Below are 55,328 nucleotides of genomic sequence, written 5' to 3'. Positions count from 1 at the left end.
CGCTCCGCTCGGACGGTCTCGTCGGCGGCGCGCACATCGAGACCGATCTGCAGACCGATCCGCGCACGGCCGCCGCGGCGATCGTGCGGCACCTGGCCCGATCAGGCGTCGAGTTCCGCTTCCGGACCGCTGTGACCGCCGTCGGCACGGGCCGCGTGGACACCACGCGCGGTCCCCTCACGGCGGGCTCGATCGTCGTCGCGGTCAACCACGACCTCGACCAGCTCCTCCCCGAGATCGCCGAGCGGACGGGGGTCGTCCGCTGCACCCTCGACATGCTGCGGGCGGCGGTGACCTTCAGGCATCCGCTGTCCGCGCCACTGCTGACCGGCTGGTCGCTCGTGCGCTACGGCCGGTTCGCGGACACATCGTCGGCTGTCGCGCTGCGCGAGCGTCTTCACGCGGAGCGGCCCGACCTCGCCGCGCTCGATCTCAACCAGATGTACACGCAGCTGCCCGACGGCACGCTGATCATCGGCGACTCGCACGCCACCGGGGTCTCGCCTGCGCCCTTCCAGCCCGAGGCCGCGTTCGCCGCGTTCCTCAGCGAGGCCGATGCGCTGTTCGACATGCCGACCCCGCGCGTGCTCGAGCGGTGGCAGGGCGTCTACGCCAAGGGACCGCAGGAGTTCCTCGTCGAGCAGGTCGACGAGGGGGTGCTGGCGCTCGCCGCGACCACCGGCATCGGAATGACGACGGGGCTGGGGCTCGCCGAAGAGAATCTCACCGCCGCCTTCGGGTGGACACCCGCGATGGAAGGAACAGCATGACCGCTTCACTCGAGATCACCAGGACCGAACTGGTGGTGCTGGACATGGCCGGCACCACGGTGGTCGATGACGGCGTCGTGGAGCAGGCCTTCCAGCGTGCGGCGGAACGCACCGGCGTCGCCGACCGGATGCCGTGGGCCGATGCACTCGACCACGTGCGGGTCACCATGGGGCAGTCGAAGATCGATGTCTTCACGCACCTCGCCGGTGGCGACCGCGACGCGGCCGAGCGCGCGACGGCGGCATTCGAGGGCGCCTACGCCGAGATCGTCGAGGAGCAGGGCGTCAGCGAGATCCCCGGTGCTGCAGAGGCCATCCGCGAGCTGAAGGACGCGGGCCTCGCGGTGGCGCTCACGACCGGCTTCGCGCCGGTGACCCGCGACGCGCTCATCGACGGGCTCGGCTGGCACGGACTCGTCGACCTCGCGCTGTCTCCGGTGGACGCCGGGCGCGGTCGACCCGCTCCCGACCTCGTCCTCACGGCGCTCCTGCGCACGGGGGCCTCGTCCGTGTCCGCGGTCGCGGTCGCGGGAGACACCGTCAGCGACGTCGAGTCAGGACGCCGTGCCGGCGCAGGCTTCGTGGCCGGCGTGCTCACCGGTGCACACGACCGGGATGCGCTCGCCGCGGCCGGTGCGGATGCCGTGCTGTCCGACGTCACGGCGCTGCGCGGAGCACTCGCCGAGCGCGGTCTGCTGCCCCTCGCCGCCACCGTCTGAGGCGGGGTGCGACGTGGGCACCCTGTTGGTGCGTCCTCCCGGCCATCGCCGCGACATCGCGCTGCGCCCTGCGGCGACGGCGATGGTGTGGATCGGTGAAGGGCATCCGCACGAGACGATCGCCGTCCCGGGCGTCGCGCTGGGCGATCGCGACGTGCTGGTCGCCGTCGAGATGTCGACGATCTGCGGCTCCGATGTGCACACCGTGCAGGGCCGACGCTCCGCTCCCGTGCCGCTGGTGCTCGGGCACGAGTGCGTCGGGCGGGTGATCGCCACGGGCGACTGCGGGGCCGAGGCCGTCGACGGAACGCCTCTGCGCATCGGCGACCGCGTGGTGTGGTCGGTGACCGTCTCGTGCGGTGCGTGCGACCGATGCTCGCGTGGCCTGACCCAGAAGTGCCGCACCCTCGGCAAGTACGGTCACGATCGCATCGGGGTGCACGGCGACCTCACCGGCGCCTTCGGCAGCCACGTGCAGGTGCGTGCCGGGACCTCGATCGTGCGGGTGCCGGAGTCTCTGCCGGCCTCCGTGCTCGCCCCCGCGTCCTGCGCGACGGCGACGGCGTGGGCGGCGGTCGCGCGTGCCGCGCGCGACCAGGACCTCGAGGGTGCGGCGGTGCGCATCCACGGGGCGGGGCTCGTCGGTCTCACCGCCGCCGCGATCGCCGCCGAGCACGGCGCGACCGTCGAGGTGCTCGACCCGAACCCCGCGCGCGTGGCTCTCGCGGCGCGCTTCGGCGCGTCGCCGCTCGACCGCGACCCGGACGTCGTCATCGAGGCGTCAGGGCACGCCGTGCAGGATGCGATCGCCGGTGCCACGACCGGTGGCACCGTGGTGCTCGTGGGCAGTGTGTTCCCGGCCGAGCCGGTGCCGTTCGACGCCGAGTCGCTCGTGCGCCGACTCGTCACCGTCACCGGCGTGCACAACTACACCGGGCAGGAGCTCGCCGAGGCGGTGGCGTTCCTCGCCGGACGAGGCCGCGCCTACCCGTTCGCCGACGCAGTCGGCGAGGTGCGGCAGCTCGCGGCGATCGACGAGGCGCTCGCCGCGGCATCCGTTCCCGATGCACCCCTGCGGATCGGGCTCGTCCCCGGGAGGTGAGGCCCCGGCGCCGTGCCTCAGTCGGGAGAGGACGCGGTGCCGGTGCGTCGCGGCCCGGCCGGGTGCAAACCCTCGGCATGGAACGCGAGCAGTCTGGTCGCGGTGGCGACCGTCTCGTCGAGGATGTCCTGCGGGTCGCCCTCCAGAGCGAGCATCCGGTGCCCGACGCCGTCGTTCGACGCCCAGCCGACGTAGACCGTGCCCGCCGGGTGTCCGCCCTCGGGGCCGGGGCCGCCGACCCCCGTGGTCGAGACGCAGAGGTCGGCGTCGAACAGCTCACGCGCCCCTTCGGCGAGCTGCTCGGCGCACGCTGCCGACACAGGATCCGTGCCGGGCGTCAGCCCGAGGATCCGTTCCTTGATGTCCGTGAAGTAGGCCACGATGCCGCCGGCGAACCATTCGCCCGCTCCCTCGCCCGCGCCGATCGTGTTCGCGAGGCGCCCCGAGGTGAGTGACTCGACCACGCACACACGCAGTCCGCGTTCGCGAGCGACCTCGCTCAGGCGCTCCACCTCTCGATCGGTCATCGTCGTGTCTCCCTCGTCTCGAGCGGCGCGGTCGTCCGCGCCGTCACCGACCCTAGACGCGGCCTCCGGGACCGATCACGGGGATTGACATCGGGAGAGGCCGTCGTCAAGCCCCTCGACCCGCTCCTGCCGCCGCACCACGATGAGGCGGCAGGCGTCATCGATCGGAGGGGGACCCATGTCCGTGCAGCGGAGTGAAGAGGAGAATGCCGGCGACACCGTCGGCATGCGGGCGATGTTCTGGATCTGGGCGGGGCTGATCGCATCGGGCCTCGTCGTGATGATCCTCACGCCGTGGGCAGGGCGGTGACCATGCGCAGAGCCATCCGCGACAACGGCCTCAGCCTGTTCTTCCTGGCGCTCTTCGTCCTCGCTCTCGCAGGGCAGTCGATCGCCGGTTTCCTGCGCAACAACTCCGAGCTGACCGATCACGGCCAGCCTCCGATCGGCTACGGCGAGTTCGTCACCTCGTCGGACTTCCTCGTCGACGTCGCCGAGAACTGGCAGTCGGAGTTCCTGCAGTTCTTCCTGTTCATCGCCGCGACCATCTGGTTCATCCAGCGCGGGTCGCCCGAATCGAAGAAGCCGGGCGACGAGGGACCCGGATCGGACGAGGATCAGTTCATCGGCAGGCACGCCCGCAGCGATTCGCCGCGGTGGGCGAAAGCGGGTGGGGTGCGCACGCTGATCTTCGGCAATTCGCTGCTGATCGTGATGGGTGCGATCTTCGCGCTGTCCTGGCTCGCGCAGTCGCTCACCGGGACCATCGTGATGAACGAGGAGAACGCGATGCACGGCGCCCCGCCGATGACATGGCTGGACTACGTCATGTCATCGGACTTCTGGGACCGCACGCTGCAGAACTGGCAGTCCGAGTTCCTCGCGGTCGGCACCATGGTGGCGTTCTCGATCTACCTGCGCCAGCGTGGTTCAGCGGAGTCGAAGCCCGTGGGCGTACCGCATCACGTCTCGTCGACGGAGTCCGAGTGAGTCGGGGCGTCGGTGTGCACGGAGGCCTCGTCCGAGTAGTCGGGGTGCGGCTCCTGCAGAGGCTGGTCTGAGTACTCGCCACCGAGGCGACCGCCGAACGGCCGGCCGTGGTCGGCGTACTCGTCGCGTGCGAACACCAGCTCCCAGGGGCCGATCGTGAAGCTCGCGCCCGTGCGCAGCGTCTGGCTGTGATCCCCCGGGTGGGTGGCGGTCGCATCCGGGTTGGAGTTCATGCCGCCCGCGCCGTGCAGCTCGAGGACGTACTCGTCGCGGTCGTCGTGGGTGATCGTCGCGTGCACCGGGTCTGAGTCTGCGAGGCGCAGCTCGTTGTCGGCGGCCGACCCGATCCGCACGACATCGGCCTCGAGCGCGAACTCCGCGCGCTCCCCGTCGCGACGGACGCGCAGGCGGGGGTTGCCGGCGCCGAATTCGGCGTGGGTCGTGGTGGGGACGTAGCCCTCGTCGGGCCGGTCGTCGATGTGCCGTGCGTTCATGGTCAGGCCTCCTCGAAATCGATACCCACGGTAGGACGCGACGGTGATCGTCGCGAGGGGGTTGACTTCACAGGGCCGCTTCCTCGAAGCGCTGCTGCCCTGAATCCTCCGAGTTCCCGTGGATTCCGTCGACCGGCACCATGTCCTCCAGGACCAGCATGATGCCGCCGGTGCTGTTCGCGGAGTTCGCCATCGCGGTGATCCAGTCGGCCCTGAGCTGCACTGGCTCCACGTCGTCGAAGACGAACCGGAGCGGGATCGACGGATGCAGCCAGATGGTCGTGCGTCCGCGCGGCTGTCCCTCGGGATGCTTCCAGCTCAGGGTGAAGCTCTCGTTGCGCCGCAGCTTCGTCGCGATCACGACTTTGAGGTGCGCGAGAGCGCGATCTTCGATCGGGATCGGATTGTCCGCGCCGTCGTAATAGATCATTCCCATAGGATCGACGCTACGCCCATAGGGGAGGCGCCGACAGTCGTTGTCGGGGTGGCGTGCGCGACCGAACGAACATCAGAGGAGAGGCCTGCATGGGCAAGTTCATCTACGAGGGCAGTGTGAAGTCCGAGATCGAGGATCGCGCTCTCACGCACCTGCAGCTCGTGATCACCGCGAAGCTGCGCCGCGCCGAGCCCTTCCCGTTCAGCTGGCGCGAGGACGCCAGCGTCGGCGGCGGGCGCACGACGGTGTGGATCCACCCGGGCAGCTCGCTGGTCTTCAAGTACTTCGGCAGCCGCCAGCCCTCGGTGAACCGCGCCTGGATCGAGGCGCTCGCCTTCACCGCCAACGCCCCGAGCGGCCTGTATCTCGTGCCCGAGCCGCAGGAGACGCCCGGATCGGCTGCGGGAGTCACGGAGACGGCCACACCGCAGCTCTGAGGGCTGTCTCCCTCCCGAGAGGGGTCTCGTGCGATCGTCGCCCCTGGCATTCCTTGTCAACCCCCTCCCGAGGGTCCGACGAGGCGGCGAGTCTCGATGGATCACCGACCCCGGATCCAGGACGAGGAGACATCATGGCCGAGAACGCCCCTGACCCCCGCACCCAGCACAAGGACGACGAGTTCCCCGCTCAGGAGCAGGACCAGCCCGGCCTGACCGACGAGACGGCACCCGAACCGGACCACGGCGAGCAGAGCTACGTCGGACACGGCCGCCTCGAAGGCCGCAAGGCGCTGATCACCGGCGGCGACTCCGGCATCGGACGAGCGGTCGCGATCGCCTTCGCCCGCGAGGGTGCGGACGTCGCCATCGTGCACATGCCCGAGGAGCAGGCGGATGCCGATGACACGCTCGCGCTCGTACGGGCGGAAGGCCGACAGGGCTTGAGCCTCGCCGGCGACGTCAGGGACGAGGCGTTCGCCACCGACGTCGTGGCGCAGACGCGCGACGCCTTCGGCGGGCTCGACGTCCTGGTGCTGAACGCCGCGTACCAGCACGACATCGCCGGCTTCGAGAACCTCTCGACCGAGAAGATGCGACGGGTGTTCGAGACGAACCTGTTCGGGCTCCTGTACACCGCCCGCGCCGCATACCCCGACCTCGAGCCGGGGTCGAGCATCATCGTCACGTCGTCGGTGCAGTCGGCCTCGCCCTCGCCGGGCCTGATCGACTACGCGATGACGAAGGCCGCTCAGGTCGCCTTCGTGTCGGCCTTGGCCGAAGAGGCGGGGGAGCGCGGCATCCGCGTCAACGCCGTGGCGCCCGGGCCCATCTGGACGCCCCTGATCCCCGCGACCGGCTGGGACTCGGAGCGCGTGCAGACGTTCGGACAGGACACCCCGCTCGGACGAGCCGGTCAGCCCGCCGAACTCGCCGGAGCCTACGTCTACCTCGCATCGGCGGAGTCGTCGTACACGTCGGGCACGGTGCTCGCGGTCACGGGCGGCAAGCACCTCTGAGAACGTCGGCGCCGCCCGGGGGATCACTCCCGGGCGGCGCCTCCGTCCGGGTCGTCGTCGCGGCGGCCTAGGCTGGACGGGTGCAGCAGTCCGCGTCCTCCCGTCCGCTCGTGGGCGTCGCACTGGTCGTCGGCTCCTGCCTGTCGCTGCCCTTCGGCGCGGCCGTCGCCGCCCAGCTGTTCCCGGTCCTCGGGCCCTGGGGCGTGACCTCCCTGCGGGTCGCGATCGCCGCGCTGCTGCTGGTCGGGATCGTGCGGCCCCGTCCCCGAGGATGGACGCGCAGCCAGTGGCTCGCGGCGGTGCTCTTCGGCGTCTCGCTCGCGGCGATGAACGGGTTCTTCTACGCGGCGATCGACCGCATCCCGCTCGGGCCTGCCGTCGCGATCGAGTTCCTCGGGCTCCTCGTCCTCGCCGCCGTGCTCACCCGCCGGGTGTCCGATGCCGCGTGGGTGGCGGTGGCTCTCGCCGGCATGGTGCTCCTCGGCGTGGACGGACTCATCGGCGCCGAGCCGCTGGACCCCCTCGGCGTCGTGTTCATCCTCATCGCGGCGGGGTTCTGGGCGATGTACATCCGCATGAGCGCTCGGGTCGGCGCGCTCATCCCCGGCAGCGGCGGACTCGCGATGGGCCTCCTCGTCGCCGCCGTCCTCCTCATTCCCGTGGGTGTGCCCGCCGCCGTCACGGTCGCGGGAGACCCCCAGCTGCTCGTCTTCGCGGCGATCACCGCCGTTCTCTCATCGGTCATCCCGTACAGCTTCGAGCTCGCCGCGCTGCGCCGTCTGCCGCAGCGGGTGTTCGGCGTGCTGCTCAGCCTCGAGCCGGCGTTCGCGACCCTCGCGGGCTGGCTGGTCCTCGGGCAGAGCGCCACCCCGCTGCGCATGGTCGCGATCGCCCTCGTCGTCGCCGCCAGCGTCGGGACCACCCTGGGAGTGCGCCGGCGGCGGAAGGCGGCAGCCTCGTCGACGGCACCAGAGGGGGAGCGGGAGCGCACCGACGCGGATGCTGACGACGGACGCGACGTCGAGGAGGAGACCGGTCCGTTCACCGGCCCCCTCCCGCTGCCCGACTGACCCCGACCCCGGTCCCGGCCCCGTGCGGTCGGACCCGCGGGGTCAGCCCCGTGCGGTCAGCCCCGTGCGGTCAGACCCGCCGGGTCAGCCTCACCGGGCGGCGATCGCCGGCTCCGGCAGCGGATACCGGCGCCGCAGGAGCACCCGCTGCACGAGGGTCCAGACGACGGTCACCGTGAGGTACAGGGCGGCGGCGAGCGGGACGAACGCGGCGAACACCGCCGTCAGGTAGTGCAGCGCGCCGACGACCCGCAGCATGGTCGGCGAGCTCAGCGGCGAGTCGTCCACCGCCGTGGGGCGGAACACGCGCCGGGTGATCTCGGCCACCGCGATCATGACGGCGATCAGCGCCCCGAAGACGACCAGGGTCTCGGGCGTCGCCGTGCCGCCGAACACCGCGGAGACGAGGCTCGTGCCGAGCGGCGCGCCGAACAGGTCGTTCGTGAGCAGCTCGTTCGGGTGCCCGGCGATCTCGGGGCGGATGAACAGCGTGTACAGGATGCCGACGACGGGCGCCTGCGCGAGCACCGGCAGCATCCCCGCGAAGGGCGACGTGTTCTCGCTGCGATAGAGCTCGAGCATCTCCTTCTGCAGGCGCTCGGGGTTCTTCTTGTGTCGCCGCTGCAGCTCGCGCAGGCGCGGCGCGAGGCGGGCCCTGGTCTGCTCGGCCTTGGCCTGCGACACCCCCACCGGGATCAGGAGTGCGCGGACGAGCAGGGTGACGAGCACGACCGCGAGCGCGGCGGCGGATGCCCCGGCGAAGGGCTCGACGAGGGAGGCCAACCCGATGAGGGCGCCGTAGGCGGCGTCGAGCAGGGCGGCGAGAGGAGGGAAGGCGAAGATGTCCATGGGGTCCGTTCGTGGTGTCGGGAAGGGTCGGCGAAGCCGCGCAATCCCGTACCGAAGACGGTGGACTACGCGGAGACGGCGACTCCCGGCGCACGAGGGCGCGGATGGCCGGCGGCGTCAGGATCGCTCTGCGCGAGCAGGGTCGAGACGTCGATCGCCCGCAGCGGATGCGGGGCGGAGCGTGCGCTCGGCGGAACGAGGCTCAACGCGAGGGCGATCGTCAGGGTGGTCAGCGCCACCAGGGCGATCGCGACGCCGAGAGCGGCGGCGTCCGGAAGGGCCACCACGCCGAGCGCGGCCGCGACGACGCCGAGCATCTGCCCGAACCACTCGCTCATGCGCGCCTCCCTCGGGCCGAGCGTAGCACCGGGCACTGAGCACCGGATCCGGGATTCCGGCCGACCCCCGAGCCTTCCCGCGGGCGTAGCCTCGAAACATGACTGACCTGCGTGCGCTGTTCGGCATCGAGCATCCGATCGTCCTCGGTCCCTTCGGCGGGCTCTCGTCCGTGGCGCTCACCGCGGCGGTGAGCGATGCGGGCGGCCTCGGAGGGTACGGCCTCTACGGCTACGACGGCGACCGCATCCGCGCGACGATCGGATCCCTCCGCGCGGCGACTCCGCGACCGTTCGTCGTGAACATCTGGCTGCCTCGGGGCGACGAGGTCCTGCCGAACCCGCAGCACACGGTGTTCGCTCAGGCCCTGCAGCCGTTCTACGAGGCGGTCGGCGTGCCCGTGCCGGCGCGCCCCGAACGCTACCTGCCGCCGCTCGACGAGCAGCTCGACGCGATCTGGGACGCGGCGCCTCCCGTCCTCAGCGTCGTCTTCGGCGTGCCGTCGCCCGAGGTCGTCGACGAGGCGCGTCGCCGTGGCATCCGTGTCGTGGGAACCGCCACGACCGTCGCCGAGGCCATTGCCCTGGCCGAGGCGGGAGTCGACGCGATCGTCGCGACGGGTCTCGAGGCGGGCGGGCATCGGGTGTCGTTCCTGCGGCCGGCGGAGGACTCGCTGGTCGGCACGTTCGCTCTCGTGCCGCAGGTGGTGGATGCCGTCGACGTGCCCGTCATCGCCGCGGGCGGCATCGCCGACCGGCGCGGCGTGGCGGCCGCCTTCGCGCTCGGCGCGGCCGGGGTGCAGGTGGGCACGGCGTTCCTCGCGACCGCGGAATCGGCGACCACCGACATGCACCGCGATGCCATCCGCTCGACGGCCGCCGACGGCACCGCGCTGACCCGTGCCCTGAGCGGTCGTCTGGCCCGGGGCGCGCGCAACCGCGCCGTGCGGGCGATCGAGGCCAGCGGGACGATCGCGCCCTTCCCGATGCAGAACTGGCTCACCGGACAGTTCCGCACCGCGGCGATCGAGCAGAACCTCGGTGAGCTGCAGTCGCTGTGGATGGGGCAGGGCGCACCGCTCGCCCGTCACCGCAGCGCGACCGAGGCCTTCGAGGAGCTGCTCGCGGGCGTGCCGCAGCCCCGCTGATCGCGTCGTCTAGAGGATGACGGTCGAGCGGCCGTGCACGATCACGCGGTCCTCGGCGTGCCACTGCACCGCGCGCGCGAGCACGAGGCGCTCCACGTCGGCGCCGCGGCTCTGCAGCTCGGCCGCCGACTCCGAGTGCGTGACGCGCGTGACGTCCTGCTCGATGATCGGCCCCTCGTCGAGGTCGGCGGTCGCGTAGTGCGCGGTCGCCCCGATGAGCTTCACGCCGCGGTCCTTGGCCCTCGCGTACGGGTTCGCGCCGATGAAGGCCGGGAGGAACGAGTGATGGATGTTGATGACCGGTGCGCCCAGACCCACGATGAAGTCGTCGGTGAGGATCTGCATGTACCGCGCGAGCACCACGAGGTCGACGTTGCCGCGCAGCAGCTCGAGCTGACGCTGCTCCATCGCCTGCTTGTCTCCCGAGGGGATGTGCACGAACGGCACCCCGAACGAGCGCACCGACTCGGCGAGGTCGGGGTGATTGGAGACGACCATCGAGATGTCGATGTCGAGCTGCCCCCGCTGCGTGCGCCACAGCAGCTCCATGAGGCAGTGGTCGTACTTCGAGACGAAGATGGCGACCCGCTTGCGCCGAGCGGTGTCGTGCAGCGACCACTCCATGCCGAAGCGCTCCGCGACCTCCGACAGATCGGCCTCGAGGGCCGTCCGCGCGGCGGACAGGCCCGGCAGGTGGATGACGGTGCGCTGGAAGAACCGGCCGCCCTCGGAGTCGGTCGAGTGCTGGTCGAGCGAGATGATGTTCGCTCCGTGCGCGGCGAGCACGCCGGCGACGGCGGCGACGATGCCGGGCTGGTCGTCGCAGGCGATCAGCAGGCGGGCGGTATCGGGCTGGGGCATGGGGACTCCTCGAGGGTGTGCATCGATTCTGCCGTGGATGCGACGACCGGGCGAATCGCGGCCGACGAGTCGCTACTCTGGGACCGTGAACGCGGGCGACGTGGGACTGGTGCTGATCCCGCTGCTCGCGGTGGCCGCACCTCTGCTCGCACGCGGCATCCGACCCGTCGTCCGGGTGCCCATCATCGTGTTCGAGCTCGTGCTCGGCATCCTCGCCGGTCCTGCGGTGCTCGGATGGGTCGAGCCGACCGCCATCCTCGACAAGCTCAGCGACTTCGGTCTGGCGATGCTCTTTTTCGTGGCGGGGTCCGAGATCGACTTCCGGGCGATCTCGGGGCGCCCTCTGGCCCGCGCGTCGCTCGGGTGGCTGCTCAGCGCCGCGCTGGGCATCGGGATCGGGTTCCTCCTGGTTCCCGGCGAGGGCATGGTCGTCATCGGGATCGCCCTGAGCTCCACCGCTCTCGGCACGCTCATGCCGATCCTCCGGGATGCGCGCGAGATGGACACGCCGTTCGGCCGGGCGATCACGGTGATCGGGGCCGCCGGCGAGTTCCTGCCCCTCATCGCGATCTCCGTCTTCCTCAGCACCCGCACCACGCCCCTCGCGGCAGCCGTGCTGCTCGCCTTCGTCGTGCTCGCGGGTCTGGCCGTGTTCGCCGCCCACCGGATGCCGCACGGCGCTCTGCACGCGTTCGTCCGGCTCACCCTGCACACCTCCGACCAGTTCGGGGTGCGCTTCGTGCTCCTGCTCATCGCCGCGCTCGTCGGCCTCAGCGTGATGCTCGATCTGGACATGCTCCTCGGCGCGTTCGTCGCCGGTGCGGTGTGGCGCATCATCATGGCGCGTGCACCGCAGCACGATGCCGAGGCCGTGGAGAGCAAGATCGAGGCGATCGCATTCGGCCTCCTCGTGCCGATCTTCTTCCTCTACACAGGCGTCACGTTCGACCTCGACGCGCTGCTGTCCTCGCAGACCGCCCTGCTCATGCTCCCGCTCTTCCTCGTGGCGCTGCTCGTGATCCGCGGGTCCGCCGCACAGCTCTCGGCACCGGCCGGCGCGAGCACGAGGGACCGGACGGCGCTCGCTCTGCTGGCGGCCACCGGTCTGCCGATCATCGTCGCCGTGACCGCGATCGGCGTCGACCACGACATGATCGACAGCGGCGTCGCGGCGGCGCTCGTCGGAGCGGGGATGCTGTCTGTGCTCGTCTTCCCGGTGGTCGGCATGGTGGTCCGCGGCGACCGTGCACGCCTCACCGCACCCGACGTCCGGAACGCGCCTCAGGGGGAGCTGTGACGTCGGCATCCGAGCTGGTCGCCGTGGCGGTGCGCGATCTCGCAGGACTCCCGAAGGAGGGACTCGGCGAGGAGCGCGAGTCGCGCTGGCGGGGGAAGCGCATCGTGCGGATCGGCGAGGCCTGGCACCTCGGCGTGCTGCTGCTGACCGAGACCCACGTGCTGGCGACGGCGGAGGTGCTGCGGGCGGCGGAGCCGGGGCGGCGCGGCTACACGGCGGAGTCCGCGAGAGAGCGGGCCGAGCGTCGGGCGCTCGCGCTGCGCGGAGGATTCGCCGAGGGAGAGGTCGCGCACGTCGGCTGGACCGTGATCGACATCGCGTCGGTGGACGTCGGGGGAGCGTCGGGGCCGCTGGCGTCGATCGACGGCGTGCCGTCCGTGCGCTGGAGCACCGCTGGCGGATGGATGCCGCTGGAGGCATACCTTCGGGAGCGCGTCGCGCTCCTGCGCGGCTGATGTCAGCGCGCAGCGGAGGTCAGCGGGCGGCGGTCTCTGCGAACGTCTGCGCGAAACGCCGCAGCAGCGCGGCGCCTTCGGTGACGGAGGCCGAGAGCACCTGACCCTGCACGAGGTCGAACTCCTCGGGGTCGAAGTATCCGGTCGAGCGGTAGAACGTCATCCGGTCGGCGAAGTCGCGCGGGGTCGGCTCCGGGTGGAACTGCGCGGCGTACAGGTGGGTTCCGACACGGTAGGCCTGCACAGGGCATGCGGTGTTCGTCGCGAGCAGCACCGCTCCATCGGGCACGCCCGCAGCGCTCTCCTTGTGCGCCGTGAAGACGGTGAGGGCGGGGGAGCTGGGGCCGAAGACAGGGTCGGATGCCCCCGCCTCCGTCGTCTCGATGACCGTGGCGCTCGCGGACTCGGGGGTCTCGGAGGTCACCTCGCCGCCCAGCATCCGCGTGACGACCCCGATGCTGAAGCACGTGAAGAATGCGGCGATCTCGCCGTCCATGGCGCTCCGCGCGATGTGCTCGAGGTCTGCCTCGACCCTGAGCTGCTCGGATGACTTGCGTACGTCGCTGACGTTGAAGGGCGAGCCGCCGACGACGACGCCCTGATAGCGGGCGAGACGGGCCGGATCCAGGCGCTCCGTGAGCAGATCGAGGCGGTCGACGACGTCGACGCCGAGCGCCCGACGGAACGAGGCGTGCTCGGCATCCGCTGCCCCCAGCTCGGGGCGGACGCAGACGTAGAGAAGCGAGACCACCTCGAGATTCTAACGAGCGGGAGCGCGGCCCCACGCCGCGGTCGGCCTCACAGCGTCATCGGGACGAGTTGGTCGTGCGCCCGCGGACGATGCCGACGAAGGTGTCGACGTCGGTCGTGGTGCGATCCCGAGGCCAGGCCAGCGCGACCGTCGAGGTCGGCCCGTCGACGAGCACCCGATGGTCGGCGTCCTTGCGATGGTGCGCCCGCGCGAGCGACATCGGCACGACGACGATTCCCACGCCGGACGCGGCCGTCGCGATGGCCTCCTCCGTCGAGAGCGCGCCGAAGGCGGCGGGAGTCGTGCCAGGCAGGTCGGGGGCGCCGAGCGCGTCATCGGTGAGGCCGATCACGACCTCACCCTCGAGATCGGCGACGGTGAGCTCATCGGCGGCGAGCAGATGCGACTCGATCGAGGTCACCACGACCGGCGTCTCCTCGTACAGCGGGATGACGTGCAGCGCATCGTCCTCGAGGGGCAGGCGCACCAGTGCTGCGTCGACGTCGTCGAGAGCCCGGCGCTGATCGGCGACCTCGATCGGCACGAGCTCGAGCGGCACGCGCGGCATCCGCTGCTTCCACGCGTCGATCCACTTGCCGGGCGTCGCGCCGGGCATCACGCCTAGTCGGAATGTGCGCGGCAGCTCGGCCTCGGCTGCTGGCGCGTCGAAGACGACCTTGGCCGTCTTCTTCGCGGGCTTGGGCGGCGGGAACCGCTCTGCGGGCGCCGCCTTGTTCCGACGCACCGGAGTGCCCCTGCCGGCGCGCGCCGGTCGTCGTCCCTGAGTCGCCATAGGGAAAGAGTACCCGCGATGTGCCAGGCGACCCCGGGTGCCGCCGCCGACCGGTGGGCCGGGATGTGACTCTCAGGCCGCCAGCCAAAGACCCTTCGGGTCGGTCGCGATGGTCAGCCCGGCAGCCACCGTCTCGTCGTCGCCGATGCGCGCACCGCGGACGATGCGTGCTCCTGCCCCGACCTCCGTGCGGACGCCGATGTGCGCGCCGTCGCCGACCGCCGCACCCGGACCGATGTGGGCGTGCGCCTCGATGTGAGCGTTGTCGCCGATCACGGCATCCGGTTCGATCCACGCGCCGCGGGCGACGGTGGCCCCTGCGCCGACGCGTGCGCCGGGTTCGATGTAGGCGCCGGCCTCGATGTGCGCCTTGGGATGGACCTTCGCGCCATGCGCGACGAGACCCCGGCCGTTCGCGTGCTTGCGGTACCGCAGCGTCGCGCCCTGGTCGTTCTCGATGTCGACGTAGTTCTTTCCCACGATTCCTCCCCGTGTTCCGGAGTTCCCCGGATATATCAACAACCACGGTCGGGGCCGATTCATTCCCGAGCATGGAAGCTCGGAGGCGGGGTGGTGAGAGGGGGTCAGCGCTGGCAGACGGGGCACCAGAAGGTGATGCGCTCACGGGTCGGATCCGCGCCCTGCTCGCCGCGTCGGATCAGCGTTCCACAGCGTCGGCACGGTCGCCCCGAGCGGCCGTAGACCCAGGTCCCCTGGCCGGGCCGGTCGACGCCGGTGAACGTCCGATGACGGCGGTCGCGGTTGGCGCGGATGGTGCGGGCGCCGAGCTCGAGCAGCGCGACGACGTCGACTTCGGGGGCCGGGGTCGTGGGCAGGACGCCTCTCAGGAAGAGCAGCTCCGCGGCGTACTCGTTGCCGAAACCCGCGACGTTGCGCTGGTCGAGCAGTGCGACGTGGATGCTGCGGACATCGGCGTGCAGCCGCCGCGCCGCCTCCGCGGCATCCCAGTCCGGGCCGAGGGGGTCCGGCCCCAGATATCCGACGAGCTGATCCTCGTCTCTGGTCGGCACGACCTCGATCTCGGCGAGGTCGATGCCGACGGCCTCGCGCTCGGCCGTGCCGACGATCGCCCGGACTTTGAACGCCGGATGCCGCCACTTCTCACCGGCGCGGTAGACGAGCCAGGCGCCATCCATGCGCAGATGGGAATGGAGGGTGAAGTCGCCGACGCGGAGCAGCAGATGCTTGCCCCGCGGGATGGAGGCGTGAATGGGCTGGCCGGTCAGGTCGATCGTCGCCGCCCGGGGGACTCTGAGGTCGAAGCGGGTCGCCGGTGCACCGACGAGGGCCTCTTCGAGTCGCTTCGCCGTGCGGAAGACGGTGTCGCCCTCGGGCATCAGACGCGACCGTCGGGTGGCGGGGGAGTGGTCGCGGTCGCGCGCTGGCGCTGCATCATGGAACGCGCGAGCATCGTCGATCCGGCGACGGCTGCGGGCATGACGGCCACCGCGCCACCCGGTACGAGGAAGCACAGCTGCGTCGCCACGCCGAAGCCGAGCACCCGCGCCCTGCTGCCCGAGAACAGCGCCGCCCGATCGAGTGGAGTGAGGTCGCGGGCGTCGAACGCGCGCCCGGTGAGCTCGCGGGCCAGCAGTCGACCCGACAGCGTCACACCGATCACCGCGCCGAGCACGCCGCCGACGAGGGGCACGAGACCCACGAGCAGCACGACCACGGCCACGAGGAGCCCGAGGAGCACCAGGCGGATGCCCTCGCCCACGGCCGACCAGAAGCCGCCGCCGTCCGTCGCAGGAGGGTCGCCGAGATCGGTCTCCACCGCTCGCCAGATGCGCTGGTAGAAGGGGTCGCCGATCGCGAGGGCGAGCGCGCTGAACACGGCGCTCGCCAGCGCCAGTGCCGCCACGAAGACGACGAGACCGACCGCGCCGCGCAGCAGCGAACGCCACGGTTCGAGCCAGCGGTCGGCGAACGGGGTCACAGTGTCGGAGATCACGCCGAGCGAGAGCGCCAGCGGAACGAGAGCAGCGGCGAGAAGAAGGCCGGCGATCACGGCGGGCACCAGCCCGAGAGCCATCAGGCCCGGTCGCTGCCGCCACGTGCCGAACCCCCGCAGCAGCATCCGGACACCCGCGAAGAACTCCCCGATCATGGAACCAGCCTAGGAGGACATCGCGTCCCTGGCGACGGATCGCAGTCGGTCGGCGTCGACGCCGACCAGCGAGGCGATGCCGCGGGCTCCCCGCGGAAGGCTCCGCCCCCCATCGCCCACCACGACCGTGGCGCAGCCCGCAGCGACGGCCGCAGCCGCTCCGACGAGCGAATCCTCGATGGCCACGCACCGCGAGGGCGCGAGGCCGAGCGCGGCCGCGGCGCGGAGGTACGGGTCGGGTGCGGGCTTCGTGAGCGCCGTGTCGTCGGCCGTGACGATCACCCGGAAGGGCGTCAGGTCGACGGCGGTGGCGAAGCGCTCGACCCAGTGGCGCGGTGACGACGTCACGAGCGCGAGGGGAACGCCCGCCGCAGCGAGCGCGCCGACGAGCTCGGAGGCACCGGGACGCCACGACACGTCGCGCGAGTACGCGGCCGGGAGCGACGGTCCAGATCGGACACGACCGCGTCGACGCTGAGCGAGAGCGGCAGCCGGGCGTGCAGCATCCGTGCCGCGCGTTCGAGGTCGAGGCCCTCCAGCTCCGAGACGAGGCGGACCACCGTGGACGACGCGAGGCCCTCGACCTGCTCGCGGACGAAGGCCTCCACGACCCGCAACCATGTGCTCTCGGTGTCGAGCAGCGTACCGTCCATGTCGCTGAGCACCGCCCAGTCGTCTGTCATCGCCCCGTCGTCTGTCATCGCCCCGTCGTCTGTCATCGCCCCGTCGTCTGTCATCGCGTCGTCCTCCCGGCGTCGAGCGAGCCGTCCGGTCGCACTCCCATCACGGCTGTCGGAGGAGACCGCCCCGCGGCCGCCCGAGGAACGCCGGGTGAACGGACGGGGACCAGCGGCAGAAGCGCGGTGGACACCTGTGTGCAGGTGTGCACGAACGGCGGGACCAGCGGATGCCGGGGTGCGGCCGCGCGGGTACGCTGACGGCGGATCAGGAGCGCCCGCATCCCGCCACGAGGGCCGCTGAAGGAGGAGACGCCGCTGTGCACCGCTATCGGGAGATCGCTCGCGATCTGAGTCTGCAGATCGTCGACGGACGGTTCGACGCGACGGGGATGCTGCCCGCGGAGGAGCAGCTCTCCCGGACCTATGAGGTCTCACGGGGCACCGTGCGCAACGCGCTGGTGCTGCTCGCGCGTCAGGGAGCCATCGCGCCACGCCGGGGGTCGGGATGGATCGTGCGGACCACCGTGCAGAGCCAGCGGTTCTCCGAGCTGCGCTCCTTCGCGCAGTGGGCGCGCAGCCGCGGGATGGTGCCCGGCGGCAGAGTCGTCTCGCAGCACCGACGGAGCCCCACAGCAGCCGAGGTCAGGACTCTGCGCGGGGAGAACCGTGCGGGGGAGGTCCTCGAGGTCGTGCGGCTGCGGCTGCTCAACGGTCGTGTGATGATGCTCGAGCGCACGGTGTACCCGTCCTGGATCTCGTCGATCATCGAGTCGCTGCCGCCGGACGAGCCCTCGGTCGTCGGAGCACTCGAGGAGCAGCACGGCGTGCGCATGGTGCACGGCGAGCACTCGATCGATGCCATCGCCGCGTCGAGCGACGGCGCGCGGCTGCTCGAGGTGCGTCGATCGAGCCCTCTGCTGCGCGTGCACCGCGTGAGCTATGCGGCAGACGGCAGGGCGATCGAGATGGGCGACGACCGCTACCTCCCCGACACGATGTCCTTCCAGGTGCAGGCGTCTCTCCAGGGCACCTCCCTCACCAGGCAGACCGGCTGACTCCCGCGGAACCGGTCTGCCTGAACCGCTGTGCGCACGCGTCCACACGGATCGGTGCGGTCGCGGTGCTGCGTGGTCTTCCGTTCACCTGCCGTGCACGTGCGGTTGGGGAACCGGGCCGACGCTCGAGACATCCACCCCTCGTCTCGGAAGGTCGACACAGCCATGCATCCCTCTCGCCCCCCGGCCCGTTCGCGGAGCGTCGTCTTCGCCGGCGTCGCGCTCTCTGCGGTCCTGCTCGCGACGCCCCTCGCCGCGAGCGCCCAGGTATCGGGTCCCGTATCTCAGGACATCGCCCTCGCGGCTGCGTCGTCCTTCCAGCTTCCTGCCGGGCCCTTGACGGCCGGCGCCACGGCGAGCGTCGGCTACGCGACCGACCAGCCGGACGCCAAGAACTGGATCGGGTTCTACCGCGACGGCGAGGTGCCGGGCGGTGCAGGACAGTTCTCCGCCACCTGGGCGTACGCACCCGGCGACTCGGGGACCGTCAGCCTCGACGTGCCGTCCACCCCGGGCGTCTACACGCTCTGGTACCTCGCGAAGGACGGATACGAGCCTCTCGCGTCCGCCCAGACCGTGACGGTCTCGGCCGCCGCGTCGGAACTGCTCCCCGGTGACCCGTCGGCCGCGGTGGACATCGACCCGGTCGCGACCGGCGTCGCCACCGACGGCGTGCTGCTGCGAGAGGGCTTCGCCGCCGGAGTGCCGGACGGATGGACGGCCTCGACCTCGGCCAACATGGATGCCGCTGGTGCCGCCGCCTATCGGGGCTGGGTGCCCACGACCCGCCCCGAGTGGACGGCGGGCATCGACGAGATGCGGGCCCGCTTCGCCCGTCCGCTCGCCGGCTTCCTCGTCGCCGATGCCCAGCAGTTCGGCACCGCGCCGTTCTCCGCGACGCTCACCAGCGCGTCGGTGGACGTCGAGTACCTGCGCTCGCTGCGACTCACGTTCGACAGTCACTACCGCGGGGCCCCGGGGCAGGCCGGCGTCGTGCGGGCCAGCTTCGACGGAGGCGCGTGGACCGAGATCCTGCGCCTGGACTCGGCGTCGGTGACCGACGGATACGACCCCCTGCAGATGAACTACTCGCAGGACATCTCGGTGGCCGTGCCGGAGGCGGCGACCGAGGTGCGGTTCGAATGGCAGCTCGACGCCCCGGCTGCGGGCGGCCGCTACTGGGCGATCGACTCCGTCGCCGTGCACCAGGGCGCGCTCGCCGCGGACACGGCCCCGACGCAGCTGTGGACCGTGTCCGACATCCAGGGGCACCCGCACGACTTCGAGCACGGGCTCAACGACCTGCACGCGCTCGCACCTGACCCCGCGGGTCTGCTCATCGTCGGCGACCTGGTCAACTCGGGCACCACGGCCGAGTGGGACGAGATGTACGCCGTGATGGACGACACGACGGCCATCCGCCCCGAGACGACGGTCGCCTCCATCGGCAACCACGAGCGGTACGCCACAGGCGGGTTCGCGGCGAACTTCGAGCGCTTCCTCGCCTTCGCGGAACGCGACAAGGCCTACGCCGAATACGTGCTCGAGGGTCCGGGCGGGCAGGTGCCGGTGATCACGGTCGGGCAGGAGATCGGCGGTCCGACCGACGTCGCGATGACCGACGAGCAGGTGGAGTTCCTCGAGGAGCGTCTCGCCTACTGGACGGCCCGCGGCTCGCAGGTCATCGTCAACACGCACTTCCCGCTCGGCGACACCGTGTCCGCGTCGTGGATCCCGTGGTACCACGACCACCACCTCATGAACGACCGTCTCACCAGCATCCTCGGCAATTACCCGAACGCGGTCGTCTTCAGCGGCCACACCCACTACCCGGCGACGCTGGGCGACTGGGCGGTGCAGCGCCGCACGGCCGACGGACACCCCGACGGCTTCTGGTCGGTGAACACCGTCGCGATGCACGTCGGCTGGGACGCGCGTGGCGAGAACACCGACGGCATCAGCGAGGTGACGATCGGCGACGTCAACAACGGCCTGATCGTGGAATCCTTCGGCGACCGCCTCGTGGTGAAGGCCTTCGACTTCTTCACCGATCAGCAGATCCGCGAGGTCACGATCCCGAATCCGCTGGTGCCGTTCGCGGCCGATGTGGTGCCTGCCGAGGAGCGTCCTGCGGACTACAGTGCGGTGGATGCCGCCCTCGGACTCGTACCCCAGGACCTCGCCCGGTACACCCCGGCGAGCGTCGAGGCGCTCGAGCGGGCCGTCGCCGCGGTGGAGCGCGGCCTGACCGTCGCCGACCAGGACGGGGTGGACGCCATGGCCGCCGCGATCCGCGCGGCGATCGAGGCGCTCGTGCTCGTCGAGAGCCCCGGCGCAGGAGACGGCGGTGCAGACGGCGGTGCAGGAGGCGGTGCGGACGCCGGTGCAGGCGGCGACGCCGGATCCGGTTCGGGTGCCGATGCCGGCAGCCTCGCGACGACCGGGTTCGACCCGGGCGTGACCTGGATCGTCGCGCTCGGCCTGCTCGGACTCGGCGGCGCCGTGCTCGGGGTGCGCCGGCTGATCGCGCGTCGGTTGTCCTAGCCGGTCGTCTCGGCCGGTCGCGTACTCGTTCGGTCGTACTCGTTCGGTCGTCGTGGTCGCTCTGGGGGGCCGGGTTCTCCGCGGACCCGGCCCCTCAGAGCGCCTTGCGGAGCGTGTAGCCGCGAGGGGTCGCGACGAAGCCGGCCTCCTGCAGCGCGACTGCGAGCTCGGTGCCGTAGACGCCGTCTCCGTCGATCTTCTCGACGGTGAGCGTGTCGAGGCGCCGTGCTCGTGCTGTCGTCGCGAGGTCGGCGGCCGCGGCTCGGAGCACCTCGGGATCGTCGCTGAACGAGAGCACGGTGCGCCCTCCGCGTTCGAGGTAGAGCACGAGCGCGCCGTCGACGATGACGACGAGTCCCCCGGCCTTGCGCCCGGGGCGGTGCGACACGTCGTCACGTTTCGGCCATCCGAGGGCCGCACCGTACGGATTCGCCGGATCGGTGGCGGCGAGCGTCACCGCCGTGCGGGGCGGGGGATCGGACAGGCCGGCGAAGGTGCGCAGACGGTCGACGGTGGCGGATGCCGCGAACTGGGCCGCGCCGAGCTTCTCGATGACGTAGCCGCGACGGCAGTGCCCGGCCTCCTCGAACCCGGCCAGCACCCGGTAGGCCTGGGCGAAGCCGCCAGGCACCCCCTCGGACTGCACGGCGCCCCGTGTCACGACGCCGTAGCGGTCGAGGAGCAGACCCGCGGTCACCGTCGCGCGACGCGCGGCATCCGTCTCCACGGGCGGCAGAAGCGACCAGCGTCCGCCGATCGAGGTCGGCCGCGGCGCGGTGCGGGCGAGGGACATCCCCCGGTAGGTGCGCGCTCGAGGGGCGCGCCGGGTGACACGGTGCGCCTGGGATCCCCCGGCGAGCAGCGAGCGGATCGGCGCGAACGTGTCGTTGGTCACCCGGCCGGCCCAGGTCAGCGCCCAGAGGGCCTCGAGCACCGACTGCTCGTTCTCGGCGCCGGCCATCTCTCGCAGCTGTGAGGCGAAGTAGGCGCCCCCCGCGTCGAGGGCGGCCAGGACCCGAGCCTCGAGCGAATCCGCGGCGATCTCGTCGTCCGGTTCGGGCAGCGTGAACGGCGCGAGATCGGCCGGATGCAGCGACACCCATCCGTCACGACCGGGCAGCGTGCCGTGCCCCGACCAGATGACCTCGCCGGCCGCGGTGAGCTCGTCGAGGAGCGCCGGGGTGTAGTCCCGCACACGAGAGGGGAGGACGAGCGACTCCCAGGCGCTCGCGGGCACAGGGACGCCGGCGAACTGCTCGATCACGGTCAGCACGCCGTCGAGTCCCTCGAGGGGACGGCTGATGTGCTGCCACTCGGGGAGGAAGCGCGCGTAGGCCTCCGGCGACACCGGCTCGACGCTTCCGCGGATCGCGGCGAGCGACCGCATCCGCAGTCGTCGCAGCACTTCGGCGTCGCACCACTCGGTCTCGTTCGCCGACCCCGAGGCCTCGGGCAGGAAGTACCCGCTGGTCAGGCGTCCGGCGTGTTCGAGACGCGGCAGGGTGTGCCGCGCGACGGCAGCCCCGATGCCGAAGCGCGTCGCGACGGCGTCGGTCGTGAAGGGGCCGTGGGTGCGCGCGTAGCGGGCGACGAGGTCGCCGAGCGGGTCGGCCAGCGGTTCGAGGAATGCGACGGGGATGCCGGTCGGCAGGGCGGCACCCAGGGCGTCGCGCAGGCGCCCGGCGTCTTCGATCGCGGCCACACGGGTCGTGCCGCCGACGGTCACGGGGATGGCGCGTCTGGCCGCGATCAGGGCATCGAGGTGTTCGGAGGCCGACCCGGTCTCGGGGTCAAGTCGGAGCGCGATCTCGACGGCGTCCATCGGTCCGAGCATGCGCAGCAGGTCGGCCACGCCCTCGAGCCCACGGGCCCGTCGCTCGGGGTCGAGTCGCTGCGCCTCGCGCTCGAACTGCGCGATGACCTCGGGGTCGAGGAGCTCCCGCAGCTCGACGGTGCCCAGCAGCTCGCCGAGCAGGGCGGGGTCGACCGAGAGAGCGGCGGCGCGACGCTCTGCGAGCGGCGAGTCGCCCTCGTACATGAAGGCGCCCACGTAGCCGAACAGCAGGTCGCGGGCGTAGGGAGACGGCTGCGAGGGCTGGGTCTCGACCAGGCGGATGCGCCGGTCGGCGATCGACACGGCGAGCCGCCGGAGGGACGGGAGGTCGTAGACGTCCTGCAGCACCTCGCGCAGGGTCTCCAGGATGACGGGGAAGGTCGGATGCCGTCGCGCGACCTCGAGCAGCTGCGCCGACCGCTGTCGCTGCTGCCACAGCGGGGTGCGGCGGTTGGGGTTGGTGCGAGGCATCAGCAGCGCGCGGGCGGCGCACTCGCGGAAGCGCGAGGCGAACAGCGCCGATCCGCCGACCTCCTGCGTGACGAGCTGCTCGAGCTCGTCGGGGTCGAAGACGAACAGCTCGGCTCCCGGCGGCTCCGCCTCGGCATCCGGGATGCGGACGATGATGCCGTCGTCGCTCGCGACCGCGGAGCCCTCGACGCCGAGGCGCTCCCTGATGCGAGCGTTGATGGCGAGGGCCCACGGCGCGTGCACCTTCATGCCGTACGGGGAATGCAGGATGACCCGCCAGTCGCCGACCTCGTCACGGCTCCGTTCGACCGTGAGGGTGCGATCGGTCGGCAGTGTGCCGGTGGCCTCGCGCTGCTCGGTGAGGTGCGCGATGAGGTTCATCCTCGCCTGCTCGTCGAGTCCCGCCTCGATGAGACGCTGCGCTGCCTTCTCGGGGGTCGCGGCCGACACCTCGCGGGAGAACCTGCCCAGGGCCTCTCCGAGCTCGAACGGTCGCCCGATGCCGTCGCCGTGCCAGAACGGAACCTTGCCCGGCTGCCCGTAGGCGGGGATGACGTTGACCCGATCGTGGGTGATCTCGGCGATCCGCCAGCTCGTCGTGCCGAGCGTGAACACGTCTCCGACCCGCGACTCGTAGACCATCTCCTCGTCGAGCTCGCCGACGCGGGCTCCTGTCGTCTCGCCGGCGACGAAGACGCCGAACAACCCGCGATCGGGGATGGTGCCGCCGCTCGTCACGGCGATGCGCTGGGCACCCGGGCGGCCGGTGAGGGTGCCGGCGTCGCGGTCCCAGATCAGTCTCGGACGCAGCTCGGCGAACTCGTCGGAGGGGAAGCGGCCGGCGAGCAGGTCGAGGGTCGCCTCGTAGGCCGAGCGGGGGAGCGACTGGAACGGCGCCGACCGCCGCACCGTCTCGAACCACTCCTCGACGCTGATCGCGCCGAGCGCGCTCGCCGCGACCGTCTGCTGCGCGAGGATGTCGAGCGGATTCCGCGGCACCTGGATCGCCTCGATCTTGCCCGCCAGCATCCGCTCGGTGACGATCGCGGTGTGCAGCACGTCTCCGCGGTGCTTGGGGAAGAGCGCGGCGCGACTGATCTCCCCGACCTGGTGACCGGCGCGGCCGACGCGCTGCAGCCCCGACGCCGCGGAGGGCGGAGCCTCGACCTGGATCACCAGGTCGACAGCTCCCATGTCGATGCCGAGCTCGAGACTGCTCGTCGCGACCACGCAGCGAAGGATGCCGGACTTCAGCTCCTCCTCGACCTGCGCGCGCTGCTCTTTGGAGACCGACCCGTGATGGGCCTTGGCGAGCACGGGGTCGGCGCCGGCCGTCGCTCCCGCCTGCGCCATCATCGCGGCCGGCACGGAGGTCTCGGGAAGAGCGATGCCGATCCGCTCCGAGTAGATCTCGTTCAGGCGGCCGGTCAGCCTCTCGGCCAGACGGCGCGAATTCGAGAAGACGATGGTCGAGTTGTTCTGGAGGATGCGGTCGACGATGGCCTCTTCCACATGCGGCCACACCGACCCGGTGACCTCGGTGTACTCCGCGTCGGAGGGCTGGCCGGATGACGACTCCGCCGTGCCCGGGGGCGGCGGCGGATTCGTCATGTCGTCCATCGGAACCACGACGCCGAGCTCGAACGTCTTGGAAGCGGGAGGGGCGACGATCTCGACCGGCGCCGCTCCGCCGAGGAAGCGTGCGACCTCGTCGATCGGGCGCACCGTCGCCGACAGGCCGATGCGCTGGGCCGGTGTCCGGGCGCCGTGGCTGCTGCGCAGCGCATCGAGTCGTTCGAGGCTCACCGCGAGATGCGCCCCGCGCTTCGTCGCCGCGACGGCGTGCACCTCGTCGATGATCACGGTGTGCACGTCTCGCAGCGTCTCGCCCGCCCGACTCGTGAGCATCAGGTACAGCGACTCGGGGGTCGTGATGAGGATGTCGGGAGGGTCGGACACGAGCTTGCGGCGGTCACTCGACGTCGTGTCGCCGGAACGCACTCCGACGGTGACGGCGGGAGCCGAGACGCCGAGCCGGCGGGCGGACTGGCCGATGCCGATGAGGGGGGATCGCAGGTTGCGCTCGACGTCGACGCCGAGCGCCTTGAGCGGCGAGATGTAGAGGATGCGGGTGCGGGATGCCTCCGAGGTGCCGGACGGGGCCTTCTTCTTCGCGGCCTTGGTCGGCGCTTCTGCGGTCGTTGCCGCGGCGAGCTCGGTGCGTTCGCGGAAGACGCTGTCGATCGCCCAGAGGAACGCCGACAGCGTCTTGCCCGACCCGGTGGGAGCCACGACGAGCGCGTGGCGTCCGGCCGAGATCGCCTCCCACGCGCCCGCCTGGGCGGGGGTGGGTGCGCTGAAGGCACCCGTGAACCAGTCACGTGTGGCCGGGGTGAAGCGGTCGAGCACGCGGTGCGCGGAGCCTGTCGGAGCGTCGCTCATCCTCCCATCATCACCCGGACCACCGACATCCGGCCCCGCATCGTCCGAGACCGCGGTCGACGCCTCTCTCACATCGGACCTCCCGCGGCGCGCTGCACGAGCTCGCGCACCCCGCCCTCGGGGTCGATCTCGAGTGTGAGATCCAGCTCGAGCCTCGCGAGGAACGCGTCGTCGTGGCTCACGACGAGCACCGCACCGCGGTATACACAGAGAGCGTCGACGAGCTGGTCGACCGTGTCGATGTCCAGGTTGTTCGTCGGCTCGTCGAGCACCACGAGGTGCGGGGCCGGATCGGCGAGCAGCAGCTTCGCCAACGCCACCCGGAACCGCTCCCCACCGGAGAGCGCCGCGACCGGACGTTCGGCGGTGGCCCCGCGGATCAGGAAGCGGGCGAGACGGTTGCGCAGCTCCTTCTCCGGCACCTGGGGCGCAGCATCCGCGATGTTGGCGTACACCGACCGATGCTCGTCCAGGCCGTCGACGCGCTGGGGCAGGTAGCCGATGCGGTCGGTCAGCGCGGTCGCGGTCAGCACCGGTCGTTCCGGATCGGGCGCTGGTCGTGTCGTATCGGGCGCCGGTCGTGTCGTATTCAGCATCGAATCCGCAATGGCGCCCTCCGGGCCGTCATCCGGGCGGATCGGCGGCATCTGTGCTGAATAGTGCACGCCGCCGGCGGCATCCGCCACGAGCCGTTCGAGCAGGGTCGTCTTCCCGGCGCCGTTGCGACCGACCAGCGCGACGCGCTCCGGCCCCTTGATCACCCACGACCGCTCCCCGTCGCCGATCTCGGCGATGCGCCGGGCGCGCGAGACCTGCGGATCAGGCAGTTCGATCTTCATCGACGCCTCCGAGCGAATCCGTCGCCCCGCCTCGGCATGCGCTGCGCGGGCGGCATCCTCCTTGGCCCCGACCTCGGTGCGCAGCCTTCCTGCCGACACCTCCGCGGCCATCTTGCGGCCGTGCGCGATGATCTTCGGCACCCGCTTCTCGATCTCCGCCTTCTTCGCGGTGCGCGCCCGATGCGCGAGCTTGACCTCGGCCTCGATGCGCTGACGCTTCTCTTTTCGGAACTCCTGCTTGGCGGTGACCTCCGCCTGCTTCGCGGCATCCTGCTCCGCGTCCAGCCACGCCCGCCACTCGGAGTAGGGGCCGCCGAACACCGACAGGGTCTGAGCGTAGAGCTCGGCGGTGTCGTCCATGAGCTCGAGCAGCGACAGGTCGTGGCTGACGACGATGAGCGTGCCCTTCCAGGTGCGGACCATGCCGGCCAGCGCCCTTCTGGCGTCCCGGTCGAGGTTGTTGGTCGGCTCGTCGAGCAGCGTGATCGGAGCGCGACGCAGACGGATGCCGGCGATCGCGACGAGCACGGCTTCGCCGCCCGAGAGCTCGCCGATCCGACGGTCGAGGAACTCGGGGACGAGACCGGCCTCGGCCAGCGACACCTCGGCGCGGGCCTCGATGTCCCAGTCGTCGCCGACGGCGTCGAAGTGCGCGGGGTCGACGTCGCCGGCGCTGATCGCTCGGACGGCGTCGAGCGCCTGAGCCACGCCGAGGAGGTCGGCAACTCGGCGATCGACGTCGAGCGTCAGCTGCTGCGGCAGGTAGGCGATCTCCTCGGGCGCGGTGATGACGCCGGACGTCGGCGCGAGCTCACCCGCTATGAGGCGCAGCAGCGTGGACTTCCCGGCGCCGTTGCGGCCGACCAGGCCCGTGCGGCCCGAGCCGAACGACCCCGAGACGGCGTCGAGAGCGGTGGACCCGTCGGGCCAGGTGAAGGTGAGGCGGTCGAGCACGACGGATGCGTGCAGAGCGGGTACGGACATGGGGTCTCCTGTCGAGTGCGAGGGTGCACTGACACCGGTCGCCCGGAGATGCCCCTGAGGGGCGCTGTCGGAGGACAGCGGGCGAGGTCGGCCGTGGAGTCGGCGATCGTCGGGTCAGCGCGCGAGAAGATGAGCGCGGAGGCGACGGATCAGATCAAAGGACTTCCAGACACGGCGGACAGGACTCCATGACGATACCCGGGCGTGTCGTCGTACGCAACCGCCCGGGCGTGTCGCGCACCGGGCTCATTCCGACTCGGCGCGCTCCCGCCACTTCAGGAGGAACGTGTGGACGTCGCGCAGCTCGTCCTCGGAGATGCTGTGCGTGAGGCCGGTGTAGACCCGACCCGACAGCTCGGAGTGGGCGGGGAGCCACTGCGCCGTGTGCGCGATGAGGGCGGGCGGGATGACGTCGTCGTTCGTTCCTCGTCCCCAGAAGACGGGCGGGCGCCGCTCGGCCAGGAACTCGTCGCTCGGGAGATCTCCGGCGGCGGCGTAGCCGCTCAGCGCCACCACCGCATCGATGCGGTCGGGGGAGAGGCGCAGCGCCTGCAGCGCGACGGCCGCGCCCTGCGAGAAGCCGAGGAGCGCCACGGCGGGGGCCTCCGGCGCGGCGTCGTCGAGCCATCGCAGGAAGGCCTCGGCCGCGAGGGTCACCGAGTCGGCGCTCCGCCCGTCGAGGCCTTCGATCGCGTACCAGGAGCGCCCGGGCATGGGCCACGGAGGGGCGAGGGGTGCGGCGACGGATGCCACGGCGACGCCCTCGGGCAGATAGGGGATCAGGCCGAAGAGGTCGTGCTCATCGGCGCCGTACCCGTGCAGCAGCACCAGCACCGGCAGCCCGTCGCGGTCGCTCGTCGACCACCGGGTGAGTGCGCCGTCGATCCTCAGTTCCTCGCTCACGCCTTCATCCTGCCAGGGGTCGCGGACACCGGCACCGGGTCGGCGCCCTCACGTAGGAAGCCGATCGGATGCCGGTGGGCCTGGGGACTCGGTGTCCGTGGAAGGGCGCGGCTGGTAGAAAGGACACATGGCCGTCCGCACACCTGATCCCGACCCGGAACCCGACGACGGCATCGGCGGTTTCGGCGATGCGCAACAGCCCTCCCGCGACGCGAACCCGGGCTGGCTCAGCGAGTTCGAGCTCGAAGAGGCGCGCCGTCACCTCCCGATGCTCTACGTCGAGGCGATCCCGGTGCGCACGGACGGCTCCGGTCAGGTCATAGAGCTCGGCATCCTCCTCCGCTCCACCCCGATGGGCGAGATGACCCGCACGATCGTGTCGGGCCGGGTGCGCTTCGGCGAGACGATCCGTGACGCCCTGTTCCGCCATGTCGAGAACGATCTCGGCCCCATGGCCTTCCCGCTGCTGCCCCCGCAGCCGCTCCCGTTCACGGTGGCCGAGTACTTCCCGATCCCGGGCGTCAGCGCGTACCACGACGACAGGCAGCACGCGGTGTCGCTGGCGTACGTCGTGCCGGTGACCGGCACCTGCGAACCCCGTCAGGATGCGCTCGAGGTCACCTGGTTCTCGCCGGAGGCCGCAGCATCCGATGCCGTGGCCGCCGAGATGGAGGGCGGCCGGGGCACGCTCATCCGTCAGGCTCTCGCGAGCCTGGGCCTGCTGCGCTGACGGCTGACGCGCCGACCCGTCGTCAGCGCGTGGTGAGACGCGCCAGAGCTGCGACGAAGGCGTCGACGTCCGACTCCTCGGTGTCGAAGCCGCACATCCAGCGGACCTCGTTGCGCGCCGCATCCCAGTCGTAGAAGCGGAAGCTCTCTCGCAGGCTGTCCGCGACGCCGTCGGGCACAGTGGCGAAGACGCCGTTGGCCTCGGTGGGCTGGGTGAAGGACACCCCGGCGATCGAGCCGTCGGCGAGACCCGCGTCGATGGCCGAGCGCAGGCGCTGCGCCATCGCATTGGCATGCCGCGCGTTGCGCAGCCACAGGTCGCCCTCGAGAAGAGCGATCAGCTGAGCCGACACGAAGCGCATCTTCGACGACAGCTGCATGTTGAACTTGCGCGAGAATGAGAGTCCGGTCGATGCCTCGGGGTTCAGCACGACGATGGCTTCGCCGATCATCGCGCCGTTCTTCGTGCCCCCGAAGCTCAGCACGTCGACGCCCGCGTCGCGCGTGAAGGCGCGCAGCGGCACGTCGAGGGCGGCGGCGGCGTTCGAGATGCGCGCGCCGTCGAGGTGGAGGGTCATGCCGCGCTCGTGCGCATGGTCGGCGAGAGCCCGGATCTCCTCGACCGAGTAGAGGGTGCCGAGCTCCGTCGACTGGGTGATGGAGACGACCAGCGGCTGCGCGCGGTGCTCGTCTCCCCAGCCCCAGGCCTCGCGGTCGACGAGCTCGGGAGTGAGCTTGCCGTCATCGGTCGGGACGGCGAGGATCTTGAAGCCGCCGATCTTCTCGGGGGCACCGCCCTCGTCGACGTTGATGTGGGCGGTGGATGCAGCGATCACGGCACCCCATCGCGGGAGCATCGACTGCAGGGCGGTGACGTTCGCGCCGGTGCCGTTGAACACCGGGAACGCCTCGACGCCCTCGCCGAAGTGCTCGCGGAAGACCTCCTGGAGGCGCTCGGTGTAGGCATCCTCGCCATATGCGACCTGGTGGCCGCCGTTGGCGGCGGCGATGGCCGCGAGGACCTCGGGGTGGACGCCGGAGTAGTTGTCACTGGCGAAGCCCCGCACGGCGGGATCATGCTGAATGCTCACCGGACCAGCCTAATCGGGCGGAGGTCTTCCGGATGTCGGAGGCCCGCCCTACCCTCGAAGGCATGGAGCGCACCGCTGCGAAGACCGCCTTCGCGAACGTCCTCGTCAACACGTTGATCGCCAACGTGACGACGAGCTTCCTCTGGTTCGCCCTCACGTTCTGGGTGTACATCGAGACCCAGTCCGTGTTGGCCACCGGAGTGATCGGCGGCGCCTACATGCTGTTCATCGCCTTCTTCGCGATGATCTTCGGCACGATCGTCGACCGTCACCGCAAGCACACGGTGATGCTGCTGTCGAGCGTCATCTCGGCGGTCGCCTTCCTCATCGCCGGCGTGCTCTACGTCTGGCAGCCCGAGTCCGCTCTGCTCGATCTCGGTGGGCCCTGGTTCTGGCTGTTCTCCGTGATCATCCTCTTCGGCGGCGTCATCGAGCAGCTGCGCAACATCGCCCTGTCGACGACGGTCACCCTGCTCGTGCCCGAAGACCGGCGAGCCAACGCCAACGGTCTCGTCGGCACCGTGCAGGGGCTCGCGTTCCTCGTGACGAGCGTGTTCTCCGGACTCTCCATCGGGTTCCTCGGCATGGGGTGGACCCTGGCGATCGCGATCGGCGCGATGGTCCTGACGTTCGTGCATCTGCTGTTCATCCGCATCCCCGAGAGCACGCCGCAGCCCGATCCCGAGGCGAAGAGCGCTCTCGACTTCCGCGGCAGTGTGGCGGCGATCCGCCTGGCGCCGGGCCTCTTCGCGCTCATCATCTTCTCGACCTTCAACAACCTCATCGGCGGCGTGTACATGGCGCTGATGGACCCGTACGGTCTCACGCTCTTCGACGCCCAGATGTGGGGATTCGCACTGGCCTTCGCGTCGACCGGCTTCCTCATCGGCGGCGGCCTCGTGGCCAAGTTCGGTCTCGGGGTCAAACCGATGCGCACCCTGCTGCTCGTGGTCATCGCGATGGGGCTGCTCGGCTCGGTGTTCATGCTGCGCGAGTGGTGGCCGCTCTACGTGATCGGCATGTGGGCGTACATGGCCCTCGTGCCGCCGGCCGAGGCGGCCGAGCAGACCATCATCCAGAAGGTGGTGCGCTACGACCGTCAGGGTCGCGTGTTCGGAGTGGCGGCGGCGATGGAGGCGGCAGCCGCGCCGGTCACGGCGTTCCTCATCGCTCCCATCGCCGAGTTCCTGATCATCCCCTACATGAGGACCGACGCGGGGCAGCGCCAGTGGGGCTGGCTGCTCGGCGAGGGAGAGGCGAGGGGCATCGCGCTCATCTGTCTGTTCGCCGGCCTCATCATGGTGGTCGCCGGCACGCTGGCCTTCTTCACGAAGTCGTATCGCAAGCTCACCGACCTGTACGCGCGTGCTCCCGAGCAGAACCTCGACGGTGACGAAGACGGAGCGGTCGCGGAGTCCGACGGGCGCGGCGGCGTCGACGAATCGGTCGACACGACCGGCGCGGACGTACGCGCGGCGGAGGTGCAGGACGCCGACGTGCGGGCGGTCGACGCGCCGCCCCCGCTGCGCGGGTTGCCTCCTGAGGTGCCCGACCCGCGGCGCTGACCGATGCGACGCGTCAGCCGTCGAGGTCGACCACCCGGTCGTTGAGATCGGCGGCGGCCTCGTCCCAGAGGGCCACGATGCGTGCCGCCAGTACCGCCGGATCCAGCGACTTCGCGCGGAAGACGACGGATGCCGCGCGCAGCGGCTCATCCGCATCCCGCGCCGCCTTGCCGAAACCGTGCGCGACAGCCCGAGCCCACGCCTCGCTGGCGGCCTTCACCGCGGCGTAGTTGGCACCGCCCGCGAGCGGCCGGAAGACGGCCGTCGACGAGACGATGGCGAAGCGTCCGGCATCCGATCGCCGTAGGGGCGCGTCGAACGCGCGGCTCGTCGCGCGCACCGCCTCCAGCGCAGGCATCAGCGCGCGGAAGTCGTCGTCCGACTGGCCCGCCAGGCCGCCGCCCCCGCGCCAGCCGCCGACCAGCGGCACCACGGCGTCCACCGCATCGAGGCGGTCAGCCAGCTCCTGCATCGAGACGACCGACGTCGCGTCGGCGATCTCCGTCGAGGCCCCGAGCGAGCGCAGCGGCTCGAGCCGCTCTGCCGACCGTCCGGTCGCGATCACGTGCGCTCCTGCGGTCAGGAGCGCACGGGCGACCGCGAGACCCGCGGCGCTGGTCGCTCCCGCCAGCACGATCGTGCGGCCGGAGGCGCTCACGCGCGTGTCCGTGTCGGATGAACGCACCTTCTGCGGCCGCGGCCCCCTGGCATGGCCGCAGAAGATGCAGACGGCCGTGACGGCCGAACCCCGGAAATGCGCACGTCTGCGTCAGTCGTCGGTACCGCGGATGCCCACGGTGGACTCGATGACCGGCTTCATCTTCTTGTCGAGAGCCTCGAAGAACATCGACAGCGGGAACTCGTCGTCCAGCACGGCGTCGGTGTACCCCTTGGGAGCACCGGCGAGGATCTCGTCCGAGAGTCCGCGAGCCCAGTTCGAGGCGGGATGCGGCGTGAGGACCGACCGGACGAGGTCGTACGCGGCCAGCCAGTGCGCCGTCTTCGGGCGGTCGATGGACCGCCAGTACAGCTCGTCGATCGCGTCGCCCAGCGCCACGACGGCGTCGGGTACGGCCGCCCAGTCGAAAGCGAGGGCGGTGTCCGTCCAGTGCAGCACCCCGCGCTGGTGCAGCCACGCGAACAGCAGTTGCCCACCGAGGCCGTCGTAGTTGCGCACGCGGGAGCCGGTGATCGCGAAGCGGAAGATGCGGTCGAAGATCACCGCGTACTGCACGAGGCCGGCGTGCTCGAGCATCTCCTGCTCGGATGCGGTGAGGTCTTCGCCTGCCTCGGATCGGGCACCCAGCGCGCGCTCGATCTTCACCGATTCGCGGAACGCGGTGAGATCGCAGCGCAGCTCCTCGAGCGAGTAGAGGAAGAACGGCATCCGCTGCTTGATCATGAACGGGTCGAACGGCAGGTCGCCGCGCATGTGCGTGCGGTCGTGGATGATGTCCCACATCACGAATGCCCGCTCGGTGAGCGGCTGGTCGTCGAGCATCGCGGCGGCGCGCTCGGGCAGGTCGAGCTTGGTGATCTCCGCGGCCGCGCGGGTGACCCGGCGGTAGCGGGCGGCCTCGCGGTCCTGGAAGATCGCGCCCCACGTGAAGGTCGGGATCTCGCGCATCGCGACGGTCTCGGGGAAGAGCACGGCCGAGTTCGTGTCGTAGCCGGGCGTGAAGTCCACGAGGCGCAGCGAGACGAAGAGCTTGTTCCCGTAGTCGCCGGCCTCGAGGGCTGCGATGAACTCGGGCCAGATGGTCTCGACGATGAGGGCCTCGACGAGGCGGTCGCTCGAGCCGTTCTGCGTGTACATCGGGAAGACCACGAGGTGACGGATGCCGTCGACCCGATGCTGCTGCGGCTGGAAGGCCATGAGCGAGTCCAGGAAGTCGGGAACCCCGAAGCCCTCGGCGACCCAGCGGTCGAAATCGGCGACCGAGGCGGCGAGGTACTCGGCGTCGTGCGGGAAGGCGGGGGCGAGCGCGCGGATGCCGGCGGTGATCGCCGCGACCAGATCGCGTGCGGCGGCGTGGTGCGCCGCATCCGGAATCGAGCCGTCCTTGATCTGCATATCGCGGAGGGCCACGGCCGCGTCCTTCAGCTGCGCCCACGCGGCGCTCTGCTCGGCGATCGCTGCGTCCTCGACGACCTCGGGTTCGCCGACGATGGCCTGAGTGTGCAGGGTAGGAGTGGACATGGAACCTCCGATCGCGAGATTGGGCGTAAAAATTCCGGCATAAACGGAATCCTGACGATAATCTTACATCCGTGGATGATTCTGTCGATCGTGCGATCCTCGCCGAGATCTCCCGCGACGGGCGGGCGACGTTGGCGCATCTGTCCGACGCGGTCGGCCTCTCCGTCTCGGCCGTGCAGTCGCGGCTGCGCCGCCTCGAGACCCGCGGCGTGATCTCCGGGTACCGCGCGATCCTCGACCCCGAGCAGGCGGGCACCCCCCTGTCGGCCTTCATCGAGATCACCCCGCTCGATCCCGCTCAGCCCGACAACGCCCCCGAGCTGCTCGAGCACCTCACGGCGATCGAGGCCTGCCATTCGATCGCCGGCGATGCCAGCTACATGCTCTTCGTCCGCGTCGCGACGCCGCGCGCGCTCGAGGAGCTGGTTCGCGACATCCGCCTGGCCGCCAACGTGAGCACCCGCACGACCGTCGTGCTGCAGACCTACTACGAGCACCGGCCGATCATCCCCCTCGCAGGAGACGCGACGCGCTGACCCCGCCCGCTCCGATCCGAGATTCGCGTGCACGATGTCGGAGGCTTCCGCCATCATGATCAGGAAGTCATCCGCCGACGCCGACACTCAGGAGCACCGATGTCCTTCCAGGCTTATCTCGACAAGGTCGAGGCCCAGACCGGCCTCACCCCGCGGCAGTTCATCGAACTCGCGAACGAGAAGGGGTTCGACGCGACGACGAAGTCGACCGTCGTGCTGAACTGGCTGAAGGAGGAGTACGGTCTCGGCCACGGACACGCGCAGGCGATGGTGCACGTGATCCTCAAGGGGCCGAAGATCAGCGACAAGCACGTCGGCAAGGGCGGGGCCCACGGCGACACGTCCGACACGCTGTGGCTCGACGGTAAGGACACAAACCCGAACCCCTGACGTTCCGCCGACCGACGCCAGCCGCCGGAGAAGGCCCATCGGGCGCACCAGTAGGATTCCCTGCGTGGCAGCATCGTCGAATCGCAAGAAGAACCCGGCCCGCGTGAGCGGCAACCCCGCCAAGCGCGCCAGCGGCGACCCGGCCAGGCGGCCCGCCGTCGAGGCCGGACCTGTGACCGTCGGCGACTGGATCGGCGCGGCGCGGCTGCGAACGCTTCCCCTCGCCATCGCCCCGGTCGTCATCGGCACCGGCGCCGCACGCAGCACCGGTCCCGAGTTCCATTGGGTCATCGCGCTCGCCTGCCTCGCCGTCGCCGTGCTGCTGCAGATCGGCGTGAACTTCACGAACGACTACAGCGACGGCATCCGCGGCACCGATGCGGTGCGCGTCGGGCCCGCTCGACTCACGGCGTCCGGACGCGTGAAGCCTCGCACCGTGCTCATCATCGGCCTCGTGTTCTTCGCGCTCGCCGCAGCGGTCGGCCTCGCGATCGTCGTGCGCACCGGCCAGTGGTGGATGCTCGCGGTCGGTGCGGCATGCATCGTCGCCGCCTGGTTCTACACGGGCGGCAAGCGGCCGTACGGGTACTACGGGCTCGGCGAGGTCTTCGTCTTCGTCTTCTTCGGCCTCGTCGCGACCCTCGGCACCACCTGGGTGCAGGTGTTCCAGCTTCCGCAGCAGGCGTGGCTCGGGGCCATCGCGGCGGGCCTGTTCGCGTGCGCGGTGCTGCTCGCGAACAACCTCCGAGACATCGACCAGGACCGCCTGGTCGGCAAGCGCACCCTCACGGTGCTGATCGGCCGGCGCGCCACGCAGGTGCTGTTCACCCTGTTCGTCCTCGCGCCGTTCGGCATCCTCGCGTTCATCGCGCTGCTCTACCCGATCGCCTGGGTGGGACTCCTCGCCCTGCTGTCAGGGCTCCCGGCCGTGCTGATCGTCTGGACCTACCGCCAGGCGAAGGAGCTCGTGATCGCCCTCGCACTGGTGTCGCTCACGGCGCTGCTCTACGCCGGAGCGCTGTTCTGGGCCTTCGTCGGCTAGAGACCGAGCGGCCACGACGACCGCGACCGTGTGAGGCTCAGGCCTGGCCGGTGCCGGGGCGCGACGTGCCGTCGATCGCCTCGTCCTCGGCATCCGCGTCGCTCTGCCCGGCGGGCTCACGGCCCGCGCGACGTTCGACGAGGCGCGCCGAGGCGTCGGTGAGCGGGGCGCGCAGGAACAGCATCGAGATGCTCACGCCGATGAGGGCGGCGAAGATCGCGGCGAGCCACCAGAACTCCCGGAAGATCGGGAAGAAGAACCAGAGGATCGCGAGCGGGACGAGGAACGCCAGCAGCCGCAGCACGGTGTAGACGAGGAAAGGTGCACGGTTCTTCACCCGGACAGTCTACGTTCGCGACCTGTGTCCCCGCCCTGTGCCCGGCCGCTGCGCCGTTCAGTCCTCGATACCGAGGGAAGACAGCGGGATGCCGCGCACGACGCGCTTCCACGGGTGCTCTCCGAGCGACCACAGGAGCTCGGCGTCGAGATCGAGAGCAAGGTCCTCGCATCCGACCGGCAGCGGGTGGCGGTCGCGCGTCAGAGCGTCGCGCGGGCCGACCCACAGCGAGCCCGGGCGCAGTCTGTCGGACTGGGAGACGAAATGCCGGTCGCCCCAGCGCACCGCTCCCTGCATCTGCGGGATGCCGGGCGAGAACCGCGCCTGCTCGACGAAGTCGTCGCCGTCCGATTCAGGCACGGTGAACTCCGCGATCCGGCCTTCGTCGCCACGGCTGTACTCGCCGATCAGCACCCGTCGCAGGGGGGTGCCGTCGTCGTCGAACACGCGACCGAGGTACGAGCAGCGGATGTCGATCGGATGCACGCGAGTGCGCACCGCGACCAACGCGGTCGCGGTGAGGCCGCGGCCGTGCGCTCCCGCGATCCGCCGCGCGTCGGACCCGCGCACCCGGCGGATGACGGCGAGGTCGAACTCCCAGATGCCTCGGCCGGTGGCGGCGACGAAGAGGCGGTCGTCGAACCAGGCGAGGCCGCCGGCGTGGATGGGCGCGGGCTGGAGCACGCCGTCGTCATCCTCCACGGCGAGCAGCACATCGAGGTGGCGGGACCGGTCGAGGTCGACGACGGCGATCCGCGACGCGAGGTGGGTGCCGTCGAGCTTCTGACGGAACCAGCTGACGGCGAGCGTGCGCCTGCCGTGCCACTGGCCGAGGTCGACGCCCTGCGGGTACCAGCGCCTCGTCCACGTCCGCGCGCTCAGCCAGCGCAGGTCGACCGTGTCGCGGCGCTTCTGGCGCACGGGGCGCCAGGTGGTTCCGAACGGCCAGAGCATGCCTTCCATCGTCGCCGATCGCGCGCACCGACGCGAACCGATGCGAATCGGACGGCGGGCGCGCGTCACCGGGCGTTCACCCGGGCGTCCCCGTCCGGCTACGAACGCCTGCGACCATGCCGGGACCGCCGACCACCCGGGAGTTCCGTGCGCACACCGCTCGTCACCGTCATCCTTCCTGCCAAAGACGCGGGCGCCTACATCGGGACGACGCTCGAGACGCTGACCCGCCAGTTCGACGACCCGGCGGCGCTCAAGCTCGTCGCGATCGACGACGGCTCCCGTGACGACACGGGAATGCTGATGCGTCGCTACGCCGAGCGCTTCCCGCACGCGGAGGTGATCGTCAATCCTCGAGCACGGGGCCTCGCCACGGCCCGTAACCAGGGGCTCGACCGGGTCGAGGGCGATGCGTTCTGCTTTCTCGACGGCGACGACTGGATGCAGGCGCGACGGCTCGACGTTCTGACCAGGCGGCTCCGGGAGACGGATGCGGACTTCCTCCGCACCGATCACGTCACCGTCACGGCGAGCAGGCGGACCCTCGTGCGTGCGCCGTATCCGTGGCGCGAGTCGGTCGCTCCGCCGCGCGAGGCGATCCTGCCGGAGAACGAGCCCACCATGGTCGACTACCCGTTCGCGTGGGCCGGCATCCTGCACCGCCGTCTCCTCGACGAGGGGCTCGCGGGGTTCACGCCGGGACTCTTCACCGCCGAGGACCGGCCCTGGATCTGGCGGCTGCACCTGCAGGCGCGATCTTTCGCGGTCGTCGAGGCGCCGGCGCTGCTGTATCGGCGCGGGGTCTCGACGTCGCTCACGCAGGTGCGCGATCGGCGGCAGCTGGACTTCGTCCGCGCGATGGACGAGGTGCTCGACATCGCGGCGGCCGATGCCGAGGCGGAGCGCTTCCTTCCCAAGGCGGTGTGGAGCGTGCTGGCGCTGAGCTCGCGTCACCTGGTGCGCGCCAGGAGGATGACGCCGGGCCTGCGTGCCGAGATGCGCGCCGGCATCCGTGGGCTGCTCGCCCGACTGCCGGAGGCCGAGGCGACCGCCGTGCTCGCGCGCCTCGACGGACCCCGGCGGCGCGTGCTCGCGCCTCTGCTTCGCGCGGTCGGGAGGGCTGCGGCATGACGCAGCTCTTCGCAGTGCACAGCGCCTACGGACTCGCCACCGCCGCCGCCGCCATCGACGGCGACCTGCTCGGGGCGCGAGGCGAACGACTCCTCGTGCCGTTCGTGTCGTCGCGGATCCCGGAGACCGCGGTGGGCGTCGCCGTCGACCCGGCGCTCGCGAGTCTTCGCGCGCGCTTCGACCGGATCGAGGACCTGGACGCGCTTCTCGGTCCCTTGCATCCGAGCTCGTGGAAGCCGCTCGCCGCCGAGCTCCCCGTGCTGCGGCGACTGCTCCTGCGGGCGTGGGACCTCGACGAACACGACCTCGAGCTGCTCGTCCAGAGCCCGCAGGTGGCACCGGGCCGCACCCTGATGCTGCTCTTCCCGCACGCGCGGATCACGATCATCGGCGACGGGCTCATGACCTACTCGCCGATGCGGGTGAAGATGCCGCACACGGTGCGCGCGCGGATCGGCCGCGTGGTGCACGCCGACGTGGTCCCCGGGGTCACACCTCTCGTGGCCTCGCCGACTGCGACGCCCGTGCCCGTCGGCAGCGACCTCTTCCGTGCGGTGCTCGACGAGACGGCGGCCGAGGTCGACGACACCGCCGACCTCCTCGCGGCACTCGACGGGGAGCGCACCGTGCTCGTGCTCGGTCAGTACCTGTCGGCTCTCGGGCTCGTCAGCGACGCCGAGGAGGTCGCCCTGCAGAAGGGGATGATCGACAGGGCGGCAGCCCGCTCGCCGCAGCACATCGTGTTCAAGCCGCATCCGTCGGCACCGCCTCGTCTCTCCGACGCGCTGCGCGACAGGGCGGCCGTGCACGGGATCGACTTCCGTGAGTACCGGGGAGCGCTCGCCGCCGAGGTGCTCGCCGAGCGGATCGACGCCGAGGCGGTCATCGCCGGATTCTCGACCGCGCTGCCGACCGTGCGCGCCCTGTACGGTCGCGCCATCGATGCGGTCGGAGCCGACACCGTGCTCGCGCGGCTCAGCCCGTACGAGAACAGCAACCGGGTTCCCGCGACGATCGTCGACGCCCTCACCCGTCAGGATTCGCCGTACCGGGAGCCGGAGCAGCTGCAGCTGCTGATCGATGCGGTGGGCTACGTCATGCAGCCCGAACTCGCCGGGCACCTGCGCAGCCGCGCGGAACGGCTGCTCACCGGCATCCGCCCCGCCGATCGTGAACGGTACTTCGACGCGGATCGACTGGCCGCGCTGCGTCTGCCCGGCGCTCCGCCCGAGAGCGCTGCCCGGCGAGTGCTGCGGCCGGCAGGCGGCGTCGGACGCGTGGAGGAGCTTCGGCTCACGGCCCTGGGCGCGCAGCGCCGCGTCGGGCGGGCCTGGCGCGCGCTGAGAGGACGATGAGGCGATGAACGAAGACGCACACGAGTCGGCGACGAGGACCGTCGCGATCATCCCCGCACGCGGCGGCTCGAAAGGCGTGCCGCGCAAGAACGTGCAACGGGTCGGCGGGGTGCCGCTGGTGGCACGGGCCGTGCGCAGCGCGCTCGCCGCGGCGGGCATCGACCTCGTCGTGGTCTCGACGGACGACGACGAGATCGCCGAGGTGAGCACCGCGGCCGGCGCCCGGGTGGTGCGACGCCCCGCGGAGCTGTCGGGTGACACGGCGTCGTCGGAGAGCGCGATCCTGCATGCGCTCGACGAGCTGGAGCGCTCGGGCGAGACGGCCGACATCGTGGTCTTCCTGCAGGCCACTTCGCCGTTCATCCCCGGCGACGCTCTGTCGGGCGCCGTCGAGGACCTGCGCACCGGTCGGGCCGACAGCGTGTTCTCGGCCCACGAGACGTACGGGTTCCTCTGGCGGCAGACAGACGACGGCGCGGCGGCGATCAATCACGACGCGAGTCGTCGGCCACGGCGGCAGGACCGGGAGCCCCACTATCTCGAGACCGGCGCGTTCTACGTGTTCCGCGCCGACCGGTTCCGCGAGGCGAAGCACCGCTTCTTCGGGCGCATCCGCATCGCCGAGGTCCCCGAGTGGACGGCGATCGAGATCGACGACGAGCAGCAGCTCCGCATCGCGCGCGCACTCGCCGCTCTGCACGAGGGCACGGAGCGGATCGACGTCCGAGCCGTGGTCACCGACTTCGACGGGGTGCACACCGACGACACCGCGAGCATCGATGCCGAGGGCGGCGAGCGCGTGCGCGTGAGCCGGGAGGACGGCATGGGCGTGTCGCTGCTGCGCGCGGCCGGCATCCCGATGCTGATCCTCTCGACCGAGGTGAACCCGGTGGTGCGCGCCCGTGCCGACAAGCTGCGGGTGCCCGTGCTGCACGGGATCGACGACAAGGAGGCCGCGCTGCGGTCGTGGGCGCATGAGGTCGGCATCCCGCTCTCCGACATCGCGTACCTCGGCAACGACGTCAACGATCTGCCGGCCATGCGGATCGTCGGCTGGCCGGTCGCCGTCGCGAACGCGCATCCGCTCGTGCGCGAGGAGGCGCGGGTCGTCCTCTCGCGAGAGGGCGGGCGCGGTGCCGTCCGCGAGCTGATCGAACGGGTGTTGCCTGGGTGACCGACTCCGGTAACCCTCCTGTCGCACGCAGTTCACTCTCGGCGCGTACCCAGGGGAGAAGGCCATTTCGACGACCGGAGGAACCATGACTGTCAGCATCGGCTCACGCGTGATCGGCGGCGGTCACCCCGCCTATGTCATCGCGGAGATCGGCCTCAACCACAACGGCGACGTCGACATCGCCAAGCGCCTCATCGACGTCGCGGCGAAGGCGGGTGCCGACGCCGTGAAGTTCCAGAAGCGCACCCCCGAGATCTCCACGCCCGAGCACATGCGCGACGTGCCGCGGGAGACGCCGTGGGGAACCATGAGCTACCTCGACTACCGCCGCCGCGTCGAGTTCGGCCGCGACGAGTACATCGCCGTCGGCGACCACGCCACCATGCTCGGCCTCGACTGGTTCGCCTCCCCGTGGGACGTCCCCAGCGTCGCCTTCCTCGAGGACCTCAACGTGGTGGCGCACAAGGTGGCCTCGGCCAGCCTCACCGACACCGAGCTGCTCCTCGCCCTCCGCGAGACCGGCAAGCCGATCATCCTGTCGACGGGCATGTCGACCATCGCGCAGATCGACCGGGCGCTCGAGACGCTCGGCACGGACCGTGTCGTGCTCATGCACGCCACCTCGACCTACCCGCTGGAGCCGGAAGAGGCCAACCTCCGCGCGATCGCCACGCTGCGCGACCGTTACCCCGGCGTCCCCGTGGGCTACTCGGGTCACGAGCGCGGTCTGCAGATCTCCCTCGCCGCGGTCGCGATCGGCGCGGTCGCCGTCGAGCGTCACATCACGCTCGACCGCACGATGTGGGGCTCCGACCACGCCGCCTCGCTCGAGCCCGCCGGCCTCGAGCACCTCGTGCGCGACATCCGCGTGATCGAGAAGGCTCTCGGTGACGGCGTGAAGCGCGTGTTCGACAGCGAGCGCGCACCCATGGCGAAGCTGCGTCGCGTCACGGCATGAGCACACCCGGCATGAGCGTGAGCGGATCGGGCACTCTGCGCGTCGTCGCGATCGCCGACGCCGATTCGTTCGTGAAGTGGTCGGCGTCGCTGCTCGGCGGCGTGCCCGGCATCCGTCCTCATCTGCTGATCGTGCGGACGCCGCTGACGGTCAGCGTCGAGCAGCAGCGCACGGCGCTGACCGGAACCGGGATGCCGGCGGAGAACGTCACGCGGATCTCGTTCGCCGAGACCGTGGGCTGGCTCGAGGGCCAGCGGCCCGATGTCGTGCTGCTCGCCGGCCGCGGCCCGTTCGTGCGCCTCATGGGCAGGGTCGTCGATCGGCTGACCCGTCGGCCGGTCGTCGTCGCGGGGATGCCGGGCATGGCCATCCCCGCCCAGCGCGGAGCGCTCGACTACAGGCGCTACGCCGATCTGCTCGTCGTGCACTCTCATCGCGAGGAGCGGGCGTTCGCCGAGCTCGGACGCCGCATCGGCGTCGGGGTTCCCACGGCACTGGCCACCCTGCCGTTCGCGCGACTGCGATCGAGGATGCTCGCGCCCGACCGTGCGAGAGTGCTGGCCGCCGAGCCGCACGGTTCCTCACGGGGCGCGATGCTCGTCTCGGAGCGCCCCGACGAGGGGCGGGAGAAGCGTGAGCCGGCCACCGACATCGTCTTCGCGGCCCAGGCCCTCGTCCCGGTCGGGCGGGAGGAGCGGGCGGAGATCGCGGCGACCCTCATCCGTGCGGCCGAGGCCGACCCGGGTCGGCGCGTGGTCCTCAAGCTCCGGTCCCGCCCGGGCGAGACGGAGACCCACCGCGAGCGCGACTCGTATCTCGATCTCCTGCCGTCGCGGCATCCGGCCAACCTCGTCGTCTCGTACGACTCGATGGCCTCGGCGCTCTCGACAGCCGCCGGACTCGTGACCGTGAGCTCCACGGCGGCGGTCGAGGCCGTCGCGGTCGGGGTGCCGGTGATCGCGCTCGATTCGTTCGGCGTCAGCAAGAGCCTGCTCAACACCGTCTTCGTCGGCAGCGGGCTGCTCGGCGGTCGCGCGGAGGTCGTGGCCGGCCGCTTCCGGCATCCGCACCCCGACTGGCTCCGCGACAACTACTTCCACCCGTCGTCCGAGTCGACGTGGTGGGAGCGCGTCGAGCAGCTGGTCGCCATGCGTCGCTCGGGATCCCTGCCGGCGCGGGTCGTTCCCGCCGCACGCGGCGGGGCGATGCGCGAGGCCTGGCATCGGGCGAGCGTGCTCGGGGGAGAGGACCGCACCCTGCGCGGGGCTGCGGCACTCGCGCTGGGCGCACCGGCGACGAAGGCGCTCGCCGCCCTCCGACGCGGCCGTGCCTCGGCCGACGGCGACACGTGGGCCGACGCGAGCACGGACTTCACGCTGGAACCCAACCCGTTCCACGACTCGATCCGGCGCTGAGGCACGCCGGATCGAGTCGCCGGGGTCAGCTGCCGGGTCAGCTGCTGCGGCGGATCGCCCGCACCCCGACCGCGAGGCCGACGATCGCGACGGCCAGCGCCGACACCCAGCCCCACAGCACGGTCGCGTCGCCGAGATCACCGGCGAAGAGCGCTCGCTCGGCCTGCACCACCCAGTTGACCGGATTGACCGACGCGACCGCGCGCATCCATTCGGGGGCGTCGTCGAGTGGAAGCAGCATGCCCGAGAGGATCAGCAGCGGGAAGATCAGCGCCTGCTGCACACCCCAGAACAGCCACTCGCGGTCCTTCGTCGCGAGTGCCAGCGAGTACGAGAGCGAGCCGAGCCCGACGCCGAACACCGCCAGCAGTGCGAGACCGATGAGGAGGCCCGGCACGTTGATCGCGAACCCGAAGGGCCAGGCGATCAGCACGATCACGAGCGCCTGGACGACGATCGGTGCGATCTCCTTGAGGGCGCGGCCGATCAGGAGCGAGGAGCGGGCGAGCGGTGCGACGAGCGTGCGTTCGTGCGAGCCGGTCATCATCTCGTACTGCAGGTTCGAGCCGGTGGCGCCGGTGCCGAACAGCACGATCATGACGAGCACCCCCGGCACGAACCAGGCGAGCGTCTCGCCGGCCGGCTGACCGGAGCCGCCGATGAGCAGCGGAGCGAACAGCCCGAGGAACACGAGCGGCTGCAGCAGGCTGAAGATCAGCGTGAACGGGTCGCGCACCACGGGCTTGAGCTCGCGGGTCAGCACGTTCTTCGTGTCGCGCACGAGGTTCGCCCGCACGAGGGTGTCGGTCGAGGTGGTCATGAGAGGGCTCCTGTCGTGGCGGTGGTCGCGGCGTCGGTGGTCGCGGCAGCGGCGGTGTCGGTGGCGGTCTCGGACGCCTCGTCTCCCTCGCCCGCTTCGCGCAGCGTGCGCCCGGTGAGGGCCAGGAACACGTCGTCGAGGGTGGGCGGGACGCCGGTCGCGCGCCGGACGAGGATTCCGGCGGCATCCAGCTCGCGGACGATCACGGGCAGGAGCCGGTCGCCATCAGGGACGGCGAGGGAGACCGAGTCGCCGTCGAGGGTCACCTCCGCTGTGCTGAGCCTGGCGATGACGGGGCGCGCCAGCGCAGCATCCGATTCGGTCGCGAAGCCGAACGTCAGCACGTCGCCGGCGAGGGTCGCCTTGAGTGCCGCAGCGCTGTCGTCGGCGATGATCCGCCCCTTGTCCATCACCATGACCCGCTCGGCGTAGCGATCGGCCTCCTCCAGGTAGTGCGTTGTGAGGAAGACGGTGGTTCCGTGCTGGGTCCGGAGATCGAGGATGTGCTGCCACAGGTTGGCGCGGCTCTGCGGGTCGAGACCGGTCGACGGCTCGTCGAGGAAGATCAGAGGAGGCGCGTGCATGAGTCCGAGCGCGATGTCGAGCCGGCGCTTCTGCCCGCCGCTGAGCTGCTGCACGGTCCGGGTCGCGAACGACGAGAGGTCGAGGGACTCGATGAGCTCGTCCGCGCGACGGATGCTGTCGCGACGCGTCATGCCGTAGAACGCGCCCTGGCTCAGCAGCTCGTCGCGCACCCGTTGCGAGAAGCTGCCGCTCGTGAGCTGCCCCACGTACCCGATGCGGGCGCGGACGCCCGCGGCATCCGTGCGGATGTCGTGCCCGACGACGCGCGCCGTGCCCGAGGTCGGAGGGATGAGGGTCGTGAGCATCCGCAGGCTCGTGGACTTGCCCGCGCCGTTGGGTCCGAGGAACGCGACGAGTTCGCCGCGGTTCGCGATGAAGGAGAGGTCGGTGACGGCGTCGACCGACGTCTTCTTGACGGTGAAGACCTTGGTCAGGCCCTCGGTTTCGATGATGGATTCGTTCGCCATGCCCCGAGAGTAGAAGGCAACCAGGACACATCCTGTCCGCGATATCTGGGACTCTTGACTCATGTCCGACACCACCTCCCGAGCGCTCGCACTGCTCAACCTCCTGCAGACGCACCGGCACTGGCCCGGCTCGGAGCTCGCCGGTCGGCTGGGCGTGACGGAGCGCACGGTGCGTCGTGATGTGGACCGGCTGCGCGAGCTCGGCTACCGCGTCGAGTCGACGCCCGGCGCCGCGGGCGGGTACCGGCTCGAGGCGGGCAGTGCCGTGCCGCCCCTGCTGCTCACCGACGACGAGGCCGTGACGATGGCGATCGGCCTCCGGGTCGCCGCGACGCAGCAGATGGTCGGCGGCTCGGAGGTGACGCTCACCGCCCTCGCGAAGCTCGAGCAGGTGCTGCCGTCGGCGTTGCGGCGACGGGTGAACGCGCTCGCCGCGTCCGTGCAGCCCACCTCGACCCGGCAGGCTCCGGTCATCTCGCCGGTCGTGCTCGGCGAGCTCGCGCTCGCGGCGCGCGACCACGAACGCGTACGCGTCCGCTACGTCGACAGAGAGGGGCGCGAGAGCATCCGTCGCGTCGAGCCGCACGTGCTCTCGCCGTCGGAGCGCAACTGGTATCTGCTCGGCTGGGACATCGAGCGCGACGACTGGCGCACGTTGCGCGTGGACCGCATCGAGGCGGTCGAGCACACGAGGGTGCTGTTCACACCGCGCGACATGTCGGAGGAGGAGGTGCAGGAGCGCATCCTGCTCGCGACGTCGTGGTCGCCGCAGAAGATCGAGGCGGATGTCGTCATGGACCTGCCGATCGATCGCATGCGCGAGTACTTCGGCATCTGGGCCGACGGCGCCACGCCCGAAGACGCCGACCGCACCCGGTGGCCGGTGGGAGGCTCCGACTGGCGCGAGGCCGTCTACGGGATGTTCTACGTGCCGCCGGGAGTCGAGTTCACGACGGACTTCCCGGAGCCGCACCGCGCCGAGCTCCGCGAGGCTCTGGGGCGCCTCATCAGGGCGCTGGATGCTCCTGCGCCGCCGTCACGGTTCTGACCGGCGGTCGGCGACGATCGACGGCGGGTTCACGTCGTCCCAGCGCTGGAAGGTCTGGACCCACCAGAACGCGCCGAACAGGATCAGGGCCACGGCCTCTCCGATGAGGACGACCGGTGTCTCTCCGAAGACCTGGCGGAACAGGACGGCCGCGACGAGCAGCAGGAGGTCGACAATCAGCAGCCCGGCGATCCAGCGGTAGATCGTGCGCTGGATCGGTGTCGGCGGTGTCTCGTCAGGATCGAGCGGCCCGCCGGCGTAGAGGATCGGCACCGCGGCGAACACGCTGAAGAACACCAGTGTCACGACGAAATGGATGCTGTGCACCGGCCAGAAGGTGAAGGGGAACGCGTCGTCCAGAGCCGGCACGAACGCGAGCGCGGCCATCGCCGTCGCGGTGACGAGCGCGATCGCGGACACGACGACCGCGGCCCGGTTCGGCGTGCGGGTCTGGGCGCGGATCACCGCCATCGTGATGACCACGGCGAGCACGACGAGGGCGTAGACCGCTATGCCCGCCTTCGCGCCGCCGATGTACTCCACGGGGATGCAGTCCACGGGGCCGGGACACGACGTCTCGTCCCGTACGACGGCGTCGGCGATCCCCGAGACGCCGATCGCCGTCGGCACGACTCCGGTCGGCACGATCGCGATGAGTGGAGCGAAGACGGCGCACACGTCGAGCAGCGTCGTCGCCCGACTGCGCCCCGACAGAGCGAGGAGCGCCACCGAGGTCGCGATGAGCGCACCCACGAACACGTCTCGCACGGGCGTGTAGAACGCGTGACTGATGGAGGGGAGGGGCTGCCAGCCGAAGGTCAGCGGCTCCCAGGACACTACGACGCTCTGAAGCGCGACCGCGACGAGCAGCGCGAACACGATGAGGACCAGCGAGAGGCGCAGGTACCGGTGGGTCTTCTGACCGGTGGTGGCGGGGTCGTCTGCGGCGGCCATGCTCGTGACGGTACACGCCGCCTCCGACGGCGTCGGGAGACGTGCCGCGAGACGCGCCGTGACGAAAGTCGTCACACCGCGACGCTTTCGGTCAGACGCGGCAACGATCCTGGTTTTCCGGATCACGGCCAGGTAACGTCATCCTCATCGCGGCGATCCGGGCGGTCCCGGGCCTCAGCTCATACCTGACGGCGTTGCGGGTTCGACTCCCGCCGTCGCGTCCACTCGAGAAGCCCCGCGGGTCCCGTACCGGAACGGATCGAATCCCAGCGGCCCCCCATTGTCCGTCGCACGGTGGATGTGCGCTGCGTCGTCCCGACGTAGCGTCACCTTCATGACTGATTCAGAAGAGGACTCCAAGAAGACATCGGGGCGCGGTGTAGCACTCGGTATCGCGCTCGGGCTCCCGTTGGGCGCGGCGGCAGGACTGACCGTGCTCGACAACCTCGCCTTGGGCGTCGGGATGGGGCTCGCGCTCGGACTGATCTTCGGCGTCGCTTTCGAGTCGTCGAGGAAGGTTCCTGACGCCGAATAGTTCGCTGGTCGGCTCCGTCACACCGTCGCGTCCGGGAACACGCTCGACCAGTCGTCTGCGACGCTCACCACCGTGTACCCGCGTTCGCCTGATTCGGCCAGCGCCTTCTCCGCTCCCTTGTCGTAAGGGGTGTCCCCGCGACCGGTGTGGTCGTCGTGGTGGACGATGAGACCGAAACCCGTCGCAGCGCCGAGTGCGAAGTCGAGCATCGGCATGTCGCCATTCGCGTTGCCTGCGGCGAAGATCGGGCGCCGGCCGATGCGGCTCCAGATCCTGACCGGCTTCTCGGGTCCGTCGTCGAAGAACTCCAGGGACGTCCCGTACCGCACCTCCGCCGACGTCTCGTCGTAGGTGAGCCCGTACGCGGATCCGATGACACGCTCGGGCGGGATGCCGTAGTAGTCCTCCGCCATGGGACGCATGAAGTCTCGCTCGCCTGCCGAGACGATGTAGCAGGTGAAGTCGTGCGCCTCGAGGTATCGCAGCAGTTCGACCATCGGGCGATACACGGTCTGCGCGTATGGCCGTGTCAGAGTCGGGTGCTGCGCGGTCCGATAGAACTCGCCCACCGATGACGCGTAGGCGTCGACGCTGAGGTCCTTCGTCACCTCCACGATGGCTCCGATGAGGATGTGCAGGTCGGTGTCGTCACCGGCGTAGTGCTTGTCCACGGCGGCGCCGATCCAGGACAGATCCCCGCTCGCCACGGCCAGGTAGGGCTGGCGCGATGCCAGGGATCGATCCTCGGCCAACCTCGCGCGCCACTGCTCCGTGACATAGGCGAGCTGTGTCGGCATCGGCTTCTCGGTCCAGAGCGTGCCGTCGTTGTCGAACACCGCCACCCGCTCGGGTACCGGCACCGCGGCCGATCCGCTGGTCACCGAGTCGACGAACGACTCGATCGCCCGTCTGGTGGCCGTGTCGCGCCAGGAGGTCAGCAGATCAGCCATGAGGAGGCCCTTCTCGGTCGACGTGAGGCCAACGTAGCAGCGGCCGTCGTCGAGGTGAACCCCCTCTCCGCGGGTGCCTCGGTTACACGGTCCGCCAGTCGTGGGCCGTGATCGCGGCACCCGCCTGCGGGCCCATCTGCAGCATCCCGCCGTCGATGACGATCGATGCGCCGGTGATGTATGCGGCCTCCGGCGACGCGAGGAACGCGATCAGCGCGGCGACCTCGCGAGCGTCGCCCGGGCGCCCGAGCGGGATGCCGGGGCGGTCCACGGTGTGCGGATCGACGTCGTCGTTGCCGGTCATCTCCGTCGCGATCTCGCCGGGCGCCACGCTCACCGCGGTGATGCCGAATGTGCCGAGCTCCAGCGCGAGGTTCTTCATGAGCCCGCCGAGACCGTGCTTGGCGGCGTCGTAGACGCTCGCGCCGACCATCGGCTGGTGCTCGTGCACGCTCGTGACGGCGATCAGGCGTCCTCCGCGCCCTGCGGCGACCATCGATCGCGCGGCCCGCTGCAGGCAGACGAACGCGCCCGTGAGATCGGTGTCCATGACGCGGTTCCAGTCCTCGAGAGTGAGCTCGAGGAATCCGGTGCTCGCGCCGGTGCCCGCGTTGTTGACGAACACGTCCACCCCGCCGAGCTCGGCGATCAGGCCGTCGACCACGTCGCCGCACCGGGGGATGTCGGAGGCGTCGAGCTGGGCGACGACCGCGCGGGCCCCATGACTGCGCACCTCCTCGGCCGTCCGCTCGGCACCCTCCTGGTCGGAGTGCCAGGTGATGCCCACGTCGATCCCCGCCGCGGCGAGGGCGACGGCGGTGGCCCGCCCGATGCCCGAGTCCGCTCCGGTCACGATCGCGCGCCGTGCTTCGGCGTCGAAATCCGTTCTCATCATCCGCTCCTCATCGGTCGTCCGTCCACGATTGCTGCGACGGTACGACCGCGAGCGACGCTGAGCCCAACGGGTTGACGGCACGGCAGTGCGGCGCTAGCGGACGCGACACGCCAAGATGGATCCCATGGCCGAACCGCTCCGTCCGGGTCTCCGGATCTCGTCGGGACTCACGATCCCCGAGTCTGAGCTGTCCTGGCGGTTCTCGCGGTCGTCGGGCCCCGGCGGGCAGGGCGTCAATACGGCCGACTCCCGGGTCGAGCTGCTGTGGGACGTCGGAGCGAGCGCTGTGCTCTCGCCCGTCCACCGTGAGCGGATCCTCGACAGGCTGGGCGGGCGCCTCGTGAGAGGTGTCCTGACGATCGCGGCGTCCGAGCATCGCGCTCAGCTGCGCAACAGGGATGCCGCCCGCGAGCGCCTGGCCGCCCTCGTCGCCGAGGCGATCCGGCCCCCGGCCGCACCGCGCCGCGCGACGAAGCCGAGCCGAGGGTCGAAGGAGCGCCGCCTGTCGGCGAAGCGCCGCCGCACCGACGTGAAGCAGTTGCGCAAGCCGCCCCGCGACGGCTGACCCTCGGGAGAGAGCGTCAGTCCTTGCTGCCGCGCACGAGCTCGAGTCCGGCCCCGGCGAACTGACGCAGCGTCGCATCGGGGAGGAACGCCCGGGTGAGCGCCGGTCCGATCGCGGCCAGGTCGCTCTCATCACGGAACAGCAGGTACATGGTCTCGTAGCGCGGGTGGAACTTCTGCTTGAAGCGGTGCAGCGAGGCGAAGCCGTAGACCGGCTCCAGAGCCTCCGCCAGCCGATCACTCAGAGCGGCGATCATGCCGGCATCCGGCGGGTAGTCGTGAGCGAGCGGAGCCCCGGAGAGCGACATGATCTCGGCTCCCTCCTCCGAGAACTGCTTCGCGGATGCTCCGATGAGGTACTCCATGACGGGGCCGAAGCCTCCCTCGCGCCGTCGCATGAGGTCGAGCGTCCAGCCGCGCACGGTGCCGCCCTCGCCGTACACAGGCAGCCAGGAGAGGAATCCGTCGACGTCGCCGTTCGGCGCGAGGGCGAGCGCGAGTCGGACTTCCGGATCCTCGGCCTCGTCCAGCGTGCCGAGCGTGAAGCGCATCTCCGGCAGGTCCTTGTCGCCGACCCACGCCTCCGAGATCGCGCGGAGCTGCTGGCGCACACCCCAGGGCTCGTCCGCGAGGCGGGTCATACGGAAGGTCATCTCCTCCCGGCCCGCGCGGTTCAGCGAGCTGCGCACCGAGTTCCATCGCTTGCCGGTGAACTCGAGGCCCGGCAGATCGACGATCGTGTCGTCCGCGACGACGAGGTTCCGCCAGGTGTCGGGAACGGCACTCCTCGTCGCCTCGTCGGCGCTGAAGAAGCACGGCACGAGTCCGGCCTGCTCGGCCGTGCGGATGAATTCGACGACAGCGGCGGCGCGAGACGCGGCCGGCCCGATCGGATCGGCGAGAGCGAGGGCGACGCCTGCGCGCCGCTGATAGGCGACGATCCCACCGCCCGTGCGGGCGTAGCTGTTGCCCTCCCACGTCGTCATCCACGAGAGCGTGCCGCCGCCGTGTGCGCGCAGTTCTGCCTTCACCTCGTCGACGGACGGCGCGGGCTGCGTGCCGAGCAGCGATCTCCGCTTCGCCCGGAACGCGCGGCGCACCGCGATCAGGTACGCGAGCATGATCACCCACAGGAACCCGTTCGCGAGGGCGAGCTCGGTCTCGCCGTCCCAGCGGAAGTCGACCTGAGCCTGCGAGAAGACGGTGATGAGGATGAAGATGAGCGCCGCGATGAGGATGTTGAACAGGCCCAGCAGGATCACCAGCACCCACGACCAGCGTCGTCCGCGACGCAGGCCGGTGACGAGCACGAGGATGACGACGAGGTCGATCGCCAGGTCGATGAATCCCCCGGATGCCGGTTCCGTCGGCCCGAACGGGCCGTCGGTGGCCACCAGCGTCGTGATGATCTCGACGGCACCCAGCACGAGAAGCGCGACGACGGCGATGAGCCGCTGTTCGCGGACGGTGGTGCGCTGTACCCGCAGCGTGCGGTCGACGACGAGGATGAGCAGCACGGCGAGCAGGTGCTCGAGATCGGCGACCTTGCCCCAGAACAGCATCGAGATGAACACGAAGGCGAGCAGCACGAGCCACCCGCGCACCCGCCACGGCGGACGGAACAGTCCGACGGCGGCGGCCATGCACGCCATCGTGCCGCCGGATGCGCCGACGTCGAGCGCCTGGGCCTGCGTGGTGGCCCAGGCCCAGGGCAGCTGCGACGCGAGCGACAGCACGAGGGCGGTCGCGAACATCGCGAACAGCTGGCCGATCCAGTAGTAGAGGAGCGCGACGCGGCTGCCGCGGCGGAACTCGAGATACGCCATGCCCCAGAAGCCCGAGATCGTGAACACGTAGACCCAGGGCGAGTTGACGAAGAAGGTGCCGGTGAGCGGGGTCCACCACTTCGCCTCGAGGAAGTTCGGCAGACCATAGGCGACCGAGGAGAAGAGGTCGGTCTCCTCGAACGGTCGCCAGAGCCCCTGCCACACGGCACCGACGAGGAGGATCAGCCCCACCATCGTGAGGGTCGCCGGTATGCGCCGCACCACGGTGAGAACGGGATGCGTGGGGGTGCGCGCCTCGGTCATGCGCTCAGCGTAGCGACGGAGGAGGCGCCGGGGGAGTGCTCCGCCGAGGTACGTGGTGGTTCCACGCCCAGCGGAACCCGATGCCGCCGAAGGTCATGAACCCGGCCGCGAACAGAAGACCGGCGAAGACGCCGCCGCCGATGGCCACGTCGAACCGGCCCCCCGCCGCCACCACCGCCGACCCGGCCAGCAGGCCCACGACGCAGGCGTTCACGACGATGAGCAGCATCACCGAGCTGCCGAGCAGGATGCTGACGCCACGCGGACGCAGGAACGAGTACGTCCGCTTCATGCCCGCCTCGTCGTCGTACGGAGAGGCGAGGAAGACGTCGGCGACCTGCGGGTCGATGTCGACGTAGGCGCCGCGGATCCTGTTCATCGCGACGACGTACATCAGGTCCTCCTCGGAGACGTTCATCACGCGCACCTGCGTCATGAAGCCGATGAGCGCGAGGAAGGCCAGGATCGCGAGCGCCGCCGATCCGAACCAGTCGCCGAAGCCCGAGGCCTGCCCCAGCAGTCCGATCGTCACGAGTCCGGCCGAGACGAGGGTGAGGAAGATCGTGATCCGTGTGAGCACCTCGCTCTGGGCCGTGCTGCGCGCGGCGAGCAGCCCCCAGTGCTCGGTCGCGAGCAGCTGGGCGCGGCGGCTCAGGGCCGCATCGGACTCCATCGGATCCGGTGCCGCCTGCCCGTCGGGTGCGGGCTCCTCGAGGGATGAGCGATCGCTCATATCGGTATTGTGCACCCGCGGCGTCGTGCGCGACACGGCTTCTCGATCCCGCCGATCAGCCCTGTCGCCGCGACGCGTCTGCGGGTTGGATGGAGTCATGACCCGTTCGCCTCGCCCCCGCCGCTCGATGTCGCGCCACTCCGTGTCGCGCCGCACGAGTGCGATCGGCGGCGCCGCGGCATCCGCCCTGCTCCTGTTCGGCTGCGCGCCGGAGCCCGGTCCGCCGTCCGTGGCGGCGTCCGACGTCGTCGCCGACGAGCTCGATGCGCCCTGGTCCGTCGCCTTCCACGACGGCACGGCCCTCGTGAGCGAGCGCGACAGCGCGCGGGTGCTCGAGATCGATGCCGAAGGGGAGGTGCGCGAGGTCGCGGTGATCGACGGCGTCGCGGCCGGGGGAGAGGGCGGACTGCTCGGACTCGCCGTGCACGAGGGCGAGCTGTACACCTACTTCACTGCGGCGGAGGAGAACCGGGTCGAGCGGCGCGCGATCGGCGGCGAGCCGGGAGCACTGGCACTCGGCGCGCCCGAGACCGTCATCGACGACATCCCCGCGGCCGGCAACCACAACGGCGGGCGCATCGCCTTCGGCCCCGACGGGATGCTGTACGTGACGACCGGCGATGCCGGCGATCGCGACAGTGCGCAGGACGTGGATGCGCTCTCGGGCAAGATCCTGCGTCTCACGCCCGAGGGCGACGTCCCCGACGACAACCCGTTCGAGGGCTCGCCCGTCTACAGCTACGGCCATCGCAATCCGCAGGGCATCGGGTGGGATGCCGCGGGGACGATGTACGCCGCCGAGTTCGGGCAGGACACCTGGGACGAGCTGAACGTCATCGAGCCCGGCGGCGACTACGGCTGGCCCGAGGTCGAGGGCATCGCCGGCGACGCGGACTTCATCGACCCGGTGCAGCAGTGGGCGCCCGAGGCGGCGAGCCCGAGCGGCCTCGCGGTGACGGCATCCGAGATCCTCATCGCCAACCTGCGCGGCGAGCGTCTGCGCGTCGTGCCCCTCGACGACCTCTCGACGAGCACCGAGCGTCTCGTCGGCGAGCTGGGCAGACTCCGCGACGTCGTCGTCGCGCCGGAGGGCGAGGTCTGGGTGATGACGAACAACACCGACGGACGAGGCAGCCCGCGCGGCGGCGACGACCGCATCGTCCTGCTCGACGGCTGACGGCTCGGCGCCGCGGAGTCTAACGATCCGGCTTCGGTGGAGGCGGTGACGGAACCTCCGGGGCCGCACTCGATTCGCGCGCCTACACTGGAGGGGTGGCGAGACTGTTGATCGTGGGCGGCTTCCTGGCCGCCATCTTCTGGGTGTTCAGCATCGTCGACTGCGCCGTGCAGCCGTCGACGCGGCACCGGGGTGTGCGCAAGGCCGCCTGGATCGCCATCGTGGTGCTCATCCCCGTCATCGGCGGCATCCTCTGGTTCACCATCGGCCGGCGGCGCGCGAACGACAAGGGCGCGATCCGCATCGTCGCACCCGACGACGACCCGCAGTTCCTCCGCAGCATCAGCAAGAGCGAGCAGGATGCCCGCATCCGCCGTCTCGAAGAGGAACTCGCCCGGCTCGAGGACGAGACCGACGACGGCGCCGCGCCGGATCCTCGTCCGTGACGGCATCACCGGCGACGGATGCCGCGGCATCGCTTATCGCAGAACTCGTCGCGCACGGCGTGCGCGACCTCGTCCTCTCCCCGGGCTCGCGATCGCAGTCGCTCGCGCTCGCCGCGGTGAGCGCCGCCTCCGCCGGCCATCTGCGTGTGCACGTGCGGATCGACGAGCGCGTCGCCGGCTTCACGGCACTGGGCCTCTCCCGGGAGAGCGGGGTGCCCGCTGCCGTCCTCTGCACGTCGGGCACCGCGGCGGCGAACCTGCTGCCCGCCGCGATGGAGGCGTTCCACTCCGGCATCCCGCTGCTGCTGCTCACCGCCGATCGCCCGCCCGAGCTGCGCGGCGTCGGCGCCAACCAGGCGACCATCCAGCCCGGCATGTTCGCCGCGTGGGCGCGCGAGCAGATCGACGCGCCCGTCCCCGGCGACGGTGATTGGACGGGCCTGGCGTCCCGCGCGATCGAGATCGCACGAGGAGCAGACGCCGCCAACGGCCACTCGGGCGTCGCCGGTCCCGTGCACCTGAACCTGCCGTCACGCGAACCGCTGTCGGGGTCGCTCCCGTCGATCGACATCGCGCCCGGTGAGGCCCCGCGTCCCGCCGTCGGCGAGCCGCTGGTCCTCGACCGCGGCCCCCGCACCGTGGTCATCGCGGGTGCAGACGCCGGACCGGATGCCGAGGAGATCGCGCACGTCGGCTCCTGGCCGCTCATCGCGGAGATCGTCAGCGGCTCGCGCTTCGGACGTCAGATCGTGCACGGCTACCGGGCTCTGCTGAGCGACGACGACCTCGGGGGCCGGATCGAGCGGGCGGTCGTGCTCGGGCATCCGACCCTCAGCCGGGAGGTGGCGAGACTCCTGGCACGCACCGATGTCGACGTGATCGCCGTGCGTCGGGGCGGGGAGGAGCTGAACCTCAACGGTCGAACGACCGCGGTGGCATCCGTCGCGGTCGCCCCCGGCACCGGGGATCGCGAGTGGCTCGGCGCGTGGCTCTCGGCATCCGCCGCGCAGGCCGTGGACCTCAGCGAGCGCGCCCCCGACTCCGAGGGGCTCGCGTCGACCGATGTGGCCGCCCGCCGCGCCGCCGTGACGGCCGAGCTCGCCGCCGTCCGTCGGCCGCTCGACCGCGAACTGCTCGTCGACGCCGTGTGGCGCGCGACCTGGCCGCACGATCGTCTCGTCTTCGGCTCGTCCCGCCTGGTCCGGGTGGCCGACGCCGTGCTCGGAGGCAAGAAGGTGCCCGTGCACGCGA

The 55,328-nt window shown here is 70.9% G+C and carries 57 protein-coding genes and 1 pseudogene (2 of these 58 running past the window's edge); 30 read left to right on the top strand and 28 right to left on the bottom strand.

All coding sequences use genetic code 11. From position 1 onward, the window contains the following. The 3 genes in view from BN2660_RS02815 to BN2660_RS02805 are tightly spaced (at most 13 nt apart) and all read left to right on the top strand, a layout consistent with a single transcriptional unit that may run on beyond the window. Positions 1–770, top strand: the 3' portion of a protein-coding gene (locus BN2660_RS02815; protein ID WP_091226999.1) for a TIGR03364 family FAD-dependent oxidoreductase. The gene continues 379 nt to the left of window position 1, outside the view; only the last 770 of its 1,149 coding nucleotides appear in the window; its start codon lies beyond the left edge, outside the window; the stop codon is at positions 768–770. Beyond that, on the top strand, positions 767–1,489 hold the full coding sequence (locus BN2660_RS02810) for a phosphonatase-like hydrolase (RefSeq protein WP_091226997.1): 723 nt from the start codon (positions 767–769) through the stop codon (positions 1,487–1,489). Before BN2660_RS02815 ends, BN2660_RS02810 begins: the two co-directional genes overlap by 4 nt. Positions 1,490–1,502: 13 nt before the next feature. After that, positions 1,503–2,591, top strand: a complete 1,089-nt coding sequence (locus BN2660_RS02805; RefSeq protein WP_176697059.1) for an alcohol dehydrogenase catalytic domain-containing protein — start codon at positions 1,503–1,505, stop codon at positions 2,589–2,591. A 17-nt stretch (positions 2,592–2,608) separates the two neighbouring features. On the opposite strand, the gene BN2660_RS02800 is transcribed toward BN2660_RS02805, so the two are convergent. After that, a complete protein-coding gene (locus BN2660_RS02800) occupies positions 2,609–3,118 on the bottom strand; it encodes a CinA family protein (RefSeq protein WP_091226993.1) in 510 nt (169 codons plus the stop codon). A 178-nt stretch (positions 3,119–3,296) separates the two neighbouring features. On the opposite strand from BN2660_RS02800, the gene BN2660_RS16730 reads away from it, so the two are divergent. Together BN2660_RS16730 and BN2660_RS02795 are read left to right on the top strand one after the other, a co-directional pair. Continuing rightward, complete coding sequence (locus BN2660_RS16730; protein ID WP_255304996.1) at positions 3,297–3,428, top strand: hypothetical protein; 132 nt, start codon at positions 3,297–3,299, stop codon at positions 3,426–3,428. A gap of 2 nt (positions 3,429–3,430) precedes the next feature. Continuing rightward, a complete protein-coding gene (locus tag BN2660_RS02795) occupies positions 3,431–4,108 on the top strand; it encodes a DUF6766 family protein (protein WP_091226991.1) in 678 nt (225 codons plus the stop codon). Here the strand turns inward: BN2660_RS02795 and BN2660_RS02790 are convergent. Both BN2660_RS02790 and BN2660_RS02785 read right to left on the bottom strand, forming a co-directional pair. Then, entirely contained in the window at positions 4,081–4,602 is a 522-nt protein-coding gene (locus tag BN2660_RS02790; RefSeq protein ID WP_091226989.1) for an FHA domain-containing protein, read from the bottom strand. The two genes, BN2660_RS02795 and BN2660_RS02790, sit on opposite strands and share 28 nt — an antisense overlap. Before the next feature lie 67 nt (positions 4,603–4,669). Then, positions 4,670–5,038 carry a DUF7882 family protein gene (locus BN2660_RS02785; protein WP_091226987.1) on the bottom strand — a complete coding sequence of 123 codons (369 nt, stop codon included), beginning with the start codon at positions 5,036–5,038 and terminating at the stop codon, positions 4,670–4,672. Between the two features lie 89 nt (positions 5,039–5,127). Here BN2660_RS02785 and BN2660_RS02780 point away from each other — a divergent pair, with 89 nt between their 5' ends. The 3 genes from BN2660_RS02780 to BN2660_RS02770 all read left to right on the top strand — a co-directional run bounded on the left by BN2660_RS02780 (position 5,128) and on the right by BN2660_RS02770 (position 7,564). Next, positions 5,128–5,475 carry a DUF7882 family protein gene (locus tag BN2660_RS02780; protein WP_091226984.1) on the top strand — a complete coding sequence of 116 codons (348 nt, stop codon included), beginning with the start codon at positions 5,128–5,130 and terminating at the stop codon, positions 5,473–5,475. Positions 5,476–5,609: 134 nt separating this feature from the next. Continuing rightward, complete coding sequence (locus tag BN2660_RS02775) at positions 5,610–6,494, top strand: SDR family oxidoreductase (RefSeq protein WP_091226981.1); 885 nt, start codon at positions 5,610–5,612, stop codon at positions 6,492–6,494. Positions 6,495–6,574: 80 nt separating this feature from the next. Continuing rightward, the gene (locus tag BN2660_RS02770; RefSeq protein WP_091226978.1) at positions 6,575–7,564 is read left to right on the top strand and encodes an EamA family transporter; all 990 of its coding nucleotides are present in this window, start codon (positions 6,575–6,577) and stop codon (positions 7,562–7,564) included. Between the two features lie 90 nt (positions 7,565–7,654). Here BN2660_RS02770 and BN2660_RS02765 read toward each other — a convergent pair whose 3' ends face one another. Continuing rightward, positions 7,655–8,413 carry a YidC/Oxa1 family membrane protein insertase gene (locus tag BN2660_RS02765; protein WP_091226976.1) on the bottom strand — a complete coding sequence of 253 codons (759 nt, stop codon included), beginning with the start codon at positions 8,411–8,413 and terminating at the stop codon, positions 7,655–7,657. A 65-nt stretch (positions 8,414–8,478) separates the two neighbouring features. Next, entirely contained in the window at positions 8,479–8,751 is a 273-nt protein-coding gene (locus tag BN2660_RS02760) for a DUF6412 domain-containing protein (protein ID WP_091226973.1), read from the bottom strand. A gap of 98 nt (positions 8,752–8,849) precedes the next feature. On the opposite strand from BN2660_RS02760, the gene BN2660_RS02755 reads away from it, so the two are divergent. Continuing rightward, positions 8,850–9,896: an NAD(P)H-dependent flavin oxidoreductase gene (locus BN2660_RS02755; protein WP_091226970.1), complete on the top strand. Its 1,047-nt coding sequence runs from the start codon at positions 8,850–8,852 to the stop codon at positions 9,894–9,896. Between the two features lie 9 nt (positions 9,897–9,905). On the opposite strand, the gene purU is transcribed toward BN2660_RS02755, so the two are convergent. Beyond that, positions 9,906–10,757, bottom strand: a complete 852-nt coding sequence (gene purU / locus BN2660_RS02750; protein WP_091226968.1) for a formyltetrahydrofolate deformylase — start codon at positions 10,755–10,757, stop codon at positions 9,906–9,908. A gap of 85 nt (positions 10,758–10,842) precedes the next feature. Here purU and BN2660_RS02745 point away from each other — a divergent pair, with 85 nt between their 5' ends. Both BN2660_RS02745 and BN2660_RS02740 read left to right on the top strand, forming a co-directional pair. Beyond that, a complete protein-coding gene (locus BN2660_RS02745; RefSeq protein WP_255304995.1) occupies positions 10,843–12,054 on the top strand; it encodes a cation:proton antiporter in 1,212 nt (403 codons plus the stop codon). Beyond that, entirely contained in the window at positions 12,051–12,509 is a 459-nt protein-coding gene (locus BN2660_RS02740) for a glutaminase (RefSeq protein WP_091226963.1), read from the top strand. Before BN2660_RS02745 ends, BN2660_RS02740 begins: the two co-directional genes overlap by 4 nt. 19 nt (positions 12,510–12,528) lie before the next feature. On the opposite strand, the gene BN2660_RS02735 is transcribed toward BN2660_RS02740, so the two are convergent. The 7 genes from BN2660_RS02735 to BN2660_RS16525 all read right to left on the bottom strand — a co-directional run bounded on the left by BN2660_RS02735 (position 12,529) and on the right by BN2660_RS16525 (position 16,921). Beyond that, positions 12,529–13,260: a glutamine amidotransferase-related protein gene (locus BN2660_RS02735; RefSeq protein WP_091226960.1), complete on the bottom strand. Its 732-nt coding sequence runs from the start codon at positions 13,258–13,260 to the stop codon at positions 12,529–12,531. 55 nt (positions 13,261–13,315) lie between these two features. After that, on the bottom strand, positions 13,316–14,053 hold the full coding sequence (locus BN2660_RS02730) for a substrate-binding domain-containing protein (RefSeq protein ID WP_176697058.1): 738 nt from the start codon (positions 14,051–14,053) through the stop codon (positions 13,316–13,318). A gap of 72 nt (positions 14,054–14,125) precedes the next feature. After that, a complete protein-coding gene (locus tag BN2660_RS02725; protein ID WP_091226955.1) occupies positions 14,126–14,533 on the bottom strand; it encodes a DapH/DapD/GlmU-related protein in 408 nt (135 codons plus the stop codon). 104 nt (positions 14,534–14,637) lie between these two features. Next, positions 14,638–15,411, bottom strand: a complete 774-nt coding sequence (locus tag BN2660_RS02720) for a DNA-formamidopyrimidine glycosylase family protein (protein ID WP_091226952.1) — start codon at positions 15,409–15,411, stop codon at positions 14,638–14,640. After that, positions 15,411–16,184, bottom strand: coding sequence for an EI24 domain-containing protein (locus BN2660_RS02715; RefSeq protein WP_091226950.1), 774 nt, complete (start codon positions 16,182–16,184; stop codon positions 15,411–15,413). The genes BN2660_RS02720 and BN2660_RS02715 overlap by 1 nt, the downstream gene beginning before the upstream one ends. Positions 16,185–16,193: 9 nt before the next feature. Then, positions 16,194–16,601 carry an HAD family hydrolase gene (locus BN2660_RS02710; RefSeq protein ID WP_176697057.1) on the bottom strand — a complete coding sequence of 136 codons (408 nt, stop codon included), beginning with the start codon at positions 16,599–16,601 and terminating at the stop codon, positions 16,194–16,196. Then, positions 16,529–16,921: an HAD family hydrolase gene (locus BN2660_RS16525; protein WP_176697056.1), complete on the bottom strand. Its 393-nt coding sequence runs from the start codon at positions 16,919–16,921 to the stop codon at positions 16,529–16,531. Before BN2660_RS16525 ends, BN2660_RS02710 begins: the two co-directional genes overlap by 73 nt. Before the next feature lie 260 nt (positions 16,922–17,181). Here BN2660_RS16525 and BN2660_RS02705 point away from each other — a divergent pair, with 260 nt between their 5' ends. Next, on the top strand, positions 17,182–17,919 hold the full coding sequence (locus BN2660_RS02705) for a GntR family transcriptional regulator (RefSeq protein ID WP_255304994.1): 738 nt from the start codon (positions 17,182–17,184) through the stop codon (positions 17,917–17,919). Positions 17,920–18,084: 165 nt separating this feature from the next. Next, on the top strand, positions 18,085–20,463 hold the full coding sequence (locus BN2660_RS02700) for a DUF4073 domain-containing protein (RefSeq protein ID WP_091226943.1): 2,379 nt from the start codon (positions 18,085–18,087) through the stop codon (positions 20,461–20,463). Between the two features lie 94 nt (positions 20,464–20,557). Here BN2660_RS02700 and BN2660_RS02695 read toward each other — a convergent pair whose 3' ends face one another. The 3 genes from BN2660_RS02695 to BN2660_RS02685 form a co-directional block, all read right to left on the bottom strand. Beyond that, positions 20,558–25,210, bottom strand: a complete 4,653-nt coding sequence (locus BN2660_RS02695; RefSeq protein WP_091226941.1) for an ATP-dependent helicase — start codon at positions 25,208–25,210, stop codon at positions 20,558–20,560. A gap of 68 nt (positions 25,211–25,278) precedes the next feature. After that, a complete protein-coding gene (locus tag BN2660_RS02690; protein ID WP_091226938.1) occupies positions 25,279–27,033 on the bottom strand; it encodes an ABC-F family ATP-binding cassette domain-containing protein in 1,755 nt (584 codons plus the stop codon). Positions 27,034–27,279: 246 nt separating this feature from the next. Beyond that, complete coding sequence (locus tag BN2660_RS02685; RefSeq protein ID WP_091226935.1) at positions 27,280–27,936, bottom strand: alpha/beta hydrolase; 657 nt, start codon at positions 27,934–27,936, stop codon at positions 27,280–27,282. Between the two features lie 127 nt (positions 27,937–28,063). Here BN2660_RS02685 and BN2660_RS02680 point away from each other — a divergent pair, with 127 nt between their 5' ends. After that, positions 28,064–28,666, top strand: a complete 603-nt coding sequence (locus BN2660_RS02680; protein ID WP_091226933.1) for a DUF4916 domain-containing protein — start codon at positions 28,064–28,066, stop codon at positions 28,664–28,666. Positions 28,667–28,688: 22 nt separating this feature from the next. Here the strand turns inward: BN2660_RS02680 and BN2660_RS02675 are convergent, their stop codons facing one another. Further along, positions 28,689–29,756, bottom strand: coding sequence for a threonine aldolase family protein (locus tag BN2660_RS02675; RefSeq protein WP_091226929.1), 1,068 nt, complete (start codon positions 29,754–29,756; stop codon positions 28,689–28,691). Between the two features lie 62 nt (positions 29,757–29,818). On the opposite strand from BN2660_RS02675, the gene BN2660_RS02670 reads away from it, so the two are divergent. Continuing rightward, positions 29,819–31,321, top strand: a complete 1,503-nt coding sequence (locus tag BN2660_RS02670; RefSeq protein WP_091226926.1) for an MFS transporter — start codon at positions 29,819–29,821, stop codon at positions 31,319–31,321. A gap of 13 nt (positions 31,322–31,334) precedes the next feature. Here the strand turns inward: BN2660_RS02670 and BN2660_RS02665 are convergent, their stop codons facing one another. Both BN2660_RS02665 and BN2660_RS02660 read right to left on the bottom strand, forming a co-directional pair. Continuing rightward, complete coding sequence (locus BN2660_RS02665) at positions 31,335–31,979, bottom strand: SDR family NAD(P)-dependent oxidoreductase (protein WP_255304993.1); 645 nt, start codon at positions 31,977–31,979, stop codon at positions 31,335–31,337. 111 nt (positions 31,980–32,090) lie between these two features. After that, the gene (locus tag BN2660_RS02660; protein ID WP_091226922.1) at positions 32,091–33,521 is read right to left on the bottom strand and encodes a DUF6421 family protein; all 1,431 of its coding nucleotides are present in this window, start codon (positions 33,519–33,521) and stop codon (positions 32,091–32,093) included. Positions 33,522–33,592: 71 nt separating this feature from the next. On the opposite strand from BN2660_RS02660, the gene BN2660_RS02655 reads away from it, so the two are divergent. The 3 genes from BN2660_RS02655 to BN2660_RS02645 all read left to right on the top strand — a co-directional run bounded on the left by BN2660_RS02655 (position 33,593) and on the right by BN2660_RS02645 (position 35,489). Next, complete coding sequence (locus BN2660_RS02655) at positions 33,593–34,057, top strand: Lrp/AsnC family transcriptional regulator (protein WP_091226920.1); 465 nt, start codon at positions 33,593–33,595, stop codon at positions 34,055–34,057. Positions 34,058–34,156: 99 nt separating this feature from the next. Further along, the gene (locus BN2660_RS02650; protein ID WP_091226917.1) at positions 34,157–34,447 is read left to right on the top strand and encodes a DUF4287 domain-containing protein; all 291 of its coding nucleotides are present in this window, start codon (positions 34,157–34,159) and stop codon (positions 34,445–34,447) included. Positions 34,448–34,619: 172 nt separating this feature from the next. Next, complete coding sequence (locus BN2660_RS02645; RefSeq protein WP_091227114.1) at positions 34,620–35,489, top strand: 1,4-dihydroxy-2-naphthoate polyprenyltransferase; 870 nt, start codon at positions 34,620–34,622, stop codon at positions 35,487–35,489. Positions 35,490–35,526: 37 nt separating this feature from the next. Here BN2660_RS02645 and BN2660_RS02640 read toward each other — a convergent pair whose 3' ends face one another. Continuing rightward, a complete protein-coding gene (locus BN2660_RS02640; RefSeq protein ID WP_091226915.1) occupies positions 35,527–35,826 on the bottom strand; it encodes a DUF4229 domain-containing protein in 300 nt (99 codons plus the stop codon). Between the two features lie 57 nt (positions 35,827–35,883). After that, entirely contained in the window at positions 35,884–36,780 is an 897-nt protein-coding gene (locus BN2660_RS16400; RefSeq protein ID WP_141651224.1) for a hypothetical protein, read from the bottom strand. A gap of 147 nt (positions 36,781–36,927) precedes the next feature. Between BN2660_RS16400 and BN2660_RS16395 the strand changes: the two genes are divergently transcribed. From BN2660_RS16395 to BN2660_RS02610, 5 genes are all read left to right on the top strand, one after another. After that, positions 36,928–37,911: a glycosyltransferase family 2 protein gene (locus BN2660_RS16395; protein ID WP_141651223.1), complete on the top strand. Its 984-nt coding sequence runs from the start codon at positions 36,928–36,930 to the stop codon at positions 37,909–37,911. Next, positions 37,908–39,266 (top strand): polysialyltransferase family glycosyltransferase, encoded by a 1,359-nt coding sequence (locus BN2660_RS02625; RefSeq protein ID WP_091226904.1) that lies wholly within the window; start codon positions 37,908–37,910, stop codon positions 39,264–39,266. The genes BN2660_RS16395 and BN2660_RS02625 overlap by 4 nt, the downstream gene beginning before the upstream one ends. A gap of 4 nt (positions 39,267–39,270) precedes the next feature. Further along, entirely contained in the window at positions 39,271–40,440 is a 1,170-nt protein-coding gene (locus tag BN2660_RS02620) for an acylneuraminate cytidylyltransferase (RefSeq protein WP_091226901.1), read from the top strand. Between the two features lie 85 nt (positions 40,441–40,525). Next, the gene (locus BN2660_RS02615) at positions 40,526–41,398 is read left to right on the top strand and encodes an N-acetylneuraminate synthase family protein (RefSeq protein WP_091226898.1); all 873 of its coding nucleotides are present in this window, start codon (positions 40,526–40,528) and stop codon (positions 41,396–41,398) included. Next, on the top strand, positions 41,395–42,813 hold the full coding sequence (locus BN2660_RS02610) for a DUF6716 putative glycosyltransferase (RefSeq protein ID WP_141651222.1): 1,419 nt from the start codon (positions 41,395–41,397) through the stop codon (positions 42,811–42,813). The genes BN2660_RS02615 and BN2660_RS02610 overlap by 4 nt, the downstream gene beginning before the upstream one ends. A 37-nt stretch (positions 42,814–42,850) precedes the next feature. Here the strand turns inward: BN2660_RS02610 and BN2660_RS02605 are convergent, their stop codons facing one another. Together BN2660_RS02605 and BN2660_RS02600 are read right to left on the bottom strand one after the other, a co-directional pair. Next, on the bottom strand, positions 42,851–43,633 hold the full coding sequence (locus tag BN2660_RS02605; RefSeq protein ID WP_091226893.1) for an ABC transporter permease: 783 nt from the start codon (positions 43,631–43,633) through the stop codon (positions 42,851–42,853). Further along, positions 43,630–44,685, bottom strand: a complete 1,056-nt coding sequence (locus BN2660_RS02600) for an ATP-binding cassette domain-containing protein (RefSeq protein WP_091226889.1) — start codon at positions 44,683–44,685, stop codon at positions 43,630–43,632. The genes BN2660_RS02605 and BN2660_RS02600 overlap by 4 nt, the downstream gene beginning before the upstream one ends. Positions 44,686–44,746: 61 nt before the next feature. Here BN2660_RS02600 and BN2660_RS02595 point away from each other — a divergent pair, with 61 nt between their 5' ends. After that, positions 44,747–45,733: a helix-turn-helix transcriptional regulator gene (locus BN2660_RS02595; protein WP_091226887.1), complete on the top strand. Its 987-nt coding sequence runs from the start codon at positions 44,747–44,749 to the stop codon at positions 45,731–45,733. Here BN2660_RS02595 and BN2660_RS02590 read toward each other — a convergent pair. Continuing rightward, positions 45,722–46,687, bottom strand: a complete 966-nt coding sequence (locus tag BN2660_RS02590) for a hypothetical protein (RefSeq protein ID WP_176697055.1) — start codon at positions 46,685–46,687, stop codon at positions 45,722–45,724. The two genes, BN2660_RS02595 and BN2660_RS02590, sit on opposite strands and share 12 nt — an antisense overlap. A gap of 148 nt (positions 46,688–46,835) precedes the next feature. Between BN2660_RS02590 and BN2660_RS16520 the strand changes: the two are divergent. Both BN2660_RS16520 and BN2660_RS02585 read left to right on the top strand, forming a co-directional pair. Next, positions 46,836–46,911, top strand: a pseudogene (locus BN2660_RS16520). 110 nt (positions 46,912–47,021) lie between these two features. Then, positions 47,022–47,222, top strand: coding sequence for a glycine zipper domain-containing protein (locus tag BN2660_RS02585; RefSeq protein WP_091226881.1), 201 nt, complete (start codon positions 47,022–47,024; stop codon positions 47,220–47,222). 17 nt (positions 47,223–47,239) lie between these two features. On the opposite strand, the gene BN2660_RS02580 is transcribed toward BN2660_RS02585, so the two are convergent. Both BN2660_RS02580 and BN2660_RS02575 read right to left on the bottom strand, forming a co-directional pair. After that, positions 47,240–48,172, bottom strand: a complete 933-nt coding sequence (locus BN2660_RS02580) for an HAD family hydrolase (protein ID WP_091226879.1) — start codon at positions 48,170–48,172, stop codon at positions 47,240–47,242. Between the two features lie 82 nt (positions 48,173–48,254). After that, positions 48,255–49,064 (bottom strand): SDR family oxidoreductase, encoded by an 810-nt coding sequence (locus BN2660_RS02575; RefSeq protein ID WP_091227111.1) that lies wholly within the window; start codon positions 49,062–49,064, stop codon positions 48,255–48,257. 127 nt (positions 49,065–49,191) lie between these two features. Between BN2660_RS02575 and arfB the strand changes: the two genes are divergently transcribed. Further along, a complete protein-coding gene (gene arfB / locus BN2660_RS02570; protein ID WP_091226876.1) occupies positions 49,192–49,632 on the top strand; it encodes an alternative ribosome rescue aminoacyl-tRNA hydrolase ArfB in 441 nt (146 codons plus the stop codon). A gap of 16 nt (positions 49,633–49,648) precedes the next feature. Here the strand turns inward: arfB and BN2660_RS02565 are convergent, their stop codons facing one another. Together BN2660_RS02565 and BN2660_RS02560 are read right to left on the bottom strand one after the other, a co-directional pair. Beyond that, positions 49,649–51,721 carry a bifunctional lysylphosphatidylglycerol flippase/synthetase MprF gene (locus tag BN2660_RS02565; RefSeq protein ID WP_091226873.1) on the bottom strand — a complete coding sequence of 691 codons (2,073 nt, stop codon included), beginning with the start codon at positions 51,719–51,721 and terminating at the stop codon, positions 49,649–49,651. 4 nt (positions 51,722–51,725) lie between these two features. Further along, positions 51,726–52,454 carry a hypothetical protein gene (locus tag BN2660_RS02560; protein WP_091226870.1) on the bottom strand — a complete coding sequence of 243 codons (729 nt, stop codon included), beginning with the start codon at positions 52,452–52,454 and terminating at the stop codon, positions 51,726–51,728. Between the two features lie 97 nt (positions 52,455–52,551). Between BN2660_RS02560 and BN2660_RS02555 the strand changes: the two genes are divergently transcribed. The 3 genes from BN2660_RS02555 to menD all read left to right on the top strand — a co-directional run. Beyond that, positions 52,552–53,631: a PQQ-dependent sugar dehydrogenase gene (locus BN2660_RS02555; RefSeq protein ID WP_091226867.1), complete on the top strand. Its 1,080-nt coding sequence runs from the start codon at positions 52,552–52,554 to the stop codon at positions 53,629–53,631. A gap of 95 nt (positions 53,632–53,726) precedes the next feature. Continuing rightward, entirely contained in the window at positions 53,727–54,077 is a 351-nt protein-coding gene (locus BN2660_RS02550; protein ID WP_091226864.1) for a PLD nuclease N-terminal domain-containing protein, read from the top strand. Further along, positions 54,074–55,328: the 5' portion of a 2-succinyl-5-enolpyruvyl-6-hydroxy-3-cyclohexene-1-carboxylic-acid synthase gene (gene menD / locus BN2660_RS02545; RefSeq protein ID WP_091226861.1), read on the top strand. The gene runs 410 nt beyond the window's last position; only the first 1,255 of its 1,665 coding nucleotides appear in the window; the start codon lies at positions 54,074–54,076; the stop codon falls past the right edge of the window. The genes BN2660_RS02550 and menD overlap by 4 nt, the downstream gene beginning before the upstream one ends.

The organism is Microbacterium sp. 3J1, assembly GCF_001049495.1.
In the GTDB taxonomy this organism is placed as follows: Bacteria; Actinomycetota; Actinomycetes; order Actinomycetales; family Microbacteriaceae; genus Microbacterium.
The sequence above is the reverse complement of the archived record's forward strand: the minus strand, read 5'-3'. Positions and strand labels throughout refer to the sequence as shown.

Coding starts and splice junctions, on each gene's coding strand:
- BN2660_RS02810 (WP_091226997.1), top strand. CDS start 767: ATGACCGCTTCACTCGAGATCACCAGGACCGAACTGGTGGTGCTGGAC.
- BN2660_RS02800 (WP_091226993.1), bottom strand. CDS start 3,118: ATGACCGATCGAGAGGTGGAGCGCCTGAGCGAGGTCGCTCGCGAACGC.
- BN2660_RS16730 (WP_255304996.1), top strand. CDS start 3,297: ATGTCCGTGCAGCGGAGTGAAGAGGAGAATGCCGGCGACACCGTCGGC.
- BN2660_RS02795 (WP_091226991.1), top strand. CDS start 3,431: ATGCGCAGAGCCATCCGCGACAACGGCCTCAGCCTGTTCTTCCTGGCG.
- BN2660_RS02790 (WP_091226989.1), bottom strand. CDS start 4,602: ATGAACGCACGGCACATCGACGACCGGCCCGACGAGGGCTACGTCCCC.
- BN2660_RS02785 (WP_091226987.1), bottom strand. CDS start 5,038: ATGGGAATGATCTATTACGACGGCGCGGACAATCCGATCCCGATCGAA.
- BN2660_RS02780 (WP_091226984.1), top strand. CDS start 5,128: ATGGGCAAGTTCATCTACGAGGGCAGTGTGAAGTCCGAGATCGAGGAT.
- BN2660_RS02775 (WP_091226981.1), top strand. CDS start 5,610: ATGGCCGAGAACGCCCCTGACCCCCGCACCCAGCACAAGGACGACGAG.
- BN2660_RS02765 (WP_091226976.1), bottom strand. CDS start 8,413: ATGGACATCTTCGCCTTCCCTCCTCTCGCCGCCCTGCTCGACGCCGCC.
- BN2660_RS02760 (WP_091226973.1), bottom strand. CDS start 8,751: ATGAGCGAGTGGTTCGGGCAGATGCTCGGCGTCGTCGCGGCCGCGCTC.
- BN2660_RS02755 (WP_091226970.1), top strand. CDS start 8,850: ATGACTGACCTGCGTGCGCTGTTCGGCATCGAGCATCCGATCGTCCTC.
- purU (WP_091226968.1), bottom strand. CDS start 10,757: ATGCCCCAGCCCGATACCGCCCGCCTGCTGATCGCCTGCGACGACCAG.
- BN2660_RS02730 (WP_176697058.1), bottom strand. CDS start 14,053: ATGGCGACTCAGGGACGACGACCGGCGCGCGCCGGCAGGGGCACTCCG.
- BN2660_RS02720 (WP_091226952.1), bottom strand. CDS start 15,411: ATGCCCGAGGGCGACACCGTCTTCCGCACGGCGAAGCGACTCGAAGAG.
- BN2660_RS02715 (WP_091226950.1), bottom strand. CDS start 16,184: ATGATCGGGGAGTTCTTCGCGGGTGTCCGGATGCTGCTGCGGGGGTTC.
- BN2660_RS16525 (WP_176697056.1), bottom strand. CDS start 16,921: ATGACAGACGACGGGGCGATGACAGACGACGGGGCGATGACAGACGAC.
- BN2660_RS02700 (WP_091226943.1), top strand. CDS start 18,085: ATGCATCCCTCTCGCCCCCCGGCCCGTTCGCGGAGCGTCGTCTTCGCC.
- BN2660_RS02695 (WP_091226941.1), bottom strand. CDS start 25,210: ATGAGCGACGCTCCGACAGGCTCCGCGCACCGCGTGCTCGACCGCTTC.
- BN2660_RS02690 (WP_091226938.1), bottom strand. CDS start 27,033: ATGTCCGTACCCGCTCTGCACGCATCCGTCGTGCTCGACCGCCTCACC.
- BN2660_RS02680 (WP_091226933.1), top strand. CDS start 28,064: ATGGCCGTCCGCACACCTGATCCCGACCCGGAACCCGACGACGGCATC.
- BN2660_RS02670 (WP_091226926.1), top strand. CDS start 29,819: ATGGAGCGCACCGCTGCGAAGACCGCCTTCGCGAACGTCCTCGTCAAC.
- BN2660_RS02660 (WP_091226922.1), bottom strand. CDS start 33,521: ATGTCCACTCCTACCCTGCACACTCAGGCCATCGTCGGCGAACCCGAG.
- BN2660_RS02650 (WP_091226917.1), top strand. CDS start 34,157: ATGTCCTTCCAGGCTTATCTCGACAAGGTCGAGGCCCAGACCGGCCTC.
- BN2660_RS16400 (WP_141651224.1), bottom strand. CDS start 36,780: ATGCTCTGGCCGTTCGGAACCACCTGGCGCCCCGTGCGCCAGAAGCGC.
- BN2660_RS02625 (WP_091226904.1), top strand. CDS start 37,908: ATGACGCAGCTCTTCGCAGTGCACAGCGCCTACGGACTCGCCACCGCC.
- BN2660_RS02620 (WP_091226901.1), top strand. CDS start 39,271: ATGAACGAAGACGCACACGAGTCGGCGACGAGGACCGTCGCGATCATC.
- BN2660_RS02615 (WP_091226898.1), top strand. CDS start 40,526: ATGACTGTCAGCATCGGCTCACGCGTGATCGGCGGCGGTCACCCCGCC.
- BN2660_RS02610 (WP_141651222.1), top strand. CDS start 41,395: ATGAGCACACCCGGCATGAGCGTGAGCGGATCGGGCACTCTGCGCGTC.
- BN2660_RS02605 (WP_091226893.1), bottom strand. CDS start 43,633: ATGACCACCTCGACCGACACCCTCGTGCGGGCGAACCTCGTGCGCGAC.
- BN2660_RS02600 (WP_091226889.1), bottom strand. CDS start 44,685: ATGGCGAACGAATCCATCATCGAAACCGAGGGCCTGACCAAGGTCTTC.
- BN2660_RS02595 (WP_091226887.1), top strand. CDS start 44,747: ATGTCCGACACCACCTCCCGAGCGCTCGCACTGCTCAACCTCCTGCAG.
- BN2660_RS02590 (WP_176697055.1), bottom strand. CDS start 46,687: ATGGCCGCCGCAGACGACCCCGCCACCACCGGTCAGAAGACCCACCGG.
- BN2660_RS02585 (WP_091226881.1), top strand. CDS start 47,022: ATGACTGATTCAGAAGAGGACTCCAAGAAGACATCGGGGCGCGGTGTA.
- BN2660_RS02580 (WP_091226879.1), bottom strand. CDS start 48,172: ATGGCTGATCTGCTGACCTCCTGGCGCGACACGGCCACCAGACGGGCG.
- BN2660_RS02575 (WP_091227111.1), bottom strand. CDS start 49,064: ATGAGAACGGATTTCGACGCCGAAGCACGGCGCGCGATCGTGACCGGA.
- arfB (WP_091226876.1), top strand. CDS start 49,192: ATGGCCGAACCGCTCCGTCCGGGTCTCCGGATCTCGTCGGGACTCACG.
- BN2660_RS02565 (WP_091226873.1), bottom strand. CDS start 51,721: ATGACCGAGGCGCGCACCCCCACGCATCCCGTTCTCACCGTGGTGCGG.
- BN2660_RS02560 (WP_091226870.1), bottom strand. CDS start 52,454: ATGAGCGATCGCTCATCCCTCGAGGAGCCCGCACCCGACGGGCAGGCG.
- BN2660_RS02555 (WP_091226867.1), top strand. CDS start 52,552: ATGACCCGTTCGCCTCGCCCCCGCCGCTCGATGTCGCGCCACTCCGTG.